Raw genomic sequence first — 55,329 nt, 5'->3', positions numbered from 1 at the left:
ACGCGCTTCGCTCACGGCGCCCACCGACGAGACAATCTGTTCGCGCGTGCGCTCGCCAAGCATGTGGTGAAAGACCCGGCCGATATTGGTATCCGCCTCGTCCCTCCATGACCCCACGCGCAGCAGAATGAGGCGCATGAATTCCGTCATTTCCAACGGCTGCCGCTCGTTTGCCGTTTCCGCGTCGACATGCGGCAGCGGCCCGATGCCGAGTATGGACTGGACGAAGACATCGAAAATATCGTCGTTGCGGCGCCGTATCTCGTCATAGAGGAGAAGCGTCAGGTCGACATCCTCAAGTTCCGCAAGCGCATCGATCTCGACCAGCGGATTGAGCAGCCGCGACCGGATCGGCTTGCGAAACTGCTTCTGGCAAAACTCCGGAAACGACAACTTCGATCCGGTCTTCACCTGTTGGGCCCAGAAGGAATAGAAGGTCGAGACCGGATCGCGCACGCAATATACGATCCGCATCTCGTGTGGCGCCATGATCTCCTTCAGCCGCAACAGATGTTCCGGCTTCCAGTTCCTGAACCCCTCAGAAGACAGAAGGATATTCAGCCCCCTGTCATTCGCCTTGCGGGCAATCGCCTGCAGTTCGCGGAACCTGCGGCTCTTGCCGTCCAGGGTTTCGTCAGGATCGTCGGAGAGGTCGTGGTGCGCGACGCGCACCCGCTCGCCGGTCTGGGGATAGAGCCAGCCGGCTTTCTCGAGCGCCTTGATATTATGATGGAAGTTCTGCTGCAGCCAGGTCGTGGCAGTCTTATGTGGCCCGACATGCAGCACGAACATGCTTAGATGATCTCCGTCGCGACGATCTGCAGGCCGAATCCTTCCAGGCCGACATAATGGCGCTCGCGCGATGACAGGATCCGGATCGAGGAGATACCGAGGTCCTTCAGGATCTGCGCGCCGAGGCCGATTTCCAGCCACTCGCTTTCGCGCTCGCGCGCCTGCGCATGGTCTTCATTGCCGTCGCGACCGTGGCCCAGCTTTCTGTTGTGTTCCGATGCGCCGACGCCGACGGACCCTTCGCGGAGATAGATGATGACGCCACGGCGCTCTTCGCCGATGCGCTTCATGTATTTTTCGACGGCGCGCCCCTTGCTGAACACGTCGTCGGCGACGTTTTCCATATGCAGGCGGACCAGCACATCCTCACCGTCGCGAATATCGCCATAGACAACAGCGAGATGCTGCATCGGGTCCCACGGCAGCGAATAAGTATGTGCCTTGGCGAGGCCGTGCTCCGTTTCGATCTGGAAGCTGGCAACGCGATTGACCAGCGTTTCCTTGCGCTGGCGGTAGGCGATGAGATCGGCGACGGATACCTGCTTGAGCCCGTGCTCCTCCGCAAAAGCGGCAACATCCGGACCCCGCTTGACGGTGCCATCATCGTTGACAAGCTCGGAAATGACCCCGATCGGCGGCAGGCTTGCCAGACGGCAGAGATCGACCGCGGCTTCCGTGTGGCCCGAGCGCATCAGCACACCGCCCTCACGGGAAACGAGCGGGAAAATATGGCCCGGCCGCACGAAGTCGAATGCGCTGGCATTGGGGTTGGCAAGATTGCGAACCGTCAGCGTGCGATCGTCGGCGGAGATGCCAGTCGTCGTGCCATGCTTGAAATCGACCGAAACCGTGAAGGCCGTGGTGTGGGCGGAATCGTTTTCGGCAACCATCGCATTGAGGTTCAGCCGCTTGGCTTCCTCCTTCGGCATCGGCGTGCAGACGATGCCCGAGGTGTAGCGAACAATGAACGCCATCTTTTCCGACGTGCAATGGACAGCAGCAACGATCAGGTCGCCTTCGTTCTCGCGGTCATCGTCATCGGTAACCACAATGATTTCGCCGCGCTCGAAGGCGCGGATGGCGTCGACGACGCGCTTCTGATCATATGCCATGCTAGTGTTCCTTATTTCAGTCGGCCGGTCTGGCCGCGGTCCCTCAGATAGTGATCGGCGATCGTGCAGGCCACCATCGCCTCGCCGACCGGAACCGCCCGGATTCCGACGCAGGGGTCGTGCCGACCCTTGGTGCGCAGCTCAACTTCCTTGCCATCCGCATCGATCGAGCGCCGCTCTGTCAGGATCGACGAGGTTGGCTTGACCGCAAAACGGGCGACGACGGGCTGACCCGTGGCAATACCGCCGAGAATGCCGCCCGCATGGTTGGAGAGGAAATACGGCTTTCCGTCATTGCCTATCCGCATTTCGTCGGCGTTCTCCTCGCCGGTGATTTCAGCTGCGCCAAATCCGTTGCCAATCTCCACGCCCTTGACGGCATTAATCGACATCAGGTTCGACGCGATATCTTGATCGAGCTTGGCATAAATAGGCGCACCGATGCCCGCAGGTACGTTTTCTGCGACGATCTCGATGACCGCACCGATGGACGAGCCTTTCTTGCGGATGTCGGAAAGATACTCTTCCCAGACCGGGACGATCTCAGGGTCCGGCGCAAAGAACGGATTGTTGCCGACCTCGCTCCAGTCCCAGTTGTCGCGGTTGATCTTGTGGATGCCGATCTGCACCAGCGCGCCGCGCACCACGACGCCCGGCACGACCTTGCGTGCTAGACTGCCAGCGGCGACGCGAGCCGCCGTTTCACGGGCGGATGACCGCCCGCCACCGCGATAGTCACGGATGCCGTATTTGACGTCGTAGGTGTAGTCGGCATGACCCGGCCGATACTGGCGGGCGATTTCGCCGTAGTCCTTCGAGCGCTGATCGGTGTTTTCGATCAACATGGAGATCGGCGTGCCGGTGGTAACTAGCGTCTCGCCATCGGCATCCGCCATGACCCCGGACAGGACCTTGACGATATCGTCCTCGCGGCGCTGGGTCACAAAGCTCGACTGGCCGGGCTTGCGCAGGTCCATCCAGTGCTGGATTTCGGCGAGCGTGAACCTGATGCCGGGCGGGCAGCCATCGACGACGCAGCCGAGTGCAGGACCATGGCTCTCGCCCCAGGTAGTGACGCGGAAAAGCTGACCGAACGTGTTATGCGACATTGACCCTACCCGCGAGATCGGGGCGAGCAATGCCGCCCCTTCCTTTACTTCGGCGGAACTCATAGTGCCTGTCGACGCGAATTTGAAGCGATTTCAGCATCGGTAGCGTATGAAATCAAAAAACACTGTGTTGAGAAAGATGCGGCACTGCTGCCAGATATTGAACAACCATATAATCCTGCTAACACTTTGCGCGAAAAATGCCGTTTTCCGGGAAAAATTTTGCCATATTCAGGGGGAAGAGATGAGCAGACAACGCGTTGCAAATAACCATACAAAGGGAACGATGATGCGTATTCTCTTCGCCATCCTACTGGGAGCCGCAAGTTTCCTGCTGCCGGTCAACAGTTTCGCGGAAAGCGCCGACGTCGAAGCGGTTATCGAAGGCGTTGATGAAGACCACCTGACATTGGTCCTGAATGACGGCAAGAAGTATCAGGCACCGGAAGAGTTCAACTTCGACGGGCTGAAGAAGGGCGTCAAGGTAGTGGTGTTCTACACGGAAACCGACGGAAAGCGCGTCATCAACGACCTGCAAATTGTCGAGTAGCCATTCAACTTGAATTAACAGCCGGCTGCTAGCTTCGAGCGAGTTTCATGGTTTGCTCGCGGTCGAAATGCTGTCCCAACTCAAAAGCCTCGCCAGGCCCGCGGTAAAGCGGGCGATCATCTCCACAGGACTTGAAGCGACGTCAGCCCTTTCGGCACTTGGTTTCGGCAAGGGCGCTCGCGGGCGCGGCGCGATCTTCACGCTCCATCACGTCCGTCCCAGGTCAGACGACGCTTTCCAACCCAACGACATTCTTGAGATCACCCCGGAATTCCTGGAAACGACGATCCTGACGCTGAAAGCAGAGGGCTACGAATTCGCGCGGCTCGACGACATCCCTGCCCGGTTGGCAGAGCCCGCCGGCCCGCCATTCGCCTGCTTTACCCTGGACGACGGCTTCCGCAACAATGCCGAATACGCCGCGCCCGTGTTTACCCGACACAACGTTCCCTTTCACATCTTCATCGCCAAGGGTTTTGCCGAAGCGACGCATTCCATGTGGTGGGAGACGCTCGATGCCCTGCTCAAGCGCCACGAGAATCTGGAGTACGATTTTGGTTCCGGCAATGAAAAGATTGCCGCCCACGGACCAGCCCAAAAGCTGGCTGCGTTCAACCGCCTTGCCGGTTTCATCAACCGCTCCGAGGAAACGATTGCTGTCGCCAAGATTGACACCGTCGCCCGTTCAATGGGCGTCGATCCGCTCGCCATTACCCGCGAACTGACGATGCGCGGCGACGAACTGCAGGCGCTCGCCACCAACCCGCTGGTTTCCTACGGCGCCCATACGATCAGCCATCGCGGCCTTTCCCGGCTGACACCGGAGGAAACCCGTCGGGAAATCGAACAATCGGCCGATTATCTGGAAACGCTGACCGGACGCCGCCCGGCAAGCTTTGCCTATCCCTATGGCGACGCACGCTCGGTATCCACTGGCGTGCGCTCCATCCTGCGCGCGCTTGGTGTCGGCTTGTCGTTTACGACGACGCCGGGCGTGCTGGTTTCATCCATACTGGCCGATCCCACCGCCATCCCGCGCATTTCGCTCAACGGGCAATACCAGAAAGCGCGCTATGTCAGGGCGCTGGCCTCGGGCCTTCCATTCAAGATAATGGGGTAGATTCTGCATTTGCGCGTGGTTACATGGCTCCTCGGGTCAGACCCGACGATGCCGCAAGCTGGGAATTTTGCGTGACAACCAAAAGCGCCGAGTTTGATGATATGGGCAGACGCCTCAGAAGGGTCATCCTCGGGCTTGACCCGAGGATCCACTAAACGGAAAAGTGTCGCTCGCAGCCGTCAGCTCGTTTGTAGTTAAATTGACGGCACTCGGCAGTCATGCCAACATTCGCGCATGGCGGGATTTGTCTACATCGTCACCAACCAGAAGAATGGAATATTCTATATTGGTGTGACGCGTGACATTGTGCGCAGGGCTTACGAGCACCGAGAAAGTCTGATCAAAGGCGACCTCTATCCGGAGCTTTGGTAGCGGCTCGTGGCCGTGGATCCTCCGGTCAAGCCCGAGGATGACACGCGGAGAGGTATTGGCCTAGCTTCCAGAAGCTTCAGCTTGACGACACGTATAGGGCCCAAACGCTACACTCTCAGGCCCCAATGGAGTCATCGTCGGACTTGACCCAACGATTCAGCTTGCGAGGTCGAGGGCTCCCATCCGGCTCACGGATACATCCGGACCTTCTCCCAGCCGTCGCCCTTGCGGCGGAATTCGATCCGGTCGTGCAGCCGGAACGGACGGTCATGCCAGAACTCGATGGAGACCGGCTTCAGCCGGAAGCCGGACCAATGCGCCGGCCGCGGTATGCGTCCGATCCCGAACTTCATCGTGTATTCGGCCACCGCCTTCTCCAGCGCAAAGCGGCTTTCAAGCGGGCGCGACTGTTTGGATGCCCAGGCGCCGATGCGGCTTCCACGCGGGCGGCTTTCGTAATAGGCGTCGGCCTCTGCGTCGCTGACCAGTTCGATATCTCCCCTCACCCGCACCTGCCGGCGTAGAGACTTCCAGTGAAACACCATGGCCGCCTTCTTCTGGCCAAGAAGCTCCAGTCCCTTCTGACTCTCATAATTTGTATAGAAAACAAAGCCATCATGGTCGAAGCCCTTCAGCAACACCATGCGGACATTCGGCATGCCGTCGGCGTCGACGGTCGCAAGGGCAAGTGCGTTCGGATCGTTTGGTTCGGAGGCGGTCGCATCTTCCAGCCATGTCCCAAACAGAGAAAAAGGCTGATCCGTCTCAGTGAAGTCACCGGTTGTTAACTCATTTTCGCTCATGATCCGCCAAATGCCTTATCAGTTTTAGAGTTTCGGGCCGTATCATTGGGACACATAGCAAAGCCGACAGGCCGCAGAAAGGATTATGTTGCCGCAGCGGCCCGCGTGGTCGCCGTCGCGACACTGTGCGCCTTTCTGGGTGGCTGCATGGGCTTCGGCATGTCGGGATTCGAATCGACTGACAAGAAGCTGACGACAAGCGCTGTCCAAAATAACTACCAGGCGCTGCCGGACTCCGTTTCCGACGAAGTGACGGTTCGTAACGCCGTCAGTTCCGCCGACATTTCCAAGCCCGGCCCGACGAACATTCCATGGGCGAATACCTCTACGGGCAGCGCCGGCGTCATCAATACGATTCAGGAAGAAAACAACGGCAGCTACGTTTGCCGATTATTTACAACTACCAGGCATTCCTATCGCGGTATCGCCAATTTTGGTGGCAAGGCATGCCTCGTCGGCAGCGGCGAGTGGCAGGTTATCAATTTCAAGGAAATCGGCTGAACCGAGGGGGGGGAACAGTGACAGTCGCATCCGCTCCCGGACTTCATTGGGTGTACCCTGATGCGTGATCCCTATTCCATTCTCGGCGTCAACAAGGATGCCGGCCAACAGGAAATCAAGGCCGCCTGGCGGGCGACCGCAAAGGCGTTGCATCCCGACCAGAACCCTGATGATCCCAGGGCGGTCAACCGCTTCACCGAAGCCGGCCGCGCCTACGACCTTCTGAAAGATCCGGACAAGCGCCGCCTGTTCGACGAAGCACGCGCCCGCGCGACCACGCGTGGCAACAAGGAAGCGACCTTCATGGAGCAGCGGGCCGAACGGGCCCGTGCCGAAGCCGAAGCAAAGGCGGCCGCACAGGCCCGCGCCCAGGCAGAAGCCCGCGCAGCCGCTGCGGCTGCTGCGGTTTCGGCACGCGCCAGCGGCGGCGAAACCGCCGGCAAGGAAAGCGCGGAAGACGTCGTTTCGAAGATCTTCGGCACACGCAAGACATCCGAAAAAGCCGAATCACCGGCACAGCAGGCGCAGAGGCCGCAGGCAGAGGCAGCGCGTGCGAACGCACAGCCCGCATATGAAGAGCTGGACCCGGCTTCTACCGAAAAGCCGTCGGAAACGTCCGCCGAACAACGAACATCGCCGGCACTCGAGTTGATGTCCTATCTTCTCAAGCGCCTGACACGTCAGATACCGCCACCCGACAAGGTGCCGGACCTGATCGTCGATGTCGCAGTGAGCATCGAAGACATCCTGAATAGGCTCAATCCCGCCATCACGCTGCCCGACGGTAAATTGCTCAGCATTACCCTGCCCGAGAGCATCAAGGATGGAACAGAAGTTCGCATCGAGGGCTACGGCCATCGCCTGCAGGGGCTGAAACGCGGCGATGTGGTGGCGCGAATAAAGGTCAAGCCGCACCGTTGGTACAGAACCGACGAACACGATCTCAGGACATTCGCCGATATCGACATCGACAAGGCGGTGCTCGGCGGCGAAGCAACCGTCGAGACAATCGATGGGCCGATAGCCATCACGATTCCGGCCTGGTCAGGATCGCAATACACCACCCGCATCGCCGGACGCGGCTTGCCGAAGGGGGCTGGCTCGCGCGGCGATCTGGTCGTGGAGGCACGCGTGATGCTGTGGGACCGGCCCGACCAGAAACTGGTCGACCTGATGCAGTCTTTGCGCAACGGGCTTTATTTGTGACAAGCCGATGACGCTGTTTGCACAGGATTGATGCAAAAACCGCTGGTTTTCCCACTCTCTACACCAAATTTTGCCAACGCTAACATTTGATGATTTCACCGTGCTTGAACCGCCGGTCAGGCTGTGCGATAGGCCGAAACAGAGTTTTTGTTTCAGGAGGGGCCTTCATGGTTCAAACTGCCGGTTTGATGGCGGGCAAGCGTGGCGTCATTATGGGCGTTGCCAACAACCGTTCGATCGCGTGGGGTATCGCCAAGGCCATACACGCGCAGGGTGGCGAAGTTGCGCTCACCTATCAGGGTGACGCGCTGAAGAAGCGGGTGGAACCCCTCGCCCAGGAAATCGGCGGCGTTCTGGCCGGTCATTGCGACGTCAGCGACGAAGCCAGCATCGATGCGCTGTTTGCCGACATCGAGAAGATGTGGGGCAAGATCGACTTCCTCGTCCACGCCATCGGCTTTTCCGACAAGGATGAGCTGAGCGGCCGCTATGTCGATACGTCACCCGAAAATTTCGCCAAGACCATGCAGATTTCGGTGTTCTCGTTCACTTCGGTCGCGCGTCGCGCCGAAAAGCTGATGACCGATGGCGGCTCGATGCTGACGCTGACCTATTACGGCGCCGAGAAAGTCATGCCGAACTACAACGTCATGGGCGTTGCCAAGGCGGCACTCGAGGCAAGCGTGAAGTATCTCGCCGTCGACCTCGGCCCGAAGAACATTCGCGTCAACGCGATTTCCGCCGGCCCGATCAAGACGCTTGCCGCGTCCGGCATCGGCGATTTCCGCTATATCCTCAAATGGAACGAGTACAACGCGCCGCTGCGCCGCACCGTCACCATCGAGGAAGTGGGTGATGTCGGCCTCTACATGCTGTCGGACCTGTCGCGCTCGGTGACCGGCGAAGTCCACCATGCCGACAGCGGCTACCATGTCGTCGGCATGAAAGCCGTCGACGCGCCCGACATTTCTGTCGCCAAGGACTGACAGCAGGAACGGCCGTGACACTTTTCATCATTCGCCACGGCCAGACCGACTGGAACGCCGAATGGCGCCTGCAGGGCCAGAAGGACATTCCGCTCAATGCGCTCGGCCGCCGTCAGGCGACCGAGAATGGCGTGGCGCTCAAGGCGCTTGCCGGCGATCTCGCCCGCTACCGTTTCGTCTCAAGCCCGCTCGTGCGGGCGCGGGAGACCACCGAACTCGTGCGGGTCGCCGCCGGCCTCGATGCTACGGGATATACGCTTGACGAACGCCTGCGCGAAATCTGCTTTGGCGACTGGGAAGGCAAGACCCTCAAGGAGGTTCGCGCCGTCACGCCGGAACTGGTTGCGGCGCGCAGAGCCGACAAATGGCATTTCCTTGCTCCCGGTGCAGATGCCGAAAGCTACGACATACTTTCCAGGCGCGTCGGCGATTGGCTCGACAGCGTCGACAGGCCGACGGTCGCGGTTTGCCATGGCGGCATCATCCGCTGCATTTTCAAATTGACCGGCGCGCTCGATTCCGCCGAGGCGGCCAGTATAGAGATCCCGCAGGACCAGATCCTGAAGTATCAGGACGGCAAGCTGGAGTGGATTGCCAGCGCCGAGATTACCGCGACAGTTGATTAAGTTGAATTCTCGCGCTTTTGCTGCTTAATATTCATCGGTGACGATCACTGGGCAGGACGTTTGGATGAAACGCGCCGAGGCAATTTCCCTGCTGGAAAGCCAGGAGCAGAGCGTGAGGCGCTTTGGAGCAACATCTCTGTACCTATTCGGGTCCACCGCCCGCGATGAAGCGGGGTCCGGCAGTGACCTGGACTTGTTCATCGACTATGATCCAACAGAGAAGTTTTCGTTGCTTGATCTCGTCGGCATCCAACAGCTGCTAGAGGAGGAACTGGCTGTGCGTGTCGATGTAACGACGCGCAGCAGCCTGCATCCCCTGCTCAAGTCCGAGATAGAACAAACCGCAGTGCGGGTATTCTGATGATCGCCCGACGTCCAGATGCCGTCATTCAGGAAATGTCAGACGCAATCGCGGGTATTCTTGCCGCCACCGATGGCAAGACTTTCGCAGATTATCAAGGTAACTGGCTGCTACAAAGAGCCACCGAACGAGCGCTGGAAATCATTTCGGAAGCAAGCAGACATCTTCCTGATGCATTGCTGGCACAGGCACGCGAAATCCCCTGGAAGCAGATTCGCGGCATCGGCAACATTCTGCGGCACCAATATCATAGCGTAGCGGACGAAATCATTTGGGCGGTTATAACCGAGCATATTCGCCCGCTTAAGCTCGCAATGGAGCGGATCAAGTCTCAAACAGCTTGACGTCAGCATACTCTTCGCGGGCGATTTGCGTACAGAAATCGCTCCACGAGCAGCGCAGGCACGCCTTGCGGATCGAGTTGTCGGCAAAGCCGCTGCGAAGCGCGGCAATCATGGCAGCGTCCATCACGAATGGCTCGCCGGATTGGACTGGCACCAGTGCATTGATCGCCTCGACGGCGGTCTGGTCCATTTCGCGCGTGTGCGGCTGGCCACAATCGTGGTCGCTGACGGTTCGACAGTGCTGGGTGAACCCGCCACAGATATCATCTGGGCCTTTGCACAAGATGACCGGCCTGCCGGCCTCGATTTCGCCCACCAGCCTGGTCATGTTTTCAACGAAGGGCTCGGTATAGCCATAGCCCCGATAGGTCAGGACGCACAAAAAATGGTGCCCGCGCAGACGCACGGGCACCATGTTCCGAACTGACCTGTTGTTTGACAAATCAGAGCTTGGCAAAGCGCGATGCGCCCTTGATGACGCCCTTGCCGATCAGTACCGCCAGCGCCATCTTGACGAGGTCGGCGAGCACGAACGGATAGAGGCCGTAGGCCAGCGCGTTCTCGAAGCCATAAAGATAGGCCAGATAGGCAATGCCGAGACCGAAGATCACCACTTCGCCGGCAAGCAGCGTAAGGGCCGCGCCTAGCCAGGACTTGGTCATGCCGCGATCTGCCGCAAAACCCATCAGCGCTGCGGCGCCCAGGAAGCCGAAAAGGTAACCGGCAGTGCCGCCGACGAAGACAGCCGGGCCGAATGCGAAGCCAGCGAATACCGGCAGGCCAATGAAGCCCTCGACGAGATAGAGCGCGACGGTCGCCGTTGCCAGGCGAAAGCCGAAAGTCAGGCCGATCAGCATGACGCCAAGCGTCTGAAGCGTCATCGGGACGGGAAAAAACGGTACCTCGATCTGCGACAGCGCCGCCAAGAAAAGCGAGCCGAGAACGGTGATCGTCGCCTTGCGGGCAAGCGAGCCGCCAAGCATGCTTTCAAGTGTCTGTGCGCCGGATTTTATAGTAATATCAATCATCGAGGTACCCCTCATTGGTGCTACACGGCTCCCTCTGTCACAAACATGCCCGGCATTGTCAATCAGCATTCGCTAAGCAAGCGATGCTTTGATGAGCCATTTTTCGCCGACCAGGTCATGCTCGTTGAAGCATCTGTTGAAAGCGACCAGGGCGCGATGGACCACAATCGCTCCAGCCTCTATATTCGCCGCCATGACAACTAGGCTCTATGAACACTCCGTCTTCCTGCAGCATCAGGTGCCAGAAGGACATCCCGAGCGGCCCGACAGGCTGAGAGCGCTGAATGCGGCGCTTGAGCATCCGCATTTTGCGGGCCTCGACAGGGTCGAGGCGAAAATCGCCAACGAGGATGCAGTGCTCTATGCCCATCCGGAGGCGCATCTGACGCATGTGATGCGGAGCATGCCGGAAGAAGGCCTGCGGCAGATCGAGGCCGATACCCACGCCTGCCCCGAGAGCTTGACCGCCGCTTTGACAGCGATCGGTGGCGCCATGCAGGCGGTGGACGACGTATTTTCCGGAGCCGCCGTCAATGCATTCGTCGCGGGCCGTCCGCCCGGCCATCATGCCGAGCAGGACAAGGTCATGGGCTTCTGCCTGTTCAACACCGTCGCCATCGCCGCGCGCCATGCGCAAAAGGCCTATGGCGTCGAACGGGTGGCGATCGTGGATTTCGACGTCCACCACGGCAACGGCACCCAGGATATTTTTTACAACGATCCTTCGGTGCTGTTCTGCTCGACCCACCAGATGCCGCTTTACCCCGGCACCGGGGCCAAGGACGAAACGGGCGTCGGCAACATCGTCAATGCGCCTCTCGCGCCTGATACCGCCGGCGAATATTTCCGCGAAGCAGTCAAATCGCGCGTGCTACCGGCGCTCGAGAATTTCCGCCCAGACCTGATACTTGTGTCGGCCGGCTTCGATGCCCATTACCGCGACCCCCTCGCGCAGATCAATCTGGTGGGTGACGACTTCGACTGGATCACCGGCAGATTGATGGAAATCGCAGGCAAATATGCCGGCAACCGCCTCGTCAGTGTGCTGGAAGGTGGCTATGATCTCGAAGGCCTCGCCGAATCGGCGGGCCTGCATATTTTGCGTCTGATGAGAGGTTGACGATGTCCGGTGAGAACGAAAAGCCTGAAGTGTCCAGCCTTTCCTTCGAGCAGGCCGTCGCTGAACTGGAAACCATCGTTGCACGCCTTGAGCGCGGCGATGTTGCGCTCGACCAGTCGATCGCCATCTATGAGCGCGGCGAAGCCTTGAAGAAGCATTGCGAGACATTGCTCGATGCCGCCGAAGCCCGCATCGAGAAGATTCGCCTCGACCGCAACGGCAAGCCGACGGGCACTGAGCCGCTCGACGGCGGCTGACCACGACATGTCGCAAAACGTGACACCCAGCAGCGAAACCAACCTCTGGGCCGGCGCTGAAGTATATTTCTGAACAAATCGCCGATAATGGGCAGATGTTCATCCGTTTCCTGGTAAAATAGACGAAGGTTTCCAGGCCGATCTTTAAGGTAAATTAAGCACGTTTTGAGACTATGCTTGCATCGAACTTTTCCTTGCGAGATTCCCATGGCGTCAATTCAGCATAAAATTATCATTGCAAGTATTTCCATTTTTGCACTTTCCGGTGGCGCGACGGGCATTGGCATCTGGTCCGCGGCAAAGCTGACGGACAATGCCGAAGCTGTCACACAGTCCTCCCAGGTGTTGCACAACCATATGCAGGCCGACATGATGCACGATGCGCTGCGGGCCGATGTGCTGGCGTCGCTGCTCGCTGCCAATCCCGCTTCCGGCATCAAGATGGATGCGGTCAAGGCCGATCTGACGGAACACGAGAGTTCGTTTCGCGAAATGATTGCCGCCAACAAGGTGCTGGCAACTGATGCGGCGACTCAGCAAGTGCTTGCGGGAGTGGAAACGCCGCTGCTCAACTATATCGGCAGCGCCACGAAATTAGTGGATCAGGCAGGCTCCGATCCTGCCGCCGCGTTGAAGTCGCTGCCGGATTTCATGACACAGTTTTCGGCACTTGAAGCGGCGATGGAAAGCGCCGGTGACCAGATCCAGGCGGCCTCGGAAGCTGTATCGAAGAAAAGCGCCGACACATCCGGCGTCATCGACACCTTGCTGAAGGTCATCCTCGGATTGACTGCATTGTTCTCGACCGGTCTCTTCCTGCTAAGCCGCAAAACGGTGACCAAACCGATCCTGTCACTGTCCCAGGACATGCAGACACTGGCCAGCGGCCAGACCGATATCGATTGTACCGGCAAGGGACGCAAGGACGAGATCGGCACCATGGCCGCGTCCGTCGAAGTGTTCCGCCAGGCGGCGATCGCCAACAAACGGCTCGAGCACGAGGCAACGGCGGCGCGCGCGCAGGCCGACCGCGACCGCATCGCCGACCAGAGCCGCGCCGAGGCCGATGCGGCCGAGCGCCTGAAGATTGCCACCTCCGGTCTCGCTGCCGGCCTGCAGCGGCTGGCTGCCGGCGATCTGGCCTTCCAGATCGACGAGGCTTTCGCACCCGATTTCGAAGCCTTGCGCCACGACTTCAACAGCTCCGTCAAACAGCTGGGCGACACGATGTCGGCGATCTCAGAGGGCATTTCGGCGATCGACAACGGCACGCAGGAAATCTCCTCCGGCGCCAATGATCTATCGCGCCGCACCGAGCAGCAGGCAGCGTCGCTGGAAGAAACCGCGGCCGCGCTGGACCAAATCACCGCCAATGTCTCCAGTTCCAGCAAGCGGACGGACGAGGCACGCGCTGCAGCGACCGAGGCCAATCACAGCGCGGCAAAGTCTGCAACGGTCGTCAACCACGCCGAAGAGGCAATGCAGCGCATCGAAGCATCTTCGCAGCAGATTTCCAACATCATCGGCGTCATTGATGAAATTGCCTTCCAGACCAACTTGCTGGCGCTGAATGCCGGCGTCGAAGCAGCGCGCGCGGGGGACGCAGGCAAGGGCTTTGCCGTCGTTGCCCAGGAAGTCCGCGAACTCGCCCAGCGCTCGGCACAGGCGGCAAAGGAGATCAAGGGGCTGATTCAGAACTCCACCGACGAAGTCGACAGCGGCGTCAGGCTGGTGCGGGAAACCGGCGAGGCGCTCAAGACGATCAGCCACCAGATCGCCGGCATCAACGAACACATGAATGCCATCGCTACATCGTCCAGAGAACAGTCGACCGGACTTGCCGAAGTCAACACCGCGGTCAATTCGATGGACCAGACCACCCAACAGAACGCGGCGATGGTCGAGCAGTCGACGGCTGCTTCCGCAAGCCTCGCGCTCGAAGCGACAAAGCTTCGCGAGCTGGTCTCGCAGTTCACCCTGCAATCGGCGGTATCCGTCTCGACATCGGCATTGCGCCAGACCGCGAGAGTCATGGCAGAACCTGTGCGCCGCGCCGCCCCCGTTCGCCAGGCGTCTGCGCCGCGAAAGGTCGCCGCTGCCGGTGGTCTTGCGGTGCACACCGGCGGCGACTGGCAGGAGTTCTGAGTTTCGCCAAGCCCGAATACCACACGCCCTCGGAGAAATCCGGGGGCGTTTTGGTTCTGGACCTGAAATGAGTTGACCGCCCCGACCGCCGACACTTAGCCTGCGGTAATGTCGTTCGGGAGGTTTGCATGAAACGGTCACTTACCCTTGCCCTGCTGATGAGCATCGCCGCGCTGCCGGCGCTCGCCAACGACACGACAGCACAACTGGCGACTGGTGGGCTCGAATTTACCCGCACCGATGCAATCTCGATGGAGGAAGAGAAGCTCTATATCTCCCCCAAGGAGGTGCGGGTCGACTACATCTTTCGCAATACCGGCGACCTACCGGTCGAGACGTATGTGGCCTTCCCGATGCCAGACATCGACGGCGGTCCGGAATCCAATGTCGATGCCGGGGATCTGGCCAGCGACAACTTTCTCGGCTTCTCTGTGGTGCAGGACGGAGTAGCGATCAAGCCTGATCTGCAGCAGCGCGTCTATTCCAGCGACATCGACATGACCGATGTGGTCGCCGCTGCCAAGATACCGATGAACCCGCTGAGCGAACAGGCGCGCAAGGCACTTGCCAAGTTGCCCCAGGAGACGCTCGACGACTGGCAGAACCGTGGCCTGATCTTTGCCGATGTCTATGACGACGGATCCGGCGAGAAGAAGGAATATGTGCCGCTCTGGACGCTGAAATCGGCCTATTGGTGGAAGACCAGCTTTGCGCCGGGCAAGGACATCCAGGTCGCGCACACCTATCGGCCGAGCGTCGGTGGCACAGTCGCAACGACCTTCCTGGATGAAAACAACGAGGCAAAAGGCGCGCGTTTCGACGAATACAAGAAGAAGTATTGCATCGACGATGCCTTTGTCAGACTGGCGAAGAAATCCAACGAGGCGATGAATGCAAACCAGCCCTCGCTGGTGGAAAACTGGATCTCTTATGTACTGACCACCGGCGGCAACTGGGCTGGCCCGATCAAGAAATTCACGCTTGTCATCGACAAGGGCGAGCACGACAATTTCGTCAGCTTCTGCGGCGAAGGCGTCAAAAAGACCGGCGACACCACATTCGAGATGACCGCCACGGATTACTATCCGGAAAAGGATCTCGATATCCTGCTGCTGGTGCCGACGGGAGCACCCTGAACCAATGCTCAGATTTACTTAATATGTTCACTAGTTTGATCTGGATCAACGAAAGCCGGCCGGATTTGCATCGAATTGGATGGAGTGCACGGGCAATTGCGCCTGTCGCCGCCATTCGGGAGGAAATGCAATGGGCAAGATTTCAGTCGCCGCCAAGATCACGCATGTACCGTCGATGTTCATTTCGGAGCAGCCCGGCCCTAACCAGGGTTGCCGGCAGGCGGCGATAGACGGCCTCGGAGAAATCGGCCGCCGCTGCGATGCGGCCGGTGTCGACACCATCGTCGTCTTCGACACGCACTGGCTGGTCAACACCGCATTCCATATCAATTCGCGCGCGCGATATGCCGGCGTTTATACCAGCAACGAATTCCCGCATTTCATCCAGGACCTGAAATACGACTATCGCGGCGCTCCGGAACTCGGCGATGCGGTTGCGGCCATTGCCACCGAGAAAGGCGTGCGGGTGATGTCGCACCATGTCGATACACTGGATCTGGAATATGGAACGCTGGTGCCGATGCGCTACATCAATGCCGATGGGCGTTTCCGGGTGCTGTCGATCGCCGCATGGTGCCCATGGCACGAAATGGAAGACAGCATGAAGATCGGCCAAGCGGTGCGTGAGGCGATCGAAGCCAGCAATCTCAATGCCGCCGTGCTGGCCAGCGGTTCGCTCTCGCATCGGATCCACGACAACAACGATGCGCCCGCCGGCATTCACACGATCTCCGACGAGTTCTACCGGCAGGTGGATCTGCGTGTCGTCGATCTGTGGAAGGATGGCCGCAACAAGGAGTTCCTCGACATGTTGCCGCTCTATTCCACCCTCTGCCACGGCGAAGGCTTCATGCACGACACGGCCATGCTGTTCGGTGCGCTGGGCTGGGACCGCTATGCCGGAAGGGCGGAAATCCTGACGGACTACTTCACCTCGTCGGGCACCGGTCAGATCAACGCGGTGTTTCCGCTGGCGGCATGACTGCGGGATGCGTGTGAGCGCCCCCTCATCCGGCCCTACGGGCCACCTTCTCCCCGCTGGGGAGAAGAGGGTGATTGTTGCTCGCTCTCAAATCATGCAGCGCCCGGTGTATCCGATTGGCAGATGCCGCGAACTCTCCCTTCTCCCCAGCGGGGAGAAGGTGGCCGAAGGCCGGATGAGGGGGCGTCAAGGCACGATGGCGACCAGCTCGAGCCTCTACAGCCCGATCGCAGCTTCGGTCTGACCCAGCATCTGGAACACGGTCGACACGATGCCCTTGCGGTCCAACCCCGCCATGGCATTCATGGTTTCGGGCTTGGCCTGTTCAATGAACAGGTCGGGCATCACCAGCGGCCGCACCTTGAGGCGACCGTCGAGCAGCCCTTCATGCGCCAGGAAGTGCAGCACATGCGCGCCGAAGCCGCCGATGGCGCCTTCCTCGACCGTCAAAAGCACTTCGTGATTGCGGGCAAGCTGGCGGATGAGATCGATGTCCAGCGGCTTGGCGAAGCGCGCATCGGCAACCGTGGTCGACAGGCCAGCGGCGTCGAGGTCTTCGGCCGCCATAAGGCAATCGGCAAGGCGCGTGCCGAAGGACAGCAGTGCCACCTTGGTGCCCTGCTTGACTACCCTGCCCTTGCCGATCTCGAGAATTTCGCCGCGCGCCGGCATCTCGACACCAACGCCCTCGCCACGTGGATAGCGGAACGAAATCGGGCCGTCGTCATAGGCAGCAGCGGTGCGGACCATATGCTTGAGTTCGGCTTCATCGGCCGCCGCCATCACCACAAAGCCCGGCAGCGTGGCCAGATAGGTCGTGTCGAAGGAACCGGCATGGGTCGGGCCGTCTGCCCCGACATAGCCGGCGCGATCGATGGCGAAACGGACCGGTAGGCTCTGGATCGCCACATCGTGCACCACCTGGTCATAGGCGCGCTGCAGGAAGGTCGAATAGATGGCCGCAAACGGCTTGTAGCCTTCGGCGGCCAGACCTGCGGCGAAAGTAATGCCATGCTGCTCGGCAATGCCCACATCGAAGATACGCTTGGGGAAAACCTCGGCGAACTTGTCCAGCCCCGTGCCGGTCGGCATGGCGGCGGTGATGCCGACGATCTTCGGATCGTGGCGTGCTTCCTCGATCAGCGCCTCGGCGAAAACCGAGGTGTAAGCAGGTGCATTGGGCTTTGCCTTGGCCTGTGCGCCGGTGATGACATCGAACTTGTTGACGCCATGATACTTGTCGGCAGCGGCTTCGGCGGGCGCGTAGCCCTTGCCCTTCTGGGTGACGATGTGGATCAGCACCGGGCCGTTGCCATTGTCGCGGACATTGCGCAGCACGGGCAGCAGATGTTCGAAGGAATGGCCGTCGATCGGGCCGATATGGTAGAAGCCCAGTTCCTCGAACAAGGTGCCGCCGGTCACATAGCCGCGCGCGTGCTCGACTGCCCGGGTAATTGCGCGGTCGATGTTCTTGCCGAGATATGCGGTCAGCTTCTTGCCGATCTCGCGAAAACCGAGATAGGTGCGGCCAGAAGCCAGACGCGCCAGATAGGCGCTCATCGCCCCGGTCGGCGGGGCGATCGACATGTCATTGTCATTCAGGATGACAATCAGCCGGGCATCGAGCGAGCCGGCATTGTTGAGCGCCTCGAACGCCATGCCACCCGAAAGCGCACCATCGCCGATGATGGCGATGACATTGCGCTTGGACTCGTCCATCTCTGCGGCAACCGCCATGCCCAAACCGGCGGAAATCGATGTCGACGAATGCGCCGCTCCGAACGGATCGTACTCGCTTTCAGCGCGACGCGTGAAACCGGAAAGCCCGCCTTCCTGACGCAAGGTGCGGATGCGGTCGCGGCGGCCGGTCAGGATCTTGTGCGGATAACACTGATGGCCGACGTCGAAGATCACCCGGTCGTAAGGCGTGTTGAAAACCTTGTGAACGGCAATGGTCAACTCGACCACGCCGAGGCCGGCGCCCAGATGTCCACCGGTCTTGGAGACCGCGTCGACCATTTCGGCGCGCAGTTCGGCTGCCAGTTGCGGCATATCCTTGTCATCGAGCTTCCGAAGATCATCGGGATAGATCACCTGGTCAAGGAGCGGAGTCTGCAGCATTGGGTTCACTTAAAGGTCCTGTTCGCCGGACAATTGTTTGATCCGGCGTTATTATCGGTCTCACCACCTTTTTCAATCGCCAAGGGCGGGTAAATTAAGGCGCAAAACAACAAACTACAGGCATTCCACCATCAGGGCAAAGGCAAACCGCTCATTTTTCAGTGATTGTGTCGATTTGCAGCACCCTGGATTGCGTTGCCGTCAGCGCGCCAACACCGCGTTTCGGATCGCATGAATTGCGGCAAGCGTCAGCTTCGTGCGCTTGGCATTGATGAAATCCGGCCAGGTCGAGAGTTTGACCGCGATGAAATCCGCATCTTGGTCCATATAGAGCAATTGCCCGAAGACACCGCGCGACATAAGCACCGGCCGGTCGACATCCTCGACCCAGAACTGGTTGTGGTAGGCGCCATTCGGCAGCACGAACCTGTAGTCCGAACCGAAGACCGCGTGATTGCCGCCGCTTCTCGTTTCAGCGACCCATGCGGCCGGCACGATCTGGCGGCCATTGAAGGTGCCGCCGGCAGCGATCATCGCGGCAAAACGGCCATAGTCGCGCAAGCTGGCATTGAAGCCGCCGCAGGCCAGCGCATAACCGGCGGGATCGACGGTGAAGGAGGCATCGTGCTCCGCACCCATCGGCATCCAGATTTCTTCGCTGACAAGCTCTGCCAGCATCTTGCCTGTGACCCGCTGCAGGATGAAGGCCAGCACATCAGTCTCGATCGAACGATACTGGAAGGCCGCGCCATGCGGACGCTCGGCTTCGCTGAGTTCGAGGATCAGCTGCCAGACGGTTTGTGGCCAGTTCACGCTCTTGCGCTCCTTCCAGCCGCAGGCCGCATCGAGTTTGGCGACATGCGAATCCGGTGCGGTGTAGGTCTCGTCGAACGTTGTGCCGGTGGTCATATCCAGCACCTGCTGCATGGTGGCGCCGCGATAGGCTGTTTTTTCGAGTTCCGGCAGATAGGCCGTGACGGCGGCCTGCGGATCGAGCAATCCACGCCCGACAATGATGCCGGCTAGTGCGCCGACCACGGATTTTCCGACCGACTGGCTGAGATGCAAGGTCTCCGGCCGCATGCCGTTCATGTAGGTCTCGGAGACGATCTTGCCGCCATGCATGATCAGCAAACCGTCGGTGAAGGTTTCATCGAGAAACGTACCGATCGTCCGCTCCGTGCCGTCGTGGCTGAAGCGGATAGCGGAAAGATCCTGATGGGCTTCAGCCAGCGGTGACACCGCTCCGGTGCCGCGCCACACCCGGGTCGTCGGCACGAAATCTCGGACATTCTGGAAGGTATAGCGGTTATAGGGCCCGATATCCCATTCAGCACGCGGAATGACCGGTGCACCCGGGTTTTTCGGGTCGCGATAGGTGTGGTCGCCAGTCATGATGCCTCCCAGTGCGAATCTGCCCCTCACCCTAGCCCTCTCCCCGCAAAAACGGGGAGAGGGAATCCGCTCGGCGTTTCGCTTCTCCACCGGAGTATTTCTCCAACGTCGAGAAATGCGCTGAAAGCGAGGCAGGTGTGACAAGACTCCCTCTCCCCGCCCGGCGGGGAGAGGGCTGGGGTGAGGGGCAAAAATCAACTCGCTGGAAGCGGAATGAACTCTTCCTCATCGCCCGGCACGATATCGAACTTGCCGGTGCGCCATTCTTCCTTGGCCTGCTCGATGCGCTCCTTGGAGGAAGAAACGAAATTCCACCAGATGTGGCGCGGGGATTCCATCGTCTCGCCACCGAACAGCATGACGTGGCAAGGCTCGTCGCCCGTCACCAGATCCAGCGTATCGCCGGGCCGGAACACCAGCAACTGGTCGGTTTCATAGCGGGTACCCGAAACCGACAGCGCGCCGGAGAGGATATAGGCGGCGCGTTCCTCGGCGCCTGCCTGGAATGGACATGCGGAATTCGGCTCGATCCTGAGATCAACATAGAGCGTATCGGTCGGCACGGCCACCGGCGACTTCAGCCCCTGCCAGTTGCCGATCACCACGCGGCCCGAATAGCCCTGTTCGGAAAATTCGGGCAGATTGCCCGCCTCGGCATGCAAGAACGACGGGTCGTTGTTTTCATGGCTTTCGGGCAAGGCCAGCCAGGTTTGCAGTCCCGACAGCGAGAACGGCTTGCCGCGCAGGTTCTCCGGCGTGCGCTCGGAATGCACGATACCCCGGCCCGCCGTCATCAGGTTAATATCACCCGGCCTGATCACCATGCCGGTGCCCAAGCTGTCGCGGTGGGTCATTTCGCCATCAAACAGATAGGTCACGGTGGAAAGCCCGATATGCGGATGCGGCCGGACATCTAGCCCCTGGCCTGCCCTGAACAGGGCCGGGCCCATGCGGTCGAAGAAGATGAAGGGGCCGACGAGCCGGCGCTTGGCGGTCGGCAGTGCGCGGCGCACTTCAAGCCCGCCAATGTCGGACGTGCGCGGAATGATCAGCATTTCCACTTGATCGACGGCGGCATGATCGCCGGCTTCTGGGTCGGGACACGGAAAGAAGGACATGGGTGCACCTCACAAAGGTGAAATGAATTTTAGCGTAGGCGATCATTGCATAGATGGGTATGAGAAGGAAACCGCTGAAAAACTCCAGGACAAAAATGTCAGATCCCATCCGCCTCGACCAACTGCTCGTCTCCCTCGGCCTGTTCGACAGCCGCTCGCGGGGGCGCGATGCGATCCAGCGCGGCACCGTGCGCGTCGATGGCAAGATCATCACCAAAGCCGGCTTGATTGTATTTCCGGATTCCGTGGTCATCGTCGACGACCCAGCGCAGACCTATGTGTCGCGCGCAGCCCTGAAGCTGATCGCCGCACTCGACCATTTCGGCCTTTCGCCTGCAGGACTCGACTGCCTCGATATCGGCGCATCGACCGGCGGCTTCACCCAGGTCCTTCTGGAACGCGGTGCAAACCATGTCCTGGCCGTCGATGTCGGTCACGATCAGCTCGACAAGCGGCTGCGCAGCAATCCGGGGATCACCAACCTCGAAGGATTGAATGCCCGGATACTGGACGAAAGCCACCTCGACGGCCGAACCATCAAGGCTGTGGTTTCGGATGTCTCGTTCATTTCCCTGAAGCTCGCATTGCCGCAAGCGCTCGAGCTTGCGGAAAGCGGCACCTGGTGCGTGCTGCTCGTCAAGCCGCAATTTGAGGCCGGACGTGACAATGTCGGCAAGGGTGGAATGCTCAAAGACCCGGAATCGGCACCGAAAATCGCTGAAGATCTCGAACAATGGCTGAATTCGCTTGGCGGTTGGCAGAGCCTCGGTGTAATCCCCTCTCCAATTTCCGGCGGAGACGGGAATATCGAATTCCTCTTGGCCGGAAGAAAATCATGAGCACAGAAACAGTCACCATCCATGCAATAGGCGCCGAAGGCGACGGCATTGCCCGTACACCGCAGGGGCCGGTCTTTGTCCCCTTCACGCTGCCGGGCGAAGAGGTCGCCATCGCTAGGGTGAAGAGCCAGGGCACGGCCATGTCGTGGGCAACCACATCGGCCGACCGCGTCGCGCCGAAGTGTCGTCACTTTGGCCCCGAGGGCAAGGGCGGCGCCTGCGGCGGCTGTTCGCTGCAGCATTGGGCCGATCAGCCCTATCACGACTACAAGCGCGGGCTGGTGATCGATGCGCTGAGATCGCACGACATCGAGACCGAGGTGGCGCCGCTTGTCACGTGCTCTGCCGGCGAGCGCCGGCGCGTGACCATGTCAGGACGGCTGACCGACAAGGGCGTGGTGCTCGGATTCATGCAGGCACTGAGCCATACCATCGTGCCGGTGGAGGAATGTCCCATCGCCCAGCCGGCTATCGTGGCGCAGCTTGCCGCCGTGCGCCGGCTAGCCTCGGCGCTCGCGGCAGGTTCGGAGCCCTTCCGGGTGACCATCCAGGTGACGACTTCGGGTCTGGACGTCAATTTCGCCGATCTGAAGAAGCCCGATGCCAAGAAGCGACAGGCCGCCACCGATCTGGCCATGCGCGAGCCGCATATTGCACGCGTTGGGCTCGAAAACGAGATCCTGATCGAGACGCGCAAGCCGATGATCGAATTCGACGGCGTTCCCGTCGTGCTGCCGCCGGGCAGCTTCCTGCAGGCGACCGCCAGCGCCGAAAGCGCCATGGCGGAACTGGTGATCGCCCATGTCGGCAAGGCCAAACGCGTCGTCGACATGTTTGCCGGCTGCGGCACGTTTTCCTTGAGGCTGGCGCGCAAATCGGCTGTTCACGCCGTGGAATTCGATGCACCGGCCCTCGCCGCACTCGATCACGCCGCCCGGCACGCACAAGGCCTGAAGCCGGTCAGCATCGAACGACGCGATCTCTTCCGCCGGCCGATGCTGCCGCTAGACCTCAAGCATTTCGACGCTGTCGTGTTCGACCCGCCGCGCGCAGGTGCGGAGGCGCAATGCCACGAGCTTGCCCGCTCCAAGGTTGCCCGCATCGCGGCCGTCTCGTGCAATCCGGTGACGCTGGTGCGCGATCTGTCGATCCTGATCGCCGGTGGCTACAAGCTCAAGTCGGTCACGCCCATCGACCAGTTCCTCTGGTCCTCGCATGTAGAAGCGGTGGCACTGCTGGAGCGGTAGAGCCTTACTTCTTCCTGGCGAAGAACGCTTCATAGACTCCGGCGGCTTCGCTGGACTGCAACTGATCGAGGAAATGCTCCATTTCCTCGTCGATGCGGCTGCGGATCACGTCGCGGTCGCCCTTGAGCAGCTTGCGCGACAGCATCAGTGAATTGTGTGGGCGGGCAACCAGATTGGACGCGGCTGCAAGCGTCGTCGCCTCGAGTTCTTCCTCGCTGACCACTTTCCAGACGATACCCGCCTCACGTGCTTCTTCGGCACTGAACGGCAGCCCGTTGACCAGCATGGCAAAGGCGCGCTGATGGCCCATGATGGCCGGCCCGAGCAAGGTCGAGCCTGCCTCGGGCACGACCGCGAGATCGGTGAAGGGGGTGCGGAAAACCGTGCGCGGCGTGGCGAAAGTCAGGTCGCAATGGAAATTCATCGTCACGCCAATGCCGATGGCAATGCCATCGACGCCGGAGAGCAACGGCTTGGTGAACCGCGCGAGTTCCCGGACGAAGGCGATCACATTCTTGCCTTCCTCCCTCACCTTGGCGATTTCCATGAAATCCATCAGGTCGTTGCCGGATGAAAAGCAGCCGGGCGCACCGAACAGGACCGCCGCTTTGATCGCTTCGTTGGCGTCGGCATCGGCAAGCGCCAGTGCCATGGCGCCATACATTTCGCGGGTAATGGCGTTCTTCTTGTCGGCGCGGTTCATGCGGATGACAAGCACGCCCGGATGATCGGCAGGAAGTTCAAGCAGGATGAGATCAGTCATGATAAACCCCTAGAAAATAGTGAATTTTAGACCCCTCCCAACCCTCCCCCTTGTGGAAAGGGTTTGGGAGGGGCCTTTCTAAAAATTCCTTAGCCAAGTGCAGCGCGGGCGGCCGCCAGGCTTGCCGCACCGTTGACGACGCGATCCTTGAGAGCGGTGGTCTCCGAAATCAGGTTTTCCGCCGCAAACCGGGCAAGTGCCACGCGGGCCTCGTCCTTGCCATCGCCCGCGTCCGCCAGCCCGGCCTTGGCGAGGTAGACGCCGGTCAATGTCAGGCCGAACTGGCGCTGGAAGGGCGTGGCACCGGAAAGCGCCTCGGCTATCCGGCCCTCTCCTTGCGCAGCAAGCAGCCATTCGGTGGCTTCATCCAGATCGGCCAGTGCGATGGCGAGTTTGTCGGCGGTGTGCCCGAAACCCGGCCTGTTCGATTTTCTGACATCCTCGACCACGGCTTTGAGTTCGCCGATGAACCCACGCACATGGGCGCCGCCCGATAGCGGCAGTTTGCGACCGATGAGGTCGATCGCCTGGATACCATTGGTGCCTTCATAGATCGGGGCGATGCGCGCATCGCGATAAAGCCGCGCCGCGCCCGTCTCCTCGATGTAGCCCATGCCGCCATGCACCTGCACGCCGAGCGAAGAGACCTCGACGCCGGCATCGGTGGGAATGCTTTTCGCCAGCGGCGTCAGCAGATTGGCGCGTTCCTGCCAGAATCCACGATCGGCACCGCTGGTTACCTCAACCATGTCGATGGCATGTGCGCAGGCATAGGCGATCGAGCGGGCGCCCTGGGTGATGGCCTTCATGGTCAATAGCATCCGCTGGACGTCGGGATGCTCGATGATCGGGCTCATGCCATCGCCCTTCCAGCCTGGCCCCCTGCCCTGCGTCCGCTCGCGGGCATAGAGAATGGCCTTCTGGGTCGCGGCCTCGCAGATCGCGACGCCCTGCATGCCGACGGCAAGCCGGGCATTGTTCATCATCGTGAACATGCAGGCGAGCCCCTTGTTTTCCTCGCCGATGAGCCAGCCGACAGCGCCCTTCTCGGCACCGAACTTGCCATCGCCATAGATCATCGTGCAGGTGGGCGAAGCGTGGATGCCCATCTTGTGTTCGAGCGAATGGCAATAGGCATCGTTGCGTGCGCCGAGCGACCCGTCATCGTTGACAAGGAATTTAGGCACGAGGAACAGGGAAATGCCGCGCGATCCAGCCGGCGCGTCCGGCAGGCGGGCCAGCACCAGATGGACGATGTTGTCGGTAAAATCATGCTCGCCATAGGTGATGAAAATCTTCTGGCCGAAGATGCGGTAGGTGCCGTCGTCGCGCCGCTCGGCGCGCGTCTTGAGAACGCCGAGATCCGAGCCGGAATGCGGCTCGGTGAGGTTCATCGACCCCATCCATTCGCCCGACACCATCTTCGGCAGGTACTTTTGTTTCAGCGCGTCGGATGCATGGGTGGCAATCGCCTCGATGGCACCGATCGTCAGCGTCGGCCCGATGGCAAAGCCCATCGCACCGCTGTTCCACATCTCAAGGGTTGCCACGAGCAATTGATGCGGCAAGGCCTGCCCGCCGAACTCTTCCGGCGCGGCAAGCGAATTCCAGCCGCCCTCGGCCCAGCGAGCGTAAAGACCGGCCCAACCGTCTGGTGTCTTGACCTTCCCGTCGACGAGACGCGCACCCTGTTTGTCGCCGATCTCCGCTAGAGGGGCGACTTCCTCGGTGGCAAACCGACCGGCTTCGGAAAGAATGGCATGGGCAAGGTCATCGGAAAGGTCACCAAAGCGACCCGCGCCCAGAACCCGATCCAGACCCGTCACATGCTTGAGGGTGAAAAAAATGTCTTCGACCGGCGCCTTGTACATGCGTGCCCTCCATTCTTTGTCCGTGCCTTCCAGATTGCATATGTAGCTGGGCAATGCGACTGAACTTACGTTGAATATGGCTATTTGATTTTTACGTAAACGTCAATTTCAATGAGGAGCGTCGCGACCGGCAAATCATTGGTGCCGTGACCGCGAAGAACCGGCGCGCGAAGCTATCGACAGCGCAACCGACTCTCGATATCCATCGACTGAATTGTATCATTACTGGTTATTGGATTGAAACCGATGTCGCTCGAACGACGCCTTTCATTGATTACTTCTCTCATCATCGCACTTACTCTCGGCATTGGCGGCTTTATTTTCTACAACGATGGACGCGGCAGTCTTGCTGCCGGCGAGAAAGAGCAGATTGAGGCAACCGGACTGGTGCTGACCACCACGATGAGCCAGGCGGAAAGCCTCACGGTCAGCCACTCGGAGCTTCTGGCGCAAGACCCTGCGGTCATCGAGCTGATGAGGACGGGCGACCGCACGGCGTTGCAGGCAAGAATGAAGCCGGTCTTCGATAGCTTGAAGGTTGATGCCGGGGCAGACGTCCTGCATTTCCATACCGCGGACATGAAATCATTCCTGCGCGTCTGGAGTCCGGACGATTACGGCCAGGACCTGTCGCGTATTCGCCCGATGATCCTTTCCGCCAACAAGCATGCCAAGTCACAGAAAGGACTCGAGATCGGCCTGAGCGGCCTGAGCCTACGCGCAGTTTCCCCCATTCGGAGCGAGGGTGTTGTGGTGGGCACGGTTGAAGTGGGCGTCAGCCTCAAGACGCTCATGGAACTGGCCAAGTCCTCGACAGGTGCTGATTTTGCAATCTTCCTGGACCCGCAATTCATTCCTGATGGCAAAGGCGGCCACGGCGAAAAAGGAGCTGCGTTGCAGCTGGGCGCAGCAACGGACAGCCAGCTTTTTGACGATCTTCAATCGCGCGGACTGGTGCATCTGACTCGCTCAGCAGAAAGTTCGACCACCAGGCTCGGCGACATACAGCTCGGCCTGCTCAACCGTCCGCTGCTCGACTACAGCGGCAAGATGATTGGAACGCTGATCGTGGCGAAGGATTTCACCGCGATCGAAGCTGGTTTCCGGGCGACGCTGGTTACTGTCGCTGTTGTTGCCATCTGCGGTCTGCTGATCGCTTACGGCGTGTTGATGGTAATGCTCCGTGCGCTGGTCTTCCGACCGCTTGAAAAGCTCGCAGCCGACCGCCTTGGCGGGGAAGTAAACAATCCAGCGGTGTGCCTGAGCACCTATCTCCGGATCCGCAGCATCCCCCTGCAAGAACCTCTCCTGGCCAACACTTCCCTGACCACCGACAACGAGCACTGACATGCGCTTTTCGAGATCGTCGTTGATGCTTGCTGCCCTGTTTATTCTCCTGGGGCTGCGACCACAAACCGTTACAGCAACGGAAAGCACCGCGCCTCAACCTCTGCCGGCTGGAATACACCTGCCCGTCAAAGTCCATTTGTCCGCCCGCGTCCTGAACATCTCGCGCATCGAGGAGACCAAGGGAGAGGTATCAGCGCGCCTTGAATATACCCTTTCCTGGCGGGACGACTCACACGGCTTCGACCCGCTCGCCGCCGGCGTCTATCGTCAGGATTTCTACGGTGGCGAAGCAACAGGCGCACTCAAGGCCATGTGGCATCCCGACGTATCCATAACCAACCAGCTCAGCGACCCGAGATCCCAGTCTGTTGCCGTTTCGGTGACATCGGAGGGGGACATCACGGTTGTGCGCCAGATCGACGCCGATTTCCGTATCTTGGTCAACCTGGCGGCTTTCCCGTTCGACAGGCAAAAGCTCGATTTCGCCTTCGTGGCCGCCCGCTATCCGACGAGTGAGGTCATCTTCACGATCGATGACCGTGATCGGGAACTGTCCTCAATCAGCGAAAGCCTCTCGGTCGCCGACTGGCATCCCGGCAATCTCGGTTTCACCCTCGAGCAGTTCTATGGCTGGAACGCCAAGCCGTTCGTCCGCGCCACAGTGACGGCAACGGTCGAAAGAGCCTGGCCGCGCTACCTGCTGCGCCTTTTCATACCTTTCGCTGCCGTCGTTTCCGTCTCGCTTTTCATACTTTGGGCACCGGAAAAACTGCGGCTGGACCACGCCGGCATCATCTATTCCGCCCTGCTTGCGCTCGCCGCACTCAGCTTCACGTTCGAATCGAGTTTCCCGGGTTCGATGTCGGTGAATTCGCCGATCGCCTTCATGATTTCGATCGGCTACTTCTACCTGGTGCTGACACTGCTCGTTCATCTCAGCCTGATTTACGCCAATATCCCGGTTTTCAGCCGTTATCCTTTCCTGAGAGCCGAGATCCGCAACAATGTGCGGTTCGTGCTGCCAGCCATATTCACATTGGTATGCGTCTGTTCGGTCGTACGCTCCCTGACATAGGACCTGGACCCCGCGGCTGCCGACAGATCTCCCTGCCGGCAGCTTGTCGCAGAAGGCGCGGACGCACCAAGTCGCCTGCGGCTCAGTAACCGATCTTGTAGATCTGCCCGGTGTTGTGGCCTTCGACGCTGCGGGAGAATGCAAGAGCGGCGTCAGCAACCGGTACGGGTTTGAAGCCGCGGAAATACGGGCCGTAATGGGCTATCGCTTCTTCGAACATGGTGGCGCTGACGGCATTGATGCGAATGCCGCGCGGCAACTCGATTGCGGCTGCCTTGACGAAGGAATCGATCGCGCCGTTGACCATGCTCGCATTGACGCCACTCAGGATAGGCTCATAGCCGAGAATACCGCTGACGAGCGTGAATGAACCGCCATCATTGAGAAACTTGGTCCCTTCCAGCACGAGGTTCACCTGGCCCATCAGCTTGTCCTTGATGCCGATGGACATCTTTTCCTCGGTGATCTCTGCGAGCGGGCCGAAATGGGCCTTGCCGGCTGTACAGACGATCGCATCCAGCTTGCCCGTCTGCTCGAACATTGCGCGAATACTCGTGACGTCCTTGATGTCGACTTTCACGTCGCCATTTCGCGACGCTGAAATTATGTCGTGACGTTTCGACAGCTCGGATGCCACTGCGCTGCCCAGGATACCGCTCGCGCCCACAACCAGAATTTTCATTTTGTTCCTCCAAAGCACTTACCAAAGGTAAGTTCGATCAAATTTTAGCCAAGGGTTCAACCGTTTCCGAAAATAATTGTGTCACAAAGGGGCATCGCTACAATGGAGGAAATCGTGTCACTGGGTGCAAGCAACATAGCGTTCGTCGCTGATGATCCGGAGTTCATCGCAGGACGGGCAGAAGACGTCCCGCTCGAACTTGCACCGATCAATCCGAGCTGGATTACGTCGGGTGCCCCCATCGCACGGGCAGGCCTGCATTCGCCGAGCATCGACGGTATGACATCGACGAATATCTGGGAGTGCAGCGCCGGAAGCTTCTGGTGGACATTCTACGACGAGGAAACGGTCTTCATTCTCGAGGGATCGGTCCGCATTACCTCGCAGAGCGGCGAGGTGCGCACGCTGAAACCAGGCGACATCGCCTATTTCGCCGCGAGCACCAAAGCACACTGGGAGATCGATGATTATGTGCGCAAGATCGCCTTCTGCCGTCGCCGCCATTCGCCGCAAGTGCAGGCTTTGCGGAGCATGCTCGGCCGTATGAAACGGGGCCAGATCCCCAAGATCACCCGCCCGTCCCTCCTCGGCACGCTCGCGGCCCTGCTGCCCTTGTGAGCGAAGCAATAGTTCGATACTTTAGCTTTGCCTCATATTAACCAAATATTGACCATATTGCCGCACGATCCTTTTTCAATATCACGGCACGGTGGACATGAAGATAGCTGCAGCACTTGCGATTGGCCTGTTTGCGCTCGGTGGGGCGCAAGGCGCAATCGCAGCGGATGACGAGCCTTGGAAAAACAAGACGACCTCCCTGGTGATCGACGCCTATGAGTTGAACACCGTCGAATGGGACAAGATGGTGACCAACAAACGGATCGCCGGTTTCATTTCCAAGGCCTCCGACGGATTGCCGGAAGTCTACGACTGCAGCAGGAAACATAACGGCGACACCGTCAACCACTGCAAGACGATGTGGCGAAAATACGCGGTCAGCCGCGAGCTCCACCAGACGCGGCGTCTTCTCGCCAAGGCTAATGGCCTGCTGTGGGGCGCCTACCATCTCGGCCGGCCCGGCAATCCGGTCGACCAGGCCAACCATTTTCTCGATTACGCTGCACCGGGTCCGGAAGACATGATGGTGCTGGATATCGAGAGCCTCGATTCCAGCCAGTTCATGTCACTGGACGATGCCGAGACGTTCGCCCGCCATATCAAGGCGCGCACCGGCCGCTATCCCGTCCTCTACATCAACCATGACACCGCGCGCTACATTGCCACGCGCCGCGAGCAATACCGGCTGCTGTCGCGCTTGCCGCTCTGGTACGCGCGCTACAAGCCGGAGATCAAGGGCGTGTTTCCGATGGGCAACTGGGACAACTACATGCTCTGGCAGTTCTCTTCATCGACCAACTGCGACGACCGCTCCTGTCCCATGCGCATAGAAGGCACGCTCGACGACATCGACGTCAACACGGTCCCTATCTCCCGGGAAGCTCTGGCGAAGATCTGGGGCAAGGGCGAATTGTTGCCGGAAAAACCACCGGCCTTGCAATATCTCGTCAATGTGAAGGGTAGTCTCGGCACCAGCGCGCTTGCCGGCCTGGGCTTTGGGAGCGCCCACTCGCTAGCGCGCGTGCCATCCGTGCTAACCGCATTGAATTATCAGGAAGATTAGGCGCGTTGCTCACGACAGGCAAGCCTGGCGAAACATACGATTGCTATAGCTGCGGGCCATAGTAACCAGTTTCAGAGTACGCACATGCAGGGACTAGCTCCGGAAGACCTCTCCACGATGGCGAAACTGCAGTATTTCGAACGGGACTTGGCGGCAGCTGCGGTGCTGGAAAAGCCGGCCGTACACACGGAGTTCCTGCGCACCGGCCGCATCGACCGTACCCGCCCCAACTGGGAGCCGACCGAGAAGCGCTATCTGTCCTACGAAGAAGTGGCCGAGCGGACCGGCAAGGTATTGTCCAGCGCCGGCGTGCGCACCCACGAGCGGCTCAACAACTTCCATCGCAGCATCCAGTTTCCGCGCATGATCTTTCATCGCACGCTCAAGGGAACGCCGCATCTCGGCTATTGCCATGTGACGGCGGCGAAATCCAGTTTTGCCGAGTACAAGGATGTGAAGTGGTCCTTCTACATCGCCAACTTCTCCGCCGAGATCGCTACCGAAGACCTCGAGTTCCACAAGATCAACATGCGCGCCGAACGCATGTACTTCGCCGTGGCGATGGAAAAGGACGAGGAAAAGAAGAAGTTTGCGATCAACAGGTCGATCCGTGGCAACGGATTGCTTTTCCGTACCCACGACCCCAAAATGGCAATGAAGAACGTGCTGCTGCTGGGCGCCAAGCATGAGGCCGCACGCAGGATCATCAACGCGCTCTAAGCATATCGCGGCGTTTTGCTTGGCAAGGGCGAACCGTCGCTGTATACGCCGCTAACAGCTTTAGAATTGCGGCGGATCATGGCCGAATTGATCGACATCACATTGGAACCGGAGCGGGCGATTGCAGAGGCTTGCGTCGTTCTGGCGCGCGGCGAACCGATCGCCATCCCGACCGAGACGGTCTACGGGCTGGCGGCCGACGCCACCAACCCGGCCGCGATCACCCGTATCTACGAGGTCAAGGGTAGGCCACGCTTCAATCCTCTCATCGCCCACATGTCCTCACTGGAAATGGCACTCAAACATGCGGATTTCGATCCCCTGTCGATGGTGCTTGCACAACGCTTCTGGCCCGGCCCGTTGACGCTTGTGGTGCCGGTGAAAAGTGAAAGCCCGATCCATGATCTCTGCACGGCGGGGCTCTCCACGATTGGCGTCCGCGTGCCGGAAGGGTTCGCCAGCCTGCTGATCGCCGCTTTCGGCCGACCACTCGCCGCACCCAGCGCCAATACGTCAGGCCGTATCAGCCCCACCTCCGCCGCCCACGTATTTGCGGATCTCGGCGAGAAAATCCCGCTGATCGTGGATGGCGGTGCCTCGCCGGTCGGCGTCGAGAGTACGATCATCAAGGTCGAGGATGGCATTGTCCGGCTGTTGCGTCCGGGCGGGCTCGATGTCGCCGAAATCGAGGCCATGCTGGGCGTGCCCGTCCAGCGCTCTGACCACGCGGAAGCAATCGAAGCGCCGGGCATGCTGGCGTCGCATTATGCACCGCATGCGCCGGTGCGGCTCGATGCCCGATCGGTGGGCCATGATGAGATCCTCGTCAACTTCGGCAATCAGACCATCGAAGGTGGCGACACAGCCATTACCCGGTTCGATCTGAGTCCTGCCGGAGACCTTCGCGAGGCCGCGGCAAATCTGTTTGCGATCATGAAGAAGGCGGACACGCTTTCAGCCCGCGCCATCGCATTTGCGCCCATACCGGCCGAGGGGCTTGGCGAAGCCATCAACGATCGGCTCGCCCGCGCCGCAGCTCCCAGGGAGTAGGTTATGCTTGATCCAGATCTCATCGCCCGCTTCGCCGCCATCGTCGGCGTAAGCAATGCCATTACCGACCGAAACGAGATCGCCCCACACCTTGTTGAAACGCGCGGCCTCTATCATGGAGCATCGCCTCTGCTGCTGAAGCCCGCCAGCAAGGAGGAAGTAGCAGCAATCCTCAAGCTCGCGAGCGAGACCGGCACGGCAATCGTGCCGCAATCGGGCAACACCGGCCATGTCGGTGGCCAGACGCCGAGGGCAGGCAAGGACGACGTTCTGCTCACGCTTTCGCGCATGAACCGTGTCCGGGAAATTGACACATCAGCAAATCTCATCGTCGTCGATGCGGGCTGCGTGCTGCAATCGGTTCACGAAATCGCCGAACAGCATGACCGGCTGTTTCCATTATCGCTCGGCTCGCAGGGCAGTTGCCAGATCGGCGGCAACCTGTCGACCAATGCCGGCGGTACGCAGGTTCTCGCCTATGGCAACATGCGCCAGCTCTGCCTTGGGCTGGAAGTGGTGCTGCCGACCGGAGAAATCTGGGACGGGTTGAGAAAACTCAAAAAGGACAACACCGGCTACGACCTCCGGGATTTGTTCATCGGCGCCGAGGGCACGCTTGGGGTGATCACCGGCGCGGTGCTCAAGCTTTTCCCCCGTCCAAGGGGGCATCAGGTGGCGTTTGCAGGCCTCGCCAGTGCCGAAGACGCGCTGGTTTTTCTGGGCATGGCCTCGGATATCTGCGGCACCTCGCTCACCGGCTTCGAGCTGATGGTCCGGCTCGGCGTCGAGTTTACCGTTCGCCACATTCCCGGGGTGCGCGACCCGCTCTCCGAGGCCTATCCATGGCATGTCCTCATCGATATCTCGACCTCGGACAGCGCCGAAAGTGCTGAAACCATGCTGCAGGCCCTGCTGGAAAAAGCTTTGGCAGCTGACATTATCAAAGATGCCGCAGTTGCGACGTCCAGTTCGCAGGCACGCGCCTTCTGGCACATGCGCGAAAGCATGTCGGAAGCCCAGAAGCCGGAAGGCGGTTCGATCAAGCACGATGTTTCCGTACCTATCTCGTCCATCCCCGAGTTCATGGCCAAGGCGGAGAAGGCTGTCACAGCCGTCGTGGCGGGCGCCCGCATCTGCGCCTTCGGCCACATGGGCGATGGAAACATCCACTACAACATTTCCCAGCCTGTCGGCGCCGACAAGCAGGCCTTCATCGGACGCTGGCGCGAGGTCAATGCCATCGTCCATGGGCTGGTGCTGGAGTTTGGCGGCTCGATTTCGGCCGAACACGGGATCGGGCAATTGAAGCGTGACGAACTCGCCGAAATCCGTCCCGCGATCGAGATGGACCTGATGGCCCGCATCAAGCGCGCCTTCGACCCCGCCGGCATCATGAACCCGGAAAAGGTGATCCGCCCGCAATGACCCGCGCGATCAAGACCAATCTGCGGCTGACATTTCCCGGTGGCTCGCCGCTCAGCCATGGCAAGGCAGAGTTGATGGAACTGATCCGCGAAACCGGCTCAATCCGCCAGGCTGCGCAGCGGATGGACATGTCCTACAGACGTGGCTGGCTGCTGACCGACGAACTCAACCGCATGTTCCGCGAGCCGGTGGTCGCCACCAAGCACGGCGGCAAGAGCGGTGGTGGCGCGGTGCTGACGGAATTCGGTACGGCACTGCTGGCGCGCTTCCGCGACATGGAAATACGCACGCAACTTGCCCTGAAAGCCGATCTAGACTGGCTTGAAGCCAATGCCCAGCCGCCTCAGGATCCATCGGCGGAGGTGTGAAAGACGCTGGCGCTGTCGACGGTGACCGCCTTGAACAGCGCATGCACCAAAAGCCCCTTGTGGAGTGAAAGCCGCTCAGCCGAAAGCAGGGTGATCCGCGACACCAGCTTCTGGCCCGAACAATCCAGGCTGACCAGCACATGCGGGCCGTCCGGAACCATATCGGTTATTGTGCCGCTGAGGTGATTGAGTGCGCTGATATTGTCAGGACGTTCAAGCGCAAGCATGATGTCAGTTGATGCGATCCGCATGCGCACAACGGTGCCTTCCGGCAAATCGACAGGCTGCAGAGTGACGATATCGCTGCCAACCTCGGCGATGCTCAGCCCATAATAAGGTTCGTGTCCGATCAAGCGGCCATCGAGGATCGACTGCGGCACCATGCTTTCCGGCATGCCAAAGGCTCCGGCAAACACCACGTCAGGGCGACCTGAAGCCTTCACCCTGCCCTCGTCCAGCAGCACGACGCTGTTGGCCAGTCGCGAAACCTCGTCGATCGCATGGCTGACATAGATGACCGGAATGCGCAGCTCGTCACGGATGCGCTCGATGTAGGGAAGGATTTCCTGCTTGCGGGACCTGTCCAGCGCCGACAGCGGTTCGTCCATCAGGATCAACCGTGGGGCTGCCAGAAGTGCCCGGCCAATCGCCACGCGTTGCTTTTCTCCCCCCGATAGCGTCGCTGGGCGCGCGCTCAACAATCGTTCGATCCCGAGCAGCGCCACGACCTCCGCCTCGGCCATCGCCCCCGCATCCTTTGGCGCGAAGAAATGGCCATAGAGCAGGTTTTGCCTTGCGGTAAGATGCGGAAACAGCCGTCCCTCCTGAAAGACGTAACCGATGCGCCGCTTGTGGGGCGGCACGAAGATGCCCTTGGCGGTATCGTTCCAGACCGTGCCATCGAAACGGATCGTTGCCTCTCGCGGTCGGGTAAGGCCGGAAATGACCTGCACCAGCGTCGTCTTGCCCGAACCGGACGGGCCGAACAGCGCTGTGACTCCACCGCCCGCTTCGAACGCCGCATCGATCTCGAATTCTCCCTGTCTGTGCTTGACCGAAACAGAGATCATCCGCTCGCCCCCACGCGTCGGGCTATAAACCGCGATACGAAACCGGACAGGAAGATAGCCGCAAACGAGATCACGATAGAAAGCAAGGTCAACCGGAACACGGTGGGTTCGCCATCAGGATCCTGCAATGCCGCATGAACAGCAGAGGCCAGCGTCTGGGTTTCCCCCGGTATGGCCGAAACGAACGTAATCGTCGCACCGAACTCGCCAAGCGACCGGGCAAAGCAAAGAACGGCCCCAGCAAGGATGCCGGGCAAGCTGAGGGGCAGCGTTACCGTCAGGAAGACCATCAGCGGCGAAGCGCCAAGCGTCGAGGACGCAGCCTCAAGCCGCCGGTCGATCGCCTCCATGGAAATCCGGATCGCCTGCACCAAAAGCGGAAAACCCATCACCGCCGCAGCGAGTGCGGCGCCCGTCCAGCGGAACGAAAAGACGATGCCGAAGGTTTCGAGAAAACCTCCGAATATCCCCTTGCGGCCAAACGCGACCAGCAGCAGGTAGCCTGTGACGACAGGCGGCAGAATCAACGGCAGCGAGATCAGCGCACTGAACAGCGATTTGCCGAAAAACTCATGCCGGGCAAGGATATAGGCCGCCAGAATGCCAAGCGGCAGGCTGACGACAACCGCCAGGCCCGCCACTTGTAGACTAAGGGTGATCGCCACCCATTCTTCAGCGCTGAATTGCATGCTCGATGGTTATCAGGAACCTGTGAGCACGGTAAAGCCGGCTTGCTTGAAAACAGCTTGGGCTTCGGCCCCGTTCAGGAAGGAAAGAAAGTCCTTCGCTTCCGCTTTGGTCGATGCCGCTACGGGTGCCACCGGATAGACAATCGGCGTGTGACTGTCCTCACCAAACGTATCGACGACCTTGACGCCCTGCTCAGCCTTCGCATCGGTTTCATAGACGATCCCGAGCGGTGCTTCTCCGCGGGTCACGAGTTGGAGCGCCGCGCGCACGTTGTCGGCGCCTGCAACCCTGGATTCGACGTCCTTCCAGACACCGTAGAATTCGAGCGATTCCTTGCCATACTTGCCGGCGGGAACACTCTTGACCTCACCCATGGCGAGATGGCCGTCCTCACCTAGCGCCTTGGCCAGCGGAAACTCCTTCTCGATCTTCAGCGAAATGGTCGAATCCTTGGCGGCTACGAGCACCAGTCGGTTGCCAAGCAGCTTGACCACTTCCTCCTTCTTCACCGCGCCTTTCTCGACCAGGTAGTTCATCCATTTCATATCGGCCGAGATGAACACATCCGCCGGTGCGGCAGCCTCGATCTGCTTGGCAAGTGCGGAGCTTGCGGCAAATGAGATCGACACTTTGACGCCAGCCTTCTTCTCGTAGAGAGCTGCGACTTTGTCGAGCGACCCCTTCATGCTGGCAGCGGCAAACACGTTAAGCACTTTGTCTTCGGCGCGGGCAGGCAGCAGCGAGATAGCAGAAACGGCAACTGCAGCGGCGACGGAAACCAGAAATGAACGGCGAAACATCTACTTCTCCCATATCGTGATATACGGAGGAATATAATGGGTCGCACACAAAAGCAATCCGTCCAGCGCGGAACGAATTACCGTTTCAACTGGGCTATCGAAAGAAGTGTATCGGCACTGATGCCGCCGGAATTGTTGGAAAACAGCGCCAGCGTCGGATCGCTATCGGTGCCGTTGGCCAGATCATACATGGCCGTGAAGCGCCCGACGAACTTTTCCAGCTTGTCGGGATCCTGCAATTCCGCAAAATCCATGTGGCGCTCAACGAGAGCCTTCTGCTTGTCGATATCCATGGTCGACATTTCCGCGGGCAGATCGAAGGTCGTGCGGAACACTTCCAACAGCGCCGGATCGCCGAGAATATCGTAGGCGGTATTGATTTCCGGCATCATGCGCTTGAAGTACAGCGCCAGACGAGCGCCACTATTGTCCTCGCCTGTCTGCTCTTCCAGGCTTTGCTGGAGATAAAGATACTGGGTCATCATCTGGCCGTAACGGCCCTGGATGCCGGTTTCGCGGGTCGCGAGGTTGCCGTCCTTGCCGAAATTGAACGACCCGACAATTTCCGTGAAACGATGATCGGATTGCTGATTGGCAAAACTCTTCGGGTCGTTGAGATCGGACTCGAAAAGCTGCTTCATGAAATCCTTCGTGATTCCTTCGGGATCAATGCCATTGGCTTCGAGCACGAAATTCACCAGCCGGCTGTTGCCAAGGAAATCCGACACCGTCCTGATGTTCTGTACCTGGTCGGCGTAGTATTTCGCCTCCTTGGTCGCGTCTTCCTTTTCGTCCTCGTGGCCGTAGCGGGTCTTGAGGATCACATAATCCTTCGCCGTCTGCTGAATGGTGGACTGCGATTGGGCCAGCAGCGGCGCGGTCTTCTCGCCATCGGAATTGAAGTTGAACGCTGCGGCCATTTCCTTGAAGCGGCCATCCTTCTGGGTATTCGCAAAGCTTTTCGGATCACTCAGATCGCTGGTCAAAGCCTTCTTGATCGTCGCTTCCTTGGTCGTGGAAGGATCGAAGCCAAATGCGGCCAGGACGAAATTGTAGAGTTTCTTGGTTCCCGTGAGTTCGTCGAAACTGTCGACGCCACCGATATAGGACCGATAGAACTCGTAGATCCCATCGTCGGCTTCCTCCTGCGGATCGTCATAGCGCTCCATATAAAGGCTTGAGGTCGTCGCGGTCTGGGTCGCCGTCTGGGCAGAAGTGCCGCTGGCAAGCGAACCATCGGCCTGGAAGTTGAACGCCCTGGCAAGCGCTTCGTATTTCGCCCCGCCCATGGTCGTTGCATAGTTGCTGGGATCGCTGAGGTCGCTGGTCAGGATGTTTTCCACCGTGGCCTTGAGCGTCGAGTTTGGCAGACCGAAGGCGGTCTTGACGTAGCTCAGCATCCTCGCATCGTTGACCAGATCGCTGACATTGCTGATCAGCCCGATGTGATTTTCAAAGTCGACCTTGTTCAACTCGGCTGCGGCAGGAACCGTCCGGCTTGGAACCGTGAACGTATAGGCTTCCACCACCGCATTGGTCTGACTGGCATCCTGCGCGCTGACTCCGGCGTCGAGGCCTCCAGCCGCGTTGAAGTTGAACGCAGCCGCAAGCGCGACATAGTCTGACTTGTTCTTGGCCGTCAGCGTATTGACGAAACTCCCGGGGTCACTGACGTCGCTCGTCAGTACATTGGTCAGGAAGTCACGATTCCAGTAGACCTTGTCCAGGCCGAACGCATCCAGCGCATAGTCCCGGAGGCTGCCGTTGTTCAACAACTGATCCACTGACGTGATTGTTGTCACAGTGTTCTTGAAATAGGCGTTGGCGACCGAAACAGCCTCGGCCTCCAGCTCAAAATTCTTCTTGTAACTGTTGATGACATCTTCGACCTGCCCCGACGTCTGGGTAATCGCGGTGCCCGAAGAAAACTGAAAAGCCTCTGCAAACTTGCGGTAGCGGTCGTCTGTGAGCTTGTTGGCGAAAGAATTGTCGTCCGTGAGATCGCTATCCAGCACCTTTTTCATGAAGGCCTTGGCATAGGTCATGTCTTCAAGGCCATGCGCTTTCATGGCGTAGGAGAACAACCTGTAGTCACCGACGAACTCCTCGACGGTGTTCACCTTACCGATATTGTCTTTGTAATACTGCGCCGCGCGCGCCACGGTCGTCGACGAGCCCACGCGCTCGAGGTTTGCCTTGAGATCGCGATTGACCAGATTGTAGCTCAGAAACGTCGAGACCATATCGATACCAGAATTCCGTCAAATGCCGGAAGGATACTGCAAAAGTCTTATCCGAAACTTACCCGCCATTGCTTGCGATGCCTTAAGCCGAACTTTCAAAATCGCCGGATCTTGTTCACGATTTGCAAACCCAACCGCCTTGCAAATCGCTAACCATCGCGAGAGGCAAAGTTTTCTTAACCGAGATTTTTAAGCCGCCTAAAACGCCCGGCTTCTATCTTGAACTCATCAAGAGGACGCAAAGTCCCAAGCAGAGAAGAGCCTGAGCTCTCAAGATAGAACAGGGTAGAAGACCATGCAAAACACCGTCATGCAGCCCAGCTGGGCATCGAAGATCCTGAGACTCGATCCCGGCCTGTTTCCGCAGCAATTGACTTATCGGATCGACAATTCCACGGAAGTCGTCTCGATAACCATCGATGAACGCGGCGCCGTCATGCGGCGAAACCTGCCCGCGAGCGGCCTGCCATTGACTGTTGCACTGCCCTCACGGGTATTTGCCGGCGTCGCCGCCCGGGCAATCGATCACGGCAATGGAGAAGTCACGGTCACGCTGGAACTACACCACACAGACCCCGGTCTATGCATTCCGCTGCTGGTGGCACACGACTTGTTCGATGTCGCTGCGGACTGGCGGTCCTGGTCGGAAGCCTACGGCATTCCGATGCTGATGGTGGAAGCCGACGGCATCGCCCGACCGCTTGACGAACACCTGCTGACAGCGGGCTCCAAGCCGCCAAAGCCGCGTCGCCGCCATTCCTACTTCGCAGATCGCAGGCCGCGCTTCCTCGTTCGCCGCAAATCAGGCACTCTCGGCATCCGGATGAAGCTGGAAGGAAAAGAAATCTTTCCGCTGGATTGACCGATCCTGCAGGCATTAACAAAAATGGCGCCATTCGGCGCCATTTTTGTATATAAGCATTTCATTATAGAACAAAGTTCGACCCGGTCAGATCCTTGAGGCCGGTCAGTTCGATCTGCATGTCGACATCGCCGTCGCCATCCGTATCGAACTGGACCATCGTATTGGTGGCGCCCTTCTCATAACGAACCTCGGGCTCGCCGCCCTTGGTGAACGCTCCAGTGCCGGTGAAAACGAAGACGTCGGTCAAGCTGAGCTCCGTCAGGTCGAACTTGTCCTCTGCAACGTCGAAGTCGGTGATCAGATCGAAATGATCTGCAGCACCCGTATCGCTCATGCCCGTATAGACGAACGTGTCCTTGCCGGCCCCGCCGGTCAGCTTGTCCGCGCCTGCGCCGCCAGTAATGATATCGTCACCAGCACCACCGCTGATGGTGTCTGCGCCCGCGCCGCCAAGCAACTTGTCCTTGCCGTCCCCACCGTCCAGCGTGTCATCGCCATCGCCACCATCGAGCGTATCGTCGTCAGCGCCGCCGGTGATCTTGTCATTGCCCGCGCCACCGTAGATCGTGTCCTTGCCAGCATCGCCGGACAACGTGTCATCGCCTTCATCGCCCCAGATCTGGTCGTCGCCGACGCCACCAGTGATGGTATCGTTGCCGTCGTTGCCATGGATCTTGTCAGCGCCAGCGCCGCCATCGATCTTGTCATGGCCTGCACCGCCGTCTATCGCGTCGTTGCCGCTGTCGCCACTCAGCGTATCGTCGCCGGCGCCACCATTGATGATGTCATCGCCTTCGCCGCCGGTGATCGTATCCTTGCCCACGCCGCCGCTCAGCGTGTCATCGCCCGCACCGCCGTTGACGGTGTCGTCGCCTGCGCCGCCGTCGACCTTATCGTCGCCGTCACCGGCCTCGATCTTGTCCTTGCCATCGCCAGCGTCGATCTTGTCATTACCATTACCAGCGTCGATCACATCGTCGCCAGCGCCGCCGTCGATGACATCGTTGCCCGTGCCGCCATAAATGGTGTCGTTGCCCAGACCACCATAAATGGTGTCATTGCCGGTTCCGCCATCGAGCGTGTCGTTGCCGCCGCGTCCATCCAGCATGTCGTCGCCGGCCAAGCCCTTCAGATTGTTGTCTTCAGCTGCACCGGTAATCTTGTCGTTGCCACCCGAGCCGATGACGTTTTCGACCCCGGTGATGGTCACCCGGCCGCCAAACCGCCCGAGATCGCTCTGCTCGCCGAGCTTTATCGTGTAGTCTCTGCCCTGATCCAGGTGCAACGTATCGATGCCGTCGCCGCCATGCACCTCAGTGGTGTTCCATTTCACCACCTCGCTGCTGGTCCGCAGAGAGGTATAGATGTGATCGTCGCCTCCGCCCAGGCGCAGGTTTTCGTAAAAGCCGTTGAGGGCTACCTTGTTTGCGTCATCGCCAAAATTTCCGCCCACGGCCATGCCACGGAAGTATGAAAAGAGCAGGCTAAAATAACGGTTGGAATCCATGCCACTCCATTCCGGCATTTCCAATGCGGCGTTCTCGAAGTTGTCAGGCCGACTGTTATCGCCGGCTGCTGCGTCAGATTTGGCGACTGCAGCATCGGCATCTTGGTCGAAATCGGCGAACGTAGCGGGAATTTCCAGATCACTCGTTTTGGCCACAGCACCTTCATCGTCCGCGTTTGCGTCGGCCTCGCCAACTGGCACATCGACGATCAAATCCGCTTCAGCCGCGTCCGCCTCGATGGCAGCAGCCAGATCTTCAAAGGGCGAAAAATCAAAATCCGTGGTTTCGAGCGAGGAGAAAACATCGTTGAGCCAGTCCTCGCCATTCTCTGCAGCTAACTGAGCAAAATAGGGAATTTTCATCAGCGAAACCATGAAAGCAGAGTTGGTGGACATAGAAATTGGTGCTCCGGAAATACAGACTGCAAATCAGCGTAGTTGATTCCATATGCCTGTCGCGTGATCCGGAGTCAATTTCAACCACAGGCATCAGTGTACGAATAATTACCGGGGCGTCGCAAAGAACACAATACAACACAAAAACCGGCAGCGTACGCTGTTAATCATGTATTTCTCAGATTAAAACGTCACTGAACAACTGTCACCAAAGTAACAGCCCGAACCCCACACTGACTCTAGGTTCGCCCAACACTTCACCGCGGCACTCAGCAGCGGTTGGTGGAAGGCCCGGCTGTCTTTGTCCCACAGCCGGGCTTTTTCTATTCTGCGAGAGGCAAGGCCAGCAGCAGGCCGGCAAAAATCACGGCTCCGACAACCGAATTGAACTTGAAAAGCGCCAGGCACTGATCGGCATCATGAATATCGATCGTCAGCAACTGCCAGCCGAAAAGCAGCGCGGCCACGAACAGCCCGATCCAGGCCGGGAACGCAACGCCGACAGCAATGAACGCGAAAGCCGCCAGCAAAGTCGTGGCGATATAGAAGCCGGCGAGCCAGCCCTTGGTGCTTTCGCCGAATAGGCGTGCCGTCGAGCGGACGCCGATCAACTCGTCGTCTTCCTTGTCCTGATGCGCATAGATCGTGTCGTAGCCGATCGTCCAGGCAATCGCCCCTATGTAGAGTGCGACCGCAGCGAAGGATAATGAACCGAAAACGGCCGCCCAACCCACCAGTGCCCCCCAGGAAAAGGCCATACCCAGGAAGAATTGCGGCCAATCCGTAAAGCGCTTGGCAAAAGGATAGATCGCTACGATTGCCAGGGAGAGGATCGACAGGACGATCGTGAACATGTTGAAGTTCAAAACCACAAACAGTCCGACGAGCGCCTGCAGCACAAGAAACGTCTTTGCCTGGGTCCGGCTGACCCGCCCCGACGGCAGTGGACGCGAACGGGTTCGCGCCACAGCGTTGTCGATTTCGTGGTCGACGAGATCGTTATAGGTGCAACCGGCTCCGCGCATGGCGACCGATCCAATGAAGAACAGCAGCAGGTGCCAGACCATCTGCCCCCATACGGGGGCTGTGGGGGCGGCCGCATTGGCGGCAAGCGCCGCCGACCAGAAGCAGGGCCACATCAGCAATTGCCAGCCGATTGGGCGATCCCAACGCGCAAGCTGCGCATAGGGCCAGGCCCATCGGGGCAGGACGCGATAGACGAAATTGCCGGAGGGCGCATCCGCAACACGCCCGTTGTCAGGGGAAAACATGCTCATGACACAAGCCACTGAACCCAAACGGCGCGCCAGTCAAGCAGCTGCCCGGCGAGATATCACGGCAGCGTGAAATTGAAGCGGTAGGTGGCAGAGACACCGACCAGGTACTGATCCTTCGAACCGCGTTCCTGCACGAGGCTGGAATCGCCAACAGGACCCAGCAGGCGCTTGTACTCGCCGAATGCGCTGGTATCGATGTTCTCCGTAGCCTGCCAATTGATGGCCGCGCCGACGCCCGCCGACTGAATGCCGCCTTTCGCCTTGTATTTCGAGAGTCCGGATTTGGCCGACTCGGACGCATTGACGCCGTAATAAGCATCGACGTAGTCAGCCGATGCGAAGGATACACGCGGGCCGGCGGAGACGCGCACCACTGGCGTCACGTCGTAAAAAGCATCGGCAGCCAGGTCGGCAACGATGCCCTGATGGCTGCGTATGCCTTGGCGCACTTCGGCGCGCATGCGGAGCCAGTCTGTCGGATAGACCTCGGCGAAACCGCCCACTTCCACCCCGAGTTTCACGGGCTTGAGACCCTTGAGATCAGAGGAATCATCTGCGTCACGAGGCATGTCCAGCTTGCCGACTGCACCAAGGCGAACGAAGCCCGCGTCATAGAGCGAGAAGGAAGCGTTGTCGTTGCGCGAGGTGAAGCGCACAACATCGCCCGCCTTGCCGAGCGAAATCATCGGCTTGCCCTGCAACAGGTAACTCTTGGAGCCCTCGTAACGCGGTGCCATGAAGCCCGATGCGCCAACCTTCAGATACCAGTCACCGGACCACCAGTAGTCGCCGGCCGAAGCGATGGATGGTGCGGCGAGCATGAGACCGGCGGAAAGTGCCTGATATATCCTGAAACGCAAGGTAAGCTCCAAATCGATGATCGAAAATGGCGTACGACTTAAGCAGTCGATTCACGCTTTCGGAACCGGAGACTAGCGGCGTTTGGTTAGCGCATCAACAAGAAGTAGCGTTAATGGCGGGTTAAGCAGGGTATACAGCAGGCGGTTGGGCCGCATTGGCGCTTGACCTTTCCAGCCTTCACCCTTAACCCGCGAGGATCTGGAATATAAGAGGCTTGGCAATGAAGGTACTGCTGATCGGATCGGGCGGACGCGAACATGCGCTGGCGTGGAAGATCGCCCAGTCGCCGCTGTTGTCAAAGCTTTTCGCCGCCCCGGGCAATCCGGGCGTTGCCGAGCATGCAGAACTCGTTGGGCTCAACGTCGACGATCATCAGGCGGTGCTCGATTTTTGCCGCAACCAAACCATCGATTTCGTGGTGTTCGGGCCCGAAGCCCCGCTCGTCGCCGGCCTTGGCGATATGCTGCGCGATGCCGGTTTCCTGGTCTTCGGCCCGTCGGCGAAGGCAGCACAGCTTGAAGGCTCGAAGGGCTTCACCAAGGATTTCTGTGCCCGGTTCAACATTCCGACCGGTGCCTATCAACGCTTCAACAACGGCCCCAAGGCCAAAGCCTATGTGCGGGCGCAGGGCGCGCCGATTGTCGTCAAGGCCGATGGCCTCGCCGCCGGCAAGGGCGTGACCGTGGCCATGATTGTCGAAGAGGCGTGCGCGGCCATAGACGACTGCTTTGAGGGCGCCTTTGGCGATGCCGGTGCCGAAGTTGTGGTCGAAGCCTTCCTTGATGGCGAGGAAGCAAGTTTCTTCGTGCTGTCGGACGGTGTGCATGCGCTGGCGCTGGCCTCCGCGCAGGATCACAAGCGCGTGGAAGATGGCGACAAGGGTCCCAATACCGGAGGCATGGGCGCCTATTCTCCCGCAGCCGTGATGACAGCGGAATTGACCGCCCGCACGATGAAAGAGATCATCGAGCCGACGATCCGCGGCATGGCTGAAATGGGCCATCCGTTCTCCGGCGTGCTGTTTGCCGGACTGATGATCACGGCCAAAGGCCCCGAACTGATCGAATACAATGTCCGCTTCGGCGACCCGGAATGCCAGGTGCTGATGATGCGGCTGAAGTCTGATCTGTTGCCATTGCTGATCGCAACCGCTCAAGGCACGCTCGATGAAGCAAGCGCCGAGTGGAGCGATGAGGCGGCACTTACGGTCGTCATGGCTTCAAAGGGATATCCCGGATCTTACCGGAAGGGCACGCCGATCGCCTCGCTCCCCGGCAACACGGAGCGCATGCGGGTTTTCCATGCCGGCACCGCGCTCGCCAATGGCCAGCTGGTAGCAACCGGGGGGCGCGTGCTGAATGTCACAGGCGTCGGCTCGACGGTATCGGACGCGCAGGCAGCAGCCTATCAGGCAGTGTCCGAAGTGGCTTGGGACGAAGGTTTTTGCCGCTCCGATATCGGCTGGCGTGCTGTAGCCCGTGAAAAGACCGGCACTTAAGCCTTACTTAACCACCTCTCCTGACCCAAACTTTACTTTTTTTTCATAGTCTTCCGGGTGATCCAAACCGGGAGTGCAGCTTGATGCGCGTTTTGATTTTTTCGGGTACCGTGGTTCTGGCGGCCGCAGCCGCCCAGGCTGCATCGATCGATGAGGTTGCGACCAACGATAGCGAGCGCAGCATCGAGCATGTATCCTGCGCCACATGCCCGCCACTCAAGTCGCGGATCCGCAAGCAAGCGGTCGAAATCACCCTGGAACCCGGGACCCAGAAAGTCGAGATCCGCGATGTCGACGGGGTCAAGAAGATTTTCCGAACCGAGGCATGGATGGGCGGTTCGCCGGTCGTGTTCGTTTCCAAGGCGCCAGAACAGGAGACAGATGCCAATGTCGCTGTGAATGTCGACGGCGGCTCCAACCCGATCACCGCACCTGTCACCATTGACAAGGATGCGACCACCTCTGCCGTCACAGCCGACATGACGGGCGAGGCCGACAACAATCCGACACCCAAGCTGGCCACGACAACCGCATTCGCTCCGGAACAAATGGAGCTGCGGCTTAAATAGCGCGGGTGCTCATCCGACGTTACCATCAATCTTGAGCGCAAGGTCCTCGATCTCCGAGGGGCGGAAGACTTCTATCCCGTGCGCAGCGAGAAGGGCCGCAGTCACACCGCTTCCGGCATGCCTGACGCCGGAAAAACTACCGTCGTAGACAAATCCTGAACCGCAGGACGGGCTGCCATCGATCAGCAGCGCATAGGCGCATCCACCTTCTTGCGCTGCCGCAAGTGCCTTCTCGGCACCCAGGACAAACTGTTCCGTCACATCCCGGCCCGAAATCTCTATCACCCGCGCCCGGCCTGCCAGAACGTCTGCGCCGGCAAGCCCACTTTCAATTTCCGCGGGCGGTCGTGGAACCGCAAAACCTCCAGCCAGTTCGGGGCAGAATACCACCAGTCGCCCCTCCCGATCCCATTTGGAGATCAGATCATGACTGAGGAGCTTGCCCTTGCCGTCATAGCGGACGGGTTTGCCCATCAGGCAGGCGCTAATCAGGATCTTCGCAGTCAATGGATATGCCGGATCATTGGCCGCCCCGCCTCAGATGCTCGTCCAGGCGCGGCATGATCTCGACGAAATTGCAGGGCATGTGCCGGTAATCGAGCTGATCGCGGATGATGCCGTCCCAAGCGTCCCGGCAGGCGCCGGGCGAGCCCGGCAGCACGAAAATGAACGTCGCGTTGGCTACGCCCCCCGTTGCACGCGATTGGATGGTGGAAGTGCCGATCTTGTCATAGGAAATGCGGTGAAAGACTTCGGAAAAGCCATCCATGCGCTTTTCGAACAGTGGTTCAAGCGCCTCGGGCGTCACGTCACGACCGGTAAAACCGGTGCCGCCTGTGGTAATGACCACATCGATACCCTCGGCTCGCGTCCAGGCCTCTACCCGATCGAAAATGGCTTGCTTGTCGTCGGGGCAGATTGCCCGCGCTTCCAACCGGTGACCGGCATCCGTGATCCGCGCAGCAAGCGTGTCGCCCGACCTGTCATCGGCAAGCGTGCGGGTGTCCGATACAGTCAGGACGGCGATGCCGACCGGGATGAAAGGGCGGGACTCGTCAAGCTTGGACATGCTGGGGCCACTCATCTGGTTGTCGTCGCTTCGAGATACCATTCCGGCCGGCGCGCCTCAAGCGCTGCGAGAGCTGCCCGGCAGGAGACTTCGTCCTCATAGATACCAAAGCAGCTTGCCCCAGATCCAGACATGCGGGCGAGAACCGGCTTGGTCTCGGACAACAGCGCGATAGCCTCTGCGATAACAGCCTGCAATCGCTCGGCGGGTGGCTGAAGGTCGTTGCGCGCGTCCCTCAGCGCATCGATCCAGTCGCACTCTGAAGCGCTGTGAGGCGGGAGCAGCAGTGCAGAATTGTCCTTTGTCGCGAGCAACTTGAAAATCACCGGCGTCGACACCGCCACCATCGGATTAAACAGCAGCAGATGCAGTTTCGGAAAGCCGTCGATGATCTGGATTTCCTCACCGATACCGCGCGCCACAAGCGGCCTGCCCTCAAGGCACATCGGAACATCGGCGCCAAGCGTCAGCGCCAGATCGGCGAGTTCGGTGGGGCTGATGCTCAGATCCCACAGACGCAGGAGGCCGCGCAACGTGGCGGCGGCATCTGCCGATCCTCCGCCAATGCCCGAGGCGATCGGCAAGTTCTTTTCCAGATGGATTTCGACCGGGTTGGTCGCCCTCCCCTGCCTTCCCGCGAACGCGCGCAGGCTGTCGCGCGCCCGCAAGACCAGATTGCCGGTTTGTGCCTCCGAATTCGTGGGCAAGCCGCTTGCGAAGCGACCGGAAACGGTAAACGCATCCCGCTCGGCCACAGCAAAGCGCAGCCGGTCGCCGGCATCGGCAAACGTTACCAGCGTATCGAGCAGATGATAGCCATCCGGCCGCTGGCCCGTTACATGCAGCGCGAGGTTGATTTTGGCGGGAGCGAATTCGTGGATCGTCATGGACACGCCGGAATGATCAGGACCCTAACACGGTGTCATCCTCGGGCTTAACCCGAGGACACACAAACCCGCGCTACAAAAGCTGGCCAAGCATCAGTTCTTCGTTGCCGGCAGCTTCAGCAACTGGCCCGGCTGCAAGCGATCGGGATAGCGCCTGAGCTCCGGGTTAAGATCGATAATCTCACGGAACCGGTGGCCATCACCCAGGATCTCACGTGCGATATTCCACAGCGAATCGCCCTTCACCACCGTATGAGACTGGTCAGCTGGCGACGTTGCGCCGGCATCCGTCGGCTTCACGCCCGTGTCGTCCGCTCCAGCCGGCTGCGCCGGTGCTTCTTCCGTTTGCTGCTTTTGTGCATCGGCAGGCTTCACTGCCGGCTGCTTCACCGGATCTGCCTGCGCAACCGCGACAGCGCGCGTTACCGGTTCGGACTTCGGAACCGCGATGGCCTCGATCGGAGGCAACCCCTCCTTGATCTTTTTCTGGATCTTCGGGATCTCGGCTTCTTCCGGCTTCATTTCAAGCGCTGTCCGCCACTGGAAAATCGCCTCGAGCTTGCGCCCGACGCGCCAATAGGCATCGCCCAGGTGGTCGTTTATGGTCGCGTCGGAAGCCTTGAGCTCGACTGCACGTTCCAGCTCGCCAACCGCATCGTCGAAGCGGTTGAGCCTGAAATAGGCCCAGCCGAGCGAATCGACGATGTAGCCGTCGTCTGGCCTGAGGTCGACGGCCTTGCGGATCATGTTGAGGCCTTCATCGAGGTGGATGTTCATGTCCACCCATGAATAGCCCAGATAGTTCAGCACCTGCGGCTGGTCGGGGTAAAGCTGGAGTGCCTTCTTGAAGCTGGGCTCGGCTTCCGACCACTTCTTCAGGCGCTCGTAAGCGATGCCCCGCTGGAAGAAAACCGACCAGTCGGACCGCTTCGTCACCGGCCCAATCACCTCGACGGCCTTGTCGTATACCTTGGCCATCTCCTCATATTCCTTGTTGTCGGAAAGGAGACTTCCATAGGCGACGTAACCGCGAATATCCTTTGGATCGGCGGCGATCGCTGCCTTCAGGTGTTTGCGGGCATCGTCGACCTTGCCGGTCGCGGCAAGATTGAGACCGAGCTGCAATTCCGAAATCCGGCGCAGGGGCGAATTGGGGCCAACCTGCTTGTACCAGCGGATCGCCCTCTCGGGCTGATCGAGGCTTTCGGCCAAGCCGCCAAGCAGCACCGACGTATCGGCGTCTTTCGGCGCCAGCGCATGCGAAGTGACGAGATAGAAACTGACGATATCCTGCGCGCCCTGCCGGTCCGGGGAATTGGAAAGCGACTGGTTCAGCGCTCCGCCGACAGAAAACAGCACGGATGCCGCCCCTTCGGTGGCGTTGGTGATCGGCACTTCCGGCTTCACGCCTGCATCGATTTGCTTGTGGAAGGCCTGCAACGGCACATAACCCGGCGCGAATGCCTCGCCGATGGCAATGGCGTCCAATGCCTTCTGCTTGTTTCCGGCCCGTGCTTCCAGCCCGGCAAGAGCAACGACTGCCCGCATATAGGTATCGCTTGCCGCCGAGCCCTCATCGCGATTGGCGATAGTGTCGTTCAACTTCCGTCGCGCCATATCGAGATCGCCAGCCGCCAGGGCAATCATCCCGGCGCTGTAGTTGCGGAAGACGGAATACCAGTCGGGGCCCTTCATGGTCTCGATCGTGGCAAGCGCTTCCTTCGACTTGCCTTCGCCGAACTGGCCCCAGGCGATCAGGAGCGTATTGACCATCCGGTCGAGCTCGTTGGGACCATTGTACTTGAGCATCTGGTAGGCGTCGGCGAATTTCTTGTTGCGGATGGCGTCAATGCCAAGCGCGATCACCGCGATCCGCTCGACGGCCGGATCATCCTTCAGGCGGGTGGCCTCGACGACGCCGTCATCGAAATTGCCGTTCATGAACAGGCTTACCATCAGCCGTTCACGCACCTCCACATTGCCCGGCTCGAACTTGAGCGCGGTGCGGTAGAGCTTAATCGCCGTCTCATAATCGTAATCGTTGTCAGCGGTTCGGGCCGCCAGGAATGCGCCCGCGAACGTATCGACAGCAGAAACGTCGAACTGAACCTGAGCCGCCTGACCTTCGTCCGCCGGTTTGGCCTCTTGAGCAAGGGCCGGCGCAGATACCGCCAGAAACAAACCAAGCGCGGTACCAACGCGAAGTCGGCGGATAGTCAAAAAAGCCATTCGAGAGCCTTTCATAGGGGCACGGATGCGCAAATCGCCGAAGCGATACATCGCCTCTTAAGATCACAAAAAGGTGCCCGTCACAAGACACCGAAACTCACGGGGCCATAACCTTGAAAGCGGGCTTTTAATTGACGCGGTCGATGCAAAAGTCGATGACTTCCATCAGCGCCGACTTCCACGGCGAAGCCGGCAAAGCCGCAAGTGCATCGCGCGCGATCGTTCCGTAGTGATTGGCACGCGCTATCGTATCGGTCAGCGCACCATACTTGGTGATCAGCCCGTAAGCCCGTTCCAAGCCGGCATCGTCGTTCTTGCCACCCTCGATGGCCTCACGCCAGAATCGACGGTCTTCTTCATTGCCGCGGCGCCAGGCGAGAATGACAGGCAGCGTTATCTTGCCCTCGCGGAAGTCGTCCCCGGTGTTCTTGCCAAGGTCGGCGGCCTTGCCACCGTAGTCCAGCGCATCGTCGACGAGCTGGAAGGCCAGCCCGAGATTCATCCCGTAGGACTTGAGTGCGGCCCGGTCGGCCTTGCTGGTGCCGGCGACGATCGGCCCGACTTCGGCGGCAGCAGCAAACAGCGCAGCCGTCTTGGCCCGGATCACCTGAAGATAATCGTCTTCCGTGGTATCCATGTTCTTGGCCACGGAAAGCTGCAGGACTTCACCCTCAGCGATCACTGTTGCAGCCGTCGAGAGGACGTCGAGCGCCTCGAGCGAGCCGACCTCGACCATCATTCTGAAGGCTTGCCCCAGCAAGAAGTCGCCGACCAGCACGCTTGCCTGGTTTCCCCAGAGAATGCGGGCCGTCTTGCGGCCGCGGCGCAAATCGCTTTCGTCGACGACATCGTCATGCAGCAGCGTGGCTGTGTGCATGAACTCGACGCTGGCCGCAAGCTTGACCTGGGCATCGCCCTTATAGCCGAACATATTGGCGGTGGCGATCGTCAGCATCGGCCGCAGCCGCTTTCCACCCGAAGAAATCAGGTGGTTGGCAACCTCGGGAATCATCTGCACATCCGAACCGGCCTTGGCGAGAATCAGCTGGTTGACACGCTCCATGTCGGCCCTGGTCAGATCGACCAGCGGCTTGATGGATGCCTGTTTGTTTTTGCTTTCGTCAAGCGGTATCACAACGCCCAAGGAACCGGCTCCTGTTCATTTTTGTTGAAAGACCATAAAAACAGGTGGGCGGAGGGGCAAGTGGCGATTTGTCCCGCCCACGGAAAAATGGCAGGAAAGGAACGGAAAAGTGATTGAAATCATGCGGACGAACGATGCAGTCGGCCTTTCCTTCGCGCAGAGCTTGCTGAAGGACCAGTCGATCCACTGTATGGTTGCCGATCAGGGCATGAGCATTCTGGAAGGCTCAATCGGCATATTGCAGCGGCGCCTGTTGGTGGAAGCCGACCGCGCCGACGAAGCTCGGCAGATACTCAGGGATGCCGGCCTGGGCGGGGAATTGAAATGAGTGCAACCTCCGAAACCATCGATGCCTTCCACTTCGGCGGCTTCCATATCGTCCAGCCGAAGGGCCGAGGGCATCGCGCGGGCATGGATGCCATGCTGCTCGCTTCGATGGTGGCAACTGAGGGGCCGATCCGCGTCGCCGACCTCGGCGCCGGCGCGGGGGCAGCAGGCATGGCTGTCGCGGCGCGGCTCGATACGGCCTCCGTTCTGCTGGTGGAAAAATCCGCCGATATGGTCGCCTTTGCCAGGAAAAGCCTTGCCCTGCCCGAAAACGCACGGATCGCCGCACGGATCGCCGTGACCGAAGCCGACGTCACCCTCAAGGGCAAGGCAAGGCTCGCCGCGGGGTTGGAAGACGATACCTATGACCACGTCATCATGAACCCGCCCTTCAACGACGCCTCGGACCGGCGTGCACCGGATGGGTTGAAAGCAGAGGCACATGCCATGCAGGGCGACCTTTTCGAAGACTGGATCCGTACCGCGGGTGCGATGCTGAAGCCCGGCGGCCAGATGTCACTGATTGCCCGACCGGAATCGATTGCCGCCATCATCGACGCCTGCGGTCGAAGATTCGGCGGCATCGAGGTGACGCTGATCCACCCGCGCGAAGCAGAAAACGCAATCCGTGTGCTGGTCAGCGCCATCAAGGGATCACGGGCGCGGCTGACCTTCCGCTCGCCGCTCTACATGCATCCGGAGGGATCGCACCGGTTTCTTGCCGATGTCGACGATCTCAACAATGGCCGCAAAGCCTACGAGCGGGTGAAACACGCGAGGAAGGCATCCCCGCCCATTGCGTTTCCCTCAAAGCGCATTACATCTCCGATCTGACGCCAATAACTGGATAGAAAATGCTCTCATCGCTCAAGCGCCTGATCCCGAAGAAATTTCGCGAGCAGAAGACGGTTATTCCCCTCGTGCGGCTTGCTGGCATCATCCAGGCTGGCGGCAGCCGCTTTCGGCCTTCGCTCAGTCTCGAAAGCGTCGAGGAAAGCCTCGAAAAGGCGTTTGACTTCAAGAAGGCGCCGGCGGTTGCGATCGTCATCAATTCTCCCGGCGGCTCGCCTGTGCAATCGCGCGCCATCTTCCATCGCATTCGTTCGCTGGCGGTCGAGAAGGAGAAGAAGGTTCTCGTCTTCGTGGAAGACGTTGCCGCATCCGGCGGCTACCTGATTGCGCTGGCTGGAGACGAGATCATCGCCGACCCGACCTCGATCGTCGGCTCCATCGGCGTCATTTCCGGCGGCTTCGGCTTTCCGGAACTTCTCAAGAAGATTGGCGTCGAGCGCCGAATTTATACGGCCGGAGAGAACAAATCCGTGCTCGACCCCTTCATGCCGGAGAAGCAAAGTGACATAAATCACCTGAAGTCCCTGCAGCTCGATGTGCACAAGGTTTTCATCGATATGGTCAAGGAGCGCCGGGCAGGTAAGCTTGCCGAAGACGACCAGCTTTTCAGCGGCCTTTTCTGGTCGGGCGAAAAAGGCCGGGAGCTCGGCCTTGTGGATGCAACGGGCGACATGACGACCGACCTCAAAAGGCGCTATGGTGACAAGGTCAAGATCGAGGCGATCGAGAAATCCAAGGGTTTCTTCAGCCGGTTGATCTCGGGTTCCTCGTCGCATGCCCTGGAGCAAGCGTCTATCGGCGAGGGACTGGCCAAGGGCTTGGCGGATACAGCGGAAGAGCGGCTCTGGTGGAGCCGCTACGGACTTTAGTAACGGGGAAGAAAGTGGGTTTCACGAAGGTCATATTCGTCGCGCTGATTGCGCTTGCTGGCTGGTTTCTCTACCGGAAATTCGTCGCAGACGCGATCAAGCTGGCAAAATCCTCCGCCGCCAAGCGCAAGGAGCAGCAGACGGGCGCCCAGGGCACACTGGTGCAGGATCCGGTGACAGGGGAGTACCGCGTCAAGCGACGCGAAGAGGAAAACTGAGTTTGCGGCTGCAAGTCGGCGATCGCTCATGAAATCGTCGCGAAGCCGCCAGTTTCACTTCTTCGTTCGTGTCTCGCGGCGTTCGTCATACCCTTTCCAGAATTCTTCCTGGTTCAACCAGTTTTCATCCGGCACTTCCATGCGCGAGCGGATCGCGCTTGCGGCGTCGGCGTCCGCCGCCTTTCCCTCGATGAGGGCGGCAAAGTAACTCGATAGCGTATCATGACCAAGGAAGCGCATCTGCTCTTCGGCCAAAGCTATCTGGCGTTCGGTGAGTTCTACCGAGATTTTCACTGTCATATGAAGTCTCCAGGGAAATCGCGCTCGCCGACATTCTTGCACCAATCCAGGTGCGAGGCAATTCGAGCGCGACGCTGGATCGACCTCAAAGAACTTGACCGATATGCGATGACGTGGCACTCACCGCCGATATTTCATCCACCCACCATGGTAGCCCGTATGTCCGCACTTCCCGATCATATGCATCCGACCCGCTCCTTCCAGGGGCTGATCCTGACGCTCCATAACTATTGGGCGGACAAGGGTTGCGCGGTTCTGCAGCCCTATGACATGGAAGTCGGCGCCGGTACGTTTCATCCAGCCACGACGCTGCGAGCACTTGGTCCCAAGCCTTGGAAGGCTGCCTATGTCCAGCCGTCCCGCCGCCCTTCCGACGGCCGTTATGGCGAAAATCCCAACCGTCTGCAGCATTACTACCAGTACCAGGTGATCCTGAAGCCGAATCCGTCGAACCTGCAGGAACTCTATCTCGGTTCGCTTGCTGCGATCGGCCTCGACCCACTGCTGCACGACGTGCGCTTCGTCGAGGACGACTGGGAAAGCCCGACGCTGGGCGCCTGGGGCCTCGGCTGGGAATGCTGGTGCGACGGCATGGAAGTTTCCCAGTTCACCTATTTCCAGCAGGTCTGCGGCATCGAGTGCTCGCCAGTTGCCGGCGAACTGACCTATGGTCTTGAGCGCCTTGCCATGTATGTCCAGGGCGTCGACAATGTCTATGACCTGAACTTCAACGGCCGCGAAGGCGAAGACAAGATCACCTATGGCGACGTCTTCCTGCAGGCCGAACAGGAATATTCGCGCCACAATTTCGAATTCGCCAACACCGAGATGCTGCACCGGCACTTCATCGATGCGGAAAAGGAATGCCAGGCGCTGCTCGCCGCCGGCGCGCCGGGCGATACCGACAATCAACGCGTGCACAAATGCGTGCTGCCTGCCTATGACCAGTGCATCAAGGCGAGCCACGTCTTCAACCTGCTCGACGCGCGCGGCGTCATCTCGGTAACCGAACGCCAGAGCTACATCCTGCGCGTGCGCACGCTTGCCAAGGCCTGCGGCGAAGCCTTCCTGCTGACCGAAGCGGGCGGCGTGAACTGGGTGAAGGCGGCCTGACTTTCGATTGCAACGGTCACAGACGGAAATCTCTAGCCATTAATGCATGGTCGTTTGGGCAGGTCAGGCAGAATTGCACTCCCAAAAGCCCACCGTTTTCAGAAAGCCGTTGAATGAATCCGGAAATCCAATGGCGCTACGCTGGTGTTGGCAAACTTACGAAGACGCTGCATTACTTATTTTATATATCGCTTGCGCTCATCCCTGCCGCACTCATACTTGATGTACTTGAATATAATTTACTGATTTCGCTGCGCGAGCATACATTCGATCCGGCAAGCGATATCGTG

The 55,329-nt window shown here is 59.6% G+C and carries 58 protein-coding genes (2 of these 58 running past the window's edge); 33 read left to right on the top strand and 25 right to left on the bottom strand.

Annotated features, from left to right (window positions below; all coding sequences use genetic code 11):
• The 3 genes in view from JJB09_RS02140 to aroC are tightly spaced (at most 11 nt apart) and all read right to left on the bottom strand, a layout consistent with a single transcriptional unit that may run on beyond the window.
• Window positions 1-792: the 5' portion of a sulfotransferase domain-containing protein gene (locus JJB09_RS02140; RefSeq protein ID WP_201652335.1), read on the bottom strand. The gene continues 294 nt to the left of window position 1, outside the view; only the first 792 of its 1,086 coding nucleotides appear in the window; its start codon is at window positions 790-792; its stop codon lies off the left edge, out of view.
• A gap of 2 nt (window positions 793-794) precedes the next feature.
• Window positions 795-1,904: a 3,4-dihydroxy-2-butanone-4-phosphate synthase gene (gene ribB / locus JJB09_RS02135; protein WP_201652332.1), complete on the bottom strand. Its 1,110-nt coding sequence runs from the start codon at window positions 1,902-1,904 to the stop codon at window positions 795-797.
• 11 nt (window positions 1,905-1,915) lie between these two features.
• Complete coding sequence (aroC, locus tag JJB09_RS02130; RefSeq protein ID WP_201652329.1) at window positions 1,916-3,013, bottom strand: chorismate synthase; 1,098 nt, start codon at window positions 3,011-3,013, stop codon at window positions 1,916-1,918.
• A gap of 289 nt (window positions 3,014-3,302) precedes the next feature.
• On the opposite strand from aroC, the gene JJB09_RS02125 reads away from it, so the two are divergent.
• The 3 genes from JJB09_RS02125 to JJB09_RS02115 all read left to right on the top strand — a co-directional run bounded on the left by JJB09_RS02125 (window position 3,303) and on the right by JJB09_RS02115 (window position 5,055).
• Window positions 3,303-3,563, top strand: coding sequence for a DUF1344 domain-containing protein (locus tag JJB09_RS02125; RefSeq protein WP_201652698.1), 261 nt, complete (start codon window positions 3,303-3,305; stop codon window positions 3,561-3,563).
• A gap of 67 nt (window positions 3,564-3,630) precedes the next feature.
• On the top strand, window positions 3,631-4,683 hold the full coding sequence (locus JJB09_RS02120; protein ID WP_201652326.1) for a polysaccharide deacetylase family protein: 1,053 nt from the start codon (window positions 3,631-3,633) through the stop codon (window positions 4,681-4,683).
• 234 nt (window positions 4,684-4,917) lie between these two features.
• Window positions 4,918-5,055 (top strand): GIY-YIG nuclease family protein, encoded by a 138-nt coding sequence (locus tag JJB09_RS02115; RefSeq protein WP_201652323.1) that lies wholly within the window; start codon window positions 4,918-4,920, stop codon window positions 5,053-5,055.
• A gap of 188 nt (window positions 5,056-5,243) precedes the next feature.
• On the opposite strand, the gene pdxH is transcribed toward JJB09_RS02115, so the two are convergent.
• Window positions 5,244-5,858, bottom strand: a complete 615-nt coding sequence (gene pdxH, locus JJB09_RS02110; RefSeq protein ID WP_201652320.1) for a pyridoxamine 5'-phosphate oxidase — start codon at window positions 5,856-5,858, stop codon at window positions 5,244-5,246.
• A 147-nt stretch (window positions 5,859-6,005) separates the two neighbouring features.
• Between pdxH and JJB09_RS02105 the strand changes: the two genes are divergently transcribed.
• The 6 genes from JJB09_RS02105 (at window position 6,006) to JJB09_RS02080 (ending at window position 9,882) form a co-directional block, all read left to right on the top strand.
• Window positions 6,006-6,359, top strand: a complete 354-nt coding sequence (locus JJB09_RS02105; protein WP_201652695.1) for an RT0821/Lpp0805 family surface protein — start codon at window positions 6,006-6,008, stop codon at window positions 6,357-6,359.
• A gap of 60 nt (window positions 6,360-6,419) precedes the next feature.
• Window positions 6,420-7,565: a DnaJ C-terminal domain-containing protein gene (locus JJB09_RS02100; RefSeq protein ID WP_201652317.1), complete on the top strand. Its 1,146-nt coding sequence runs from the start codon at window positions 6,420-6,422 to the stop codon at window positions 7,563-7,565.
• Window positions 7,566-7,732: 167 nt separating this feature from the next.
• Window positions 7,733-8,551 carry an enoyl-ACP reductase FabI gene (gene fabI, locus JJB09_RS02095; protein WP_201652314.1) on the top strand — a complete coding sequence of 273 codons (819 nt, stop codon included), beginning with the start codon at window positions 7,733-7,735 and terminating at the stop codon, window positions 8,549-8,551.
• A 14-nt stretch (window positions 8,552-8,565) separates the two neighbouring features.
• Complete coding sequence (locus JJB09_RS02090; RefSeq protein WP_201652311.1) at window positions 8,566-9,177, top strand: histidine phosphatase family protein; 612 nt, start codon at window positions 8,566-8,568, stop codon at window positions 9,175-9,177.
• Window positions 9,178-9,241: 64 nt separating this feature from the next.
• Window positions 9,242-9,538, top strand: a complete 297-nt coding sequence (locus tag JJB09_RS02085) for a nucleotidyltransferase family protein (RefSeq protein ID WP_201652308.1) — start codon at window positions 9,242-9,244, stop codon at window positions 9,536-9,538.
• Window positions 9,538-9,882 (top strand): HepT-like ribonuclease domain-containing protein, encoded by a 345-nt coding sequence (locus JJB09_RS02080; RefSeq protein WP_201652305.1) that lies wholly within the window; start codon window positions 9,538-9,540, stop codon window positions 9,880-9,882. Before JJB09_RS02085 ends, JJB09_RS02080 begins: the two co-directional genes overlap by 1 nt.
• On the opposite strand, the gene JJB09_RS02075 is transcribed toward JJB09_RS02080, so the two are convergent.
• Complete coding sequence (locus JJB09_RS02075) at window positions 9,863-10,297, bottom strand: DUF1284 domain-containing protein (RefSeq protein ID WP_201652302.1); 435 nt, start codon at window positions 10,295-10,297, stop codon at window positions 9,863-9,865. The two genes, JJB09_RS02080 and JJB09_RS02075, sit on opposite strands and share 20 nt — an antisense overlap.
• 28 nt (window positions 10,298-10,325) lie before the next feature.
• Window positions 10,326-10,910 carry a biotin transporter BioY gene (locus tag JJB09_RS02070; protein ID WP_201652299.1) on the bottom strand — a complete coding sequence of 195 codons (585 nt, stop codon included), beginning with the start codon at window positions 10,908-10,910 and terminating at the stop codon, window positions 10,326-10,328.
• A gap of 193 nt (window positions 10,911-11,103) precedes the next feature.
• Between JJB09_RS02070 and JJB09_RS02065 the strand changes: the two genes are divergently transcribed.
• From JJB09_RS02065 to hpaD, 5 genes are all read left to right on the top strand, one after another.
• Window positions 11,104-12,030, top strand: a complete 927-nt coding sequence (locus JJB09_RS02065; RefSeq protein WP_201652692.1) for a histone deacetylase family protein — start codon at window positions 11,104-11,106, stop codon at window positions 12,028-12,030.
• A 2-nt stretch (window positions 12,031-12,032) separates the two neighbouring features.
• Entirely contained in the window at window positions 12,033-12,287 is a 255-nt protein-coding gene (locus JJB09_RS02060; protein ID WP_201652296.1) for an exodeoxyribonuclease VII small subunit, read from the top strand.
• Window positions 12,288-12,494: 207 nt separating this feature from the next.
• Window positions 12,495-14,432 (top strand): methyl-accepting chemotaxis protein, encoded by a 1,938-nt coding sequence (locus tag JJB09_RS02055; protein ID WP_201652293.1) that lies wholly within the window; start codon window positions 12,495-12,497, stop codon window positions 14,430-14,432.
• A gap of 128 nt (window positions 14,433-14,560) precedes the next feature.
• The gene (locus tag JJB09_RS02050; protein WP_201652290.1) at window positions 14,561-15,568 is read left to right on the top strand and encodes a DUF4424 domain-containing protein; all 1,008 of its coding nucleotides are present in this window, start codon (window positions 14,561-14,563) and stop codon (window positions 15,566-15,568) included.
• Between the two features lie 130 nt (window positions 15,569-15,698).
• Window positions 15,699-16,550, top strand: coding sequence for a 3,4-dihydroxyphenylacetate 2,3-dioxygenase (hpaD, locus tag JJB09_RS02045; protein ID WP_201652287.1), 852 nt, complete (start codon window positions 15,699-15,701; stop codon window positions 16,548-16,550).
• A 216-nt stretch (window positions 16,551-16,766) separates the two neighbouring features.
• Here hpaD and dxs read toward each other — a convergent pair whose 3' ends face one another.
• The 3 genes from dxs to JJB09_RS02030 form a co-directional block, all read right to left on the bottom strand.
• The gene (gene dxs, locus JJB09_RS02040) at window positions 16,767-18,671 is read right to left on the bottom strand and encodes a 1-deoxy-D-xylulose-5-phosphate synthase (RefSeq protein WP_210341630.1); all 1,905 of its coding nucleotides are present in this window, start codon (window positions 18,669-18,671) and stop codon (window positions 16,767-16,769) included.
• Window positions 18,672-18,872: 201 nt separating this feature from the next.
• Window positions 18,873-20,066, bottom strand: a complete 1,194-nt coding sequence (locus JJB09_RS02035) for a serine hydrolase domain-containing protein (RefSeq protein ID WP_201652281.1) — start codon at window positions 20,064-20,066, stop codon at window positions 18,873-18,875.
• A 194-nt stretch (window positions 20,067-20,260) separates the two neighbouring features.
• Window positions 20,261-21,184: a pirin family protein gene (locus JJB09_RS02030; RefSeq protein ID WP_201652278.1), complete on the bottom strand. Its 924-nt coding sequence runs from the start codon at window positions 21,182-21,184 to the stop codon at window positions 20,261-20,263.
• A gap of 95 nt (window positions 21,185-21,279) precedes the next feature.
• Between JJB09_RS02030 and JJB09_RS02025 the strand changes: the two genes are divergently transcribed.
• Window positions 21,280-22,023, top strand: a complete 744-nt coding sequence (locus JJB09_RS02025) for a TlyA family RNA methyltransferase (protein WP_201652276.1) — start codon at window positions 21,280-21,282, stop codon at window positions 22,021-22,023.
• Window positions 22,020-23,270 (top strand): class I SAM-dependent RNA methyltransferase, encoded by a 1,251-nt coding sequence (locus tag JJB09_RS02020; protein WP_201652273.1) that lies wholly within the window; start codon window positions 22,020-22,022, stop codon window positions 23,268-23,270. The genes JJB09_RS02025 and JJB09_RS02020 overlap by 4 nt, the downstream gene beginning before the upstream one ends.
• Window positions 23,271-23,274: 4 nt before the next feature.
• Here the strand turns inward: JJB09_RS02020 and JJB09_RS02015 are convergent, their stop codons facing one another.
• Together JJB09_RS02015 and JJB09_RS02010 are read right to left on the bottom strand one after the other, a co-directional pair.
• Window positions 23,275-24,033, bottom strand: coding sequence for a crotonase/enoyl-CoA hydratase family protein (locus tag JJB09_RS02015; RefSeq protein ID WP_201652270.1), 759 nt, complete (start codon window positions 24,031-24,033; stop codon window positions 23,275-23,277).
• Window positions 24,034-24,122: 89 nt separating this feature from the next.
• The gene (locus JJB09_RS02010) at window positions 24,123-25,904 is read right to left on the bottom strand and encodes an acyl-CoA dehydrogenase (protein ID WP_201652267.1); all 1,782 of its coding nucleotides are present in this window, start codon (window positions 25,902-25,904) and stop codon (window positions 24,123-24,125) included.
• A 246-nt stretch (window positions 25,905-26,150) separates the two neighbouring features.
• Here JJB09_RS02010 and JJB09_RS02005 point away from each other — a divergent pair, with 246 nt between their 5' ends.
• Both JJB09_RS02005 and JJB09_RS02000 read left to right on the top strand, forming a co-directional pair.
• The gene (locus JJB09_RS02005) at window positions 26,151-27,251 is read left to right on the top strand and encodes a cache domain-containing protein (RefSeq protein ID WP_201652264.1); all 1,101 of its coding nucleotides are present in this window, start codon (window positions 26,151-26,153) and stop codon (window positions 27,249-27,251) included.
• A 1-nt stretch (window position 27,252) separates the two neighbouring features.
• Complete coding sequence (locus JJB09_RS02000; RefSeq protein ID WP_201652261.1) at window positions 27,253-28,329, top strand: ligand-gated ion channel; 1,077 nt, start codon at window positions 27,253-27,255, stop codon at window positions 28,327-28,329.
• An 82-nt stretch (window positions 28,330-28,411) separates the two neighbouring features.
• Here JJB09_RS02000 and JJB09_RS01995 read toward each other — a convergent pair whose 3' ends face one another.
• Window positions 28,412-29,011, bottom strand: coding sequence for a short chain dehydrogenase (locus JJB09_RS01995; RefSeq protein WP_201652258.1), 600 nt, complete (start codon window positions 29,009-29,011; stop codon window positions 28,412-28,414).
• A gap of 114 nt (window positions 29,012-29,125) precedes the next feature.
• Between JJB09_RS01995 and JJB09_RS01990 the strand changes: the two genes are divergently transcribed.
• From JJB09_RS01990 to JJB09_RS01965, 6 genes are all read left to right on the top strand, one after another.
• Window positions 29,126-29,629, top strand: a complete 504-nt coding sequence (locus tag JJB09_RS01990; RefSeq protein ID WP_201652255.1) for a cupin domain-containing protein — start codon at window positions 29,126-29,128, stop codon at window positions 29,627-29,629.
• A 97-nt stretch (window positions 29,630-29,726) separates the two neighbouring features.
• The gene (locus tag JJB09_RS01985; protein WP_201652252.1) at window positions 29,727-30,692 is read left to right on the top strand and encodes a glycoside hydrolase family 25 protein; all 966 of its coding nucleotides are present in this window, start codon (window positions 29,727-29,729) and stop codon (window positions 30,690-30,692) included.
• 117 nt (window positions 30,693-30,809) lie between these two features.
• Window positions 30,810-31,412, top strand: a complete 603-nt coding sequence (locus JJB09_RS01980; protein ID WP_201652689.1) for a DUF6656 family protein — start codon at window positions 30,810-30,812, stop codon at window positions 31,410-31,412.
• 78 nt (window positions 31,413-31,490) lie between these two features.
• A complete protein-coding gene (locus JJB09_RS01975) occupies window positions 31,491-32,462 on the top strand; it encodes an L-threonylcarbamoyladenylate synthase (RefSeq protein WP_201652248.1) in 972 nt (323 codons plus the stop codon).
• 3 nt (window positions 32,463-32,465) lie between these two features.
• On the top strand, window positions 32,466-33,887 hold the full coding sequence (locus JJB09_RS01970; protein WP_201652245.1) for an FAD-binding oxidoreductase: 1,422 nt from the start codon (window positions 32,466-32,468) through the stop codon (window positions 33,885-33,887).
• A complete protein-coding gene (locus tag JJB09_RS01965; RefSeq protein ID WP_201652242.1) occupies window positions 33,884-34,255 on the top strand; it encodes a winged helix-turn-helix domain-containing protein in 372 nt (123 codons plus the stop codon). Before JJB09_RS01970 ends, JJB09_RS01965 begins: the two co-directional genes overlap by 4 nt.
• On the opposite strand, the gene modC is transcribed toward JJB09_RS01965, so the two are convergent.
• From modC to JJB09_RS01945, 4 genes are all read right to left on the bottom strand, one after another.
• Window positions 34,231-35,325 carry a molybdenum ABC transporter ATP-binding protein gene (gene modC, locus JJB09_RS01960; protein ID WP_201652239.1) on the bottom strand — a complete coding sequence of 365 codons (1,095 nt, stop codon included), beginning with the start codon at window positions 35,323-35,325 and terminating at the stop codon, window positions 34,231-34,233. The two genes, JJB09_RS01965 and modC, sit on opposite strands and share 25 nt — an antisense overlap.
• Window positions 35,322-36,014: a molybdate ABC transporter permease subunit gene (gene modB, locus JJB09_RS01955; protein WP_201652236.1), complete on the bottom strand. Its 693-nt coding sequence runs from the start codon at window positions 36,012-36,014 to the stop codon at window positions 35,322-35,324. The genes modC and modB overlap by 4 nt, the downstream gene beginning before the upstream one ends.
• Before the next feature lie 12 nt (window positions 36,015-36,026).
• On the bottom strand, window positions 36,027-36,815 hold the full coding sequence (gene modA / locus JJB09_RS01950) for a molybdate ABC transporter substrate-binding protein (RefSeq protein WP_201652233.1): 789 nt from the start codon (window positions 36,813-36,815) through the stop codon (window positions 36,027-36,029).
• Between the two features lie 77 nt (window positions 36,816-36,892).
• On the bottom strand, window positions 36,893-39,058 hold the full coding sequence (locus tag JJB09_RS01945; protein ID WP_201652230.1) for a DUF1217 domain-containing protein: 2,166 nt from the start codon (window positions 39,056-39,058) through the stop codon (window positions 36,893-36,895).
• 295 nt (window positions 39,059-39,353) lie between these two features.
• On the opposite strand from JJB09_RS01945, the gene JJB09_RS01940 reads away from it, so the two are divergent.
• Window positions 39,354-39,920 (top strand): DUF6101 family protein, encoded by a 567-nt coding sequence (locus JJB09_RS01940; RefSeq protein WP_201652227.1) that lies wholly within the window; start codon window positions 39,354-39,356, stop codon window positions 39,918-39,920.
• A gap of 64 nt (window positions 39,921-39,984) precedes the next feature.
• Here JJB09_RS01940 and JJB09_RS26875 read toward each other — a convergent pair whose 3' ends face one another.
• The 3 genes from JJB09_RS26875 to JJB09_RS01915 form a co-directional block, all read right to left on the bottom strand.
• Window positions 39,985-41,826 (bottom strand): calcium-binding protein, encoded by a 1,842-nt coding sequence (locus JJB09_RS26875; RefSeq protein ID WP_281431807.1) that lies wholly within the window; start codon window positions 41,824-41,826, stop codon window positions 39,985-39,987.
• A gap of 323 nt (window positions 41,827-42,149) precedes the next feature.
• A complete protein-coding gene (ubiA, locus tag JJB09_RS01920; protein WP_201652224.1) occupies window positions 42,150-43,103 on the bottom strand; it encodes a 4-hydroxybenzoate octaprenyltransferase in 954 nt (317 codons plus the stop codon).
• 56 nt (window positions 43,104-43,159) lie between these two features.
• A complete protein-coding gene (locus JJB09_RS01915; protein ID WP_425523672.1) occupies window positions 43,160-43,963 on the bottom strand; it encodes a MipA/OmpV family protein in 804 nt (267 codons plus the stop codon).
• 221 nt (window positions 43,964-44,184) lie between these two features.
• Between JJB09_RS01915 and purD the strand changes: the two genes are divergently transcribed.
• Together purD and JJB09_RS01905 are read left to right on the top strand one after the other, a co-directional pair.
• Window positions 44,185-45,462: a phosphoribosylamine--glycine ligase gene (gene purD / locus JJB09_RS01910; RefSeq protein ID WP_201652222.1), complete on the top strand. Its 1,278-nt coding sequence runs from the start codon at window positions 44,185-44,187 to the stop codon at window positions 45,460-45,462.
• Between the two features lie 83 nt (window positions 45,463-45,545).
• Window positions 45,546-46,031, top strand: a complete 486-nt coding sequence (locus JJB09_RS01905; RefSeq protein ID WP_201652220.1) for a plant virulence effector HPE1-like domain-containing protein — start codon at window positions 45,546-45,548, stop codon at window positions 46,029-46,031.
• A gap of 9 nt (window positions 46,032-46,040) precedes the next feature.
• Here JJB09_RS01905 and JJB09_RS01900 read toward each other — a convergent pair whose 3' ends face one another.
• The 5 genes from JJB09_RS01900 to JJB09_RS01880 all read right to left on the bottom strand — a co-directional run bounded on the left by JJB09_RS01900 (window position 46,041) and on the right by JJB09_RS01880 (window position 51,360).
• Window positions 46,041-46,538, bottom strand: coding sequence for a 2-thiouracil desulfurase family protein (locus JJB09_RS01900; RefSeq protein ID WP_201652218.1), 498 nt, complete (start codon window positions 46,536-46,538; stop codon window positions 46,041-46,043).
• 13 nt (window positions 46,539-46,551) lie between these two features.
• Entirely contained in the window at window positions 46,552-47,100 is a 549-nt protein-coding gene (gene moaB / locus JJB09_RS01895; protein ID WP_201652216.1) for a molybdenum cofactor biosynthesis protein B, read from the bottom strand.
• A gap of 11 nt (window positions 47,101-47,111) precedes the next feature.
• Window positions 47,112-47,987 carry a 4-(cytidine 5'-diphospho)-2-C-methyl-D-erythritol kinase gene (locus JJB09_RS01890; protein ID WP_201652214.1) on the bottom strand — a complete coding sequence of 292 codons (876 nt, stop codon included), beginning with the start codon at window positions 47,985-47,987 and terminating at the stop codon, window positions 47,112-47,114.
• 93 nt (window positions 47,988-48,080) lie between these two features.
• Window positions 48,081-50,216 (bottom strand): tetratricopeptide repeat protein, encoded by a 2,136-nt coding sequence (locus tag JJB09_RS01885; protein WP_201652212.1) that lies wholly within the window; start codon window positions 50,214-50,216, stop codon window positions 48,081-48,083.
• Window positions 50,217-50,343: 127 nt separating this feature from the next.
• Window positions 50,344-51,360 carry a polyprenyl synthetase family protein gene (locus tag JJB09_RS01880; protein ID WP_201652210.1) on the bottom strand — a complete coding sequence of 339 codons (1,017 nt, stop codon included), beginning with the start codon at window positions 51,358-51,360 and terminating at the stop codon, window positions 50,344-50,346.
• Between the two features lie 109 nt (window positions 51,361-51,469).
• On the opposite strand from JJB09_RS01880, the gene JJB09_RS01875 reads away from it, so the two are divergent.
• Genes JJB09_RS01875 through JJB09_RS01860 form a run of 4 tightly spaced genes read left to right on the top strand, consistent with a single transcriptional unit; the run spans window position 51,470 to window position 53,626 of the window.
• The gene (locus JJB09_RS01875; protein WP_201652208.1) at window positions 51,470-51,688 is read left to right on the top strand and encodes a putative signal transducing protein; all 219 of its coding nucleotides are present in this window, start codon (window positions 51,470-51,472) and stop codon (window positions 51,686-51,688) included.
• A complete protein-coding gene (locus JJB09_RS01870) occupies window positions 51,685-52,521 on the top strand; it encodes a tRNA1(Val) (adenine(37)-N6)-methyltransferase (protein WP_201652206.1) in 837 nt (278 codons plus the stop codon). The genes JJB09_RS01875 and JJB09_RS01870 overlap by 4 nt, the downstream gene beginning before the upstream one ends.
• 20 nt (window positions 52,522-52,541) lie before the next feature.
• Window positions 52,542-53,408, top strand: coding sequence for a S49 family peptidase (locus tag JJB09_RS01865; protein ID WP_201652204.1), 867 nt, complete (start codon window positions 52,542-52,544; stop codon window positions 53,406-53,408).
• Between the two features lie 14 nt (window positions 53,409-53,422).
• Window positions 53,423-53,626 carry an NfeD family protein gene (locus JJB09_RS01860; protein ID WP_201652202.1) on the top strand — a complete coding sequence of 68 codons (204 nt, stop codon included), beginning with the start codon at window positions 53,423-53,425 and terminating at the stop codon, window positions 53,624-53,626.
• A gap of 54 nt (window positions 53,627-53,680) precedes the next feature.
• Here JJB09_RS01860 and JJB09_RS01855 read toward each other — a convergent pair whose 3' ends face one another.
• Complete coding sequence (locus JJB09_RS01855; protein ID WP_201652200.1) at window positions 53,681-53,926, bottom strand: hypothetical protein; 246 nt, start codon at window positions 53,924-53,926, stop codon at window positions 53,681-53,683.
• Between the two features lie 159 nt (window positions 53,927-54,085).
• Between JJB09_RS01855 and JJB09_RS01850 the strand changes: the two genes are divergently transcribed.
• Window positions 54,086-55,039, top strand: coding sequence for a glycine--tRNA ligase subunit alpha (locus JJB09_RS01850; RefSeq protein WP_201652198.1), 954 nt, complete (start codon window positions 54,086-54,088; stop codon window positions 55,037-55,039).
• A 113-nt stretch (window positions 55,040-55,152) separates the two neighbouring features.
• Window positions 55,153-55,329: the 5' portion of a DUF4328 domain-containing protein gene (locus JJB09_RS01845; RefSeq protein WP_201652196.1), read on the top strand. The gene runs 546 nt beyond the window's last position; only the first 177 of its 723 coding nucleotides appear in the window; it begins with the start codon at window positions 55,153-55,155; its stop codon lies beyond the right edge, outside the window.

The sequence above is a fragment of the Phytoamicus setariae genome, assembly GCF_016722925.1.
Classification (GTDB): domain Bacteria; phylum Pseudomonadota; class Alphaproteobacteria; order Rhizobiales; family Rhizobiaceae; genus Rhizobium_E; species Rhizobium_E setariae.
This window is presented reverse-complemented; position numbering and strand designations above follow the sequence as displayed.

Excerpts from the sequence above, each read along its gene's own strand:
- JJB09_RS01945 (WP_201652230.1), bottom strand. The coding sequence starts at position 39,058 with ATGGTCTCGACGTTTCTGAGCTACAATCTGGTCAATCGCGATCTCAAG.
- JJB09_RS01985 (WP_201652252.1), top strand. The coding sequence starts at position 29,727 with ATGAAGATAGCTGCAGCACTTGCGATTGGCCTGTTTGCGCTCGGTGGG.
- purD (WP_201652222.1), top strand. The coding sequence starts at position 44,185 with ATGAAGGTACTGCTGATCGGATCGGGCGGACGCGAACATGCGCTGGCG.
- JJB09_RS02050 (WP_201652290.1), top strand. The coding sequence starts at position 14,561 with ATGAAACGGTCACTTACCCTTGCCCTGCTGATGAGCATCGCCGCGCTG.
- JJB09_RS02105 (WP_201652695.1), top strand. The coding sequence starts at position 6,006 with ATGGGCTTCGGCATGTCGGGATTCGAATCGACTGACAAGAAGCTGACG.
- JJB09_RS02030 (WP_201652278.1), bottom strand. The coding sequence starts at position 21,184 with ATGTCCTTCTTTCCGTGTCCCGACCCAGAAGCCGGCGATCATGCCGCC.
- JJB09_RS02015 (WP_201652270.1), bottom strand. The coding sequence starts at position 24,033 with ATGACTGATCTCATCCTGCTTGAACTTCCTGCCGATCATCCGGGCGTG.
- JJB09_RS02000 (WP_201652261.1), top strand. The coding sequence starts at position 27,253 with ATGCGCTTTTCGAGATCGTCGTTGATGCTTGCTGCCCTGTTTATTCTC.
- JJB09_RS02065 (WP_201652692.1), top strand. The coding sequence starts at position 11,104 with ATGACAACTAGGCTCTATGAACACTCCGTCTTCCTGCAGCATCAGGTG.
- JJB09_RS02020 (WP_201652273.1), top strand. The coding sequence starts at position 22,020 with ATGAGCACAGAAACAGTCACCATCCATGCAATAGGCGCCGAAGGCGAC.
- JJB09_RS01970 (WP_201652245.1), top strand. The coding sequence starts at position 32,466 with ATGCTTGATCCAGATCTCATCGCCCGCTTCGCCGCCATCGTCGGCGTA.
- JJB09_RS01905 (WP_201652220.1), top strand. The coding sequence starts at position 45,546 with ATGCGCGTTTTGATTTTTTCGGGTACCGTGGTTCTGGCGGCCGCAGCC.
- hpaD (WP_201652287.1), top strand. The coding sequence starts at position 15,699 with ATGGGCAAGATTTCAGTCGCCGCCAAGATCACGCATGTACCGTCGATG.
- JJB09_RS02070 (WP_201652299.1), bottom strand. The coding sequence starts at position 10,910 with ATGATTGATATTACTATAAAATCCGGCGCACAGACACTTGAAAGCATG.
- JJB09_RS01890 (WP_201652214.1), bottom strand. The coding sequence starts at position 47,987 with ATGACGATCCACGAATTCGCTCCCGCCAAAATCAACCTCGCGCTGCAT.
- JJB09_RS02060 (WP_201652296.1), top strand. The coding sequence starts at position 12,033 with ATGTCCGGTGAGAACGAAAAGCCTGAAGTGTCCAGCCTTTCCTTCGAG.
- JJB09_RS26875 (WP_281431807.1), bottom strand. The coding sequence starts at position 41,826 with ATGTCCACCAACTCTGCTTTCATGGTTTCGCTGATGAAAATTCCCTAT.
- JJB09_RS02080 (WP_201652305.1), top strand. The coding sequence starts at position 9,538 with ATGATCGCCCGACGTCCAGATGCCGTCATTCAGGAAATGTCAGACGCA.
- JJB09_RS01995 (WP_201652258.1), bottom strand. The coding sequence starts at position 29,011 with ATGAAAATTCTGGTTGTGGGCGCGAGCGGTATCCTGGGCAGCGCAGTG.
- JJB09_RS01980 (WP_201652689.1), top strand. The coding sequence starts at position 30,810 with ATGGCGAAACTGCAGTATTTCGAACGGGACTTGGCGGCAGCTGCGGTG.
- JJB09_RS01885 (WP_201652212.1), bottom strand. The coding sequence starts at position 50,216 with ATGGCTTTTTTGACTATCCGCCGACTTCGCGTTGGTACCGCGCTTGGT.
- JJB09_RS02075 (WP_201652302.1), bottom strand. The coding sequence starts at position 10,297 with ATGGTGCCCGTGCGTCTGCGCGGGCACCATTTTTTGTGCGTCCTGACC.
- ubiA (WP_201652224.1), bottom strand. The coding sequence starts at position 43,103 with ATGAGCATGTTTTCCCCTGACAACGGGCGTGTTGCGGATGCGCCCTCC.
- JJB09_RS01940 (WP_201652227.1), top strand. The coding sequence starts at position 39,354 with ATGCAAAACACCGTCATGCAGCCCAGCTGGGCATCGAAGATCCTGAGA.
- JJB09_RS01870 (WP_201652206.1), top strand. The coding sequence starts at position 51,685 with ATGAGTGCAACCTCCGAAACCATCGATGCCTTCCACTTCGGCGGCTTC.
- JJB09_RS01965 (WP_201652242.1), top strand. The coding sequence starts at position 33,884 with ATGACCCGCGCGATCAAGACCAATCTGCGGCTGACATTTCCCGGTGGC.
- modC (WP_201652239.1), bottom strand. The coding sequence starts at position 35,325 with ATGATCTCTGTTTCGGTCAAGCACAGACAGGGAGAATTCGAGATCGAT.
- JJB09_RS02100 (WP_201652317.1), top strand. The coding sequence starts at position 6,420 with ATGCGTGATCCCTATTCCATTCTCGGCGTCAACAAGGATGCCGGCCAA.
- modB (WP_201652236.1), bottom strand. The coding sequence starts at position 36,014 with ATGCAATTCAGCGCTGAAGAATGGGTGGCGATCACCCTTAGTCTACAA.
- JJB09_RS01865 (WP_201652204.1), top strand. The coding sequence starts at position 52,542 with ATGCTCTCATCGCTCAAGCGCCTGATCCCGAAGAAATTTCGCGAGCAG.
- modA (WP_201652233.1), bottom strand. The coding sequence starts at position 36,815 with ATGTTTCGCCGTTCATTTCTGGTTTCCGTCGCCGCTGCAGTTGCCGTT.
- JJB09_RS01855 (WP_201652200.1), bottom strand. The coding sequence starts at position 53,926 with ATGACAGTGAAAATCTCGGTAGAACTCACCGAACGCCAGATAGCTTTG.
- JJB09_RS01975 (WP_201652248.1), top strand. The coding sequence starts at position 31,491 with ATGGCCGAATTGATCGACATCACATTGGAACCGGAGCGGGCGATTGCA.
- JJB09_RS02120 (WP_201652326.1), top strand. The coding sequence starts at position 3,631 with ATGCTGTCCCAACTCAAAAGCCTCGCCAGGCCCGCGGTAAAGCGGGCG.
- JJB09_RS02125 (WP_201652698.1), top strand. The coding sequence starts at position 3,303 with ATGCGTATTCTCTTCGCCATCCTACTGGGAGCCGCAAGTTTCCTGCTG.
- JJB09_RS02025 (WP_201652276.1), top strand. The coding sequence starts at position 21,280 with ATGTCAGATCCCATCCGCCTCGACCAACTGCTCGTCTCCCTCGGCCTG.
- JJB09_RS01850 (WP_201652198.1), top strand. The coding sequence starts at position 54,086 with ATGTCCGCACTTCCCGATCATATGCATCCGACCCGCTCCTTCCAGGGG.
- pdxH (WP_201652320.1), bottom strand. The coding sequence starts at position 5,858 with ATGAGCGAAAATGAGTTAACAACCGGTGACTTCACTGAGACGGATCAG.
- JJB09_RS02115 (WP_201652323.1), top strand. The coding sequence starts at position 4,918 with ATGGCGGGATTTGTCTACATCGTCACCAACCAGAAGAATGGAATATTC.
- JJB09_RS02085 (WP_201652308.1), top strand. The coding sequence starts at position 9,242 with ATGAAACGCGCCGAGGCAATTTCCCTGCTGGAAAGCCAGGAGCAGAGC.
- JJB09_RS02055 (WP_201652293.1), top strand. The coding sequence starts at position 12,495 with ATGGCGTCAATTCAGCATAAAATTATCATTGCAAGTATTTCCATTTTT.
- JJB09_RS02035 (WP_201652281.1), bottom strand. The coding sequence starts at position 20,066 with ATGACTGGCGACCACACCTATCGCGACCCGAAAAACCCGGGTGCACCG.
- ribB (WP_201652332.1), bottom strand. The coding sequence starts at position 1,904 with ATGGCATATGATCAGAAGCGCGTCGTCGACGCCATCCGCGCCTTCGAG.
- dxs (WP_210341630.1), bottom strand. The coding sequence starts at position 18,671 with ATGCTGCAGACTCCGCTCCTTGACCAGGTGATCTATCCCGATGATCTT.
- fabI (WP_201652314.1), top strand. The coding sequence starts at position 7,733 with ATGGTTCAAACTGCCGGTTTGATGGCGGGCAAGCGTGGCGTCATTATG.
- aroC (WP_201652329.1), bottom strand. The coding sequence starts at position 3,013 with ATGTCGCATAACACGTTCGGTCAGCTTTTCCGCGTCACTACCTGGGGC.
- JJB09_RS02010 (WP_201652267.1), bottom strand. The coding sequence starts at position 25,904 with ATGTACAAGGCGCCGGTCGAAGACATTTTTTTCACCCTCAAGCATGTG.
- moaB (WP_201652216.1), bottom strand. The coding sequence starts at position 47,100 with ATGTCCAAGCTTGACGAGTCCCGCCCTTTCATCCCGGTCGGCATCGCC.
- JJB09_RS02005 (WP_201652264.1), top strand. The coding sequence starts at position 26,151 with ATGTCGCTCGAACGACGCCTTTCATTGATTACTTCTCTCATCATCGCA.